Genomic DNA, 56,085 nt, shown 5'->3' on the forward strand with positions numbered 1-56,085 from the left:
CGCTGTTCGCGGACGAACCGGCTTCGTTGCTTACATCTGGTGTAGACACAAAAACCCCTATGGGTAGATAAACGACCTTCTTGCCGGAGGCACGCGCAGCCAACGACCACATTCAGCGCACACCGGGTTTCAGGTCAAGGTGACCAAGTACTAGTAATAGTAGTCGCAGGATGCATGGCGGAAGTACATTCATTACTGCCCTATGGGGCAACAAACAGGCGCGTGGTAGGACAGCTGCACAAACCGCCACGGCGAAATCTGGTCAGATGCCAGTTCCCTCGGCTTCAGCCATGGATTGCCGGCGAACAGTCGCCATTCTTTGGACGATGGTGGCAAAGCTGGCCAGTGCCAGCAGGACAAGGGTCGCGAAAAGCACCACGCGGGGAAGACCCAGTCCGGTAAGGCCGGTTATCAGAAGGACCGACGCCAAGCGCTCCGCACGCTCGGCAATGCCTACGCTTGCGTGGTAGCCAAGTGATTCCGCCTTGGCCCTTGCATAGGAAACGACCATCCCCAGGACCAGGCAAACGACGGCCGCGGTTCCGATCGCAGCATCGCGACCCCCTGTGAAAAACCAGATGGTGAGGCCGGCAAAGATGGCACCATCGGCCAAACGGTCCAAGGTTGAGTCAAGAAAGTTTCCCCAACCTCCGCTGCGACCCTGCAGGCGTGCCATGATGCCGTCAACCACATCGGAAAAGGCGAAGAGCGCCACAATGACCGAACCCCACCACAAGTGGCCCAGCGGGTACAGGATGAGACCGCCGAGCACCACTCCGGCAGTGCCTGCAATAGTGACGGCGTCAGGAGAGACGCCCAACCGCAGGAGCCAACGCGCCAGCGGGGTAAACAATGAAGTGAAGAAACCGCGCGCATGCCTATTGAGCATTCGACTCCCCTGGCCAGGCTTCAGCCACGAGTTTGCGGACCTCATCCAGGGTCTGCGTGATGGCTTTGGTCTGGGCAATGATGGGGAAGAAGTTTCCGTCTCCACCCCACCGTGGAACCACATGCTGGTGGAGGTGCGCGGCGATGCCTGCCCCACCGGTGACGCCTTGGTTCATCCCAAGGTTGAAGCCGCTGGGGTTGGAGACCTTGCGCAGGACCCTCATGGCGGTTTGCGTCAGGTCAGCGAACTCGGCCGTCTCCTCAACCGTGATGTCCGTGTAGTCGGGCACGTGCCGGTAGGGGCAGATCAGCAGATGGCCCGGGTTGTAGGGGAAAAGATTGAGCACCACGTAGCACGTCTTTCCCCGATGGACGATCAAGGATTCCTCGTCCGAGCGGGTGGGACCTACACAGAACGGGCAGTCGTCCTTGTTCTTGAACTGATCCTGCCCGCCCTTGATGTAGGCCATGCGGTGCGGAGTCCACAGGCGCTGAAACGCATCCGGAACGCCTGCAAGTCCGAAGTCATCGGTTACATCTGCATCGCCCGGGAAGTCAGCTGCCGCGCCTGTGTTCTCCTGCACCGTCACTGTATCCGTTCCGTCAGCTCTCGCGGTTCTTTACGGCGTCGACAATCCTGCGGACCGCCTCTTCCACGGGGACGCCGTTATCCTGGCTGCCATCCCGGAACCGGAAGGACACCGCGCCAGCTTCGGCGTCTTCGCCTCCGGCAATGAGCACAAAGGGAATCTTGTCCTTGCTGGCTGTGCGGATTTTCTTCGGGAAGCGATCCGAGGAGATGTCCACCTCGGCGCGGATACCTGCAGCCTTCAGCTGCCCCACGACGTCGAACATGTAGTCGTTGAACGCTTCGGCAACGGGAATGCCCACCACCTGGACCGGTGACAGCCAGGCCGGGAATGCTCCGGCGTAGTGCTCGGTGAGGACACCCATGAAGCGTTCAACAGAGCCGAAGAGGGCGCGGTGGATCATGACGGGGCGCTGACGCGTTCCGTCGGCAGCCTGGTACTCCAGTTCGAAGCGCTCGGGCAGGTTGAAGTCCAGCTGGATGGTGGACATCTGCCAGGTGCGGCCCAGGGCATCCTTCGCCTGGACGGAGATCTTGGGGCCGTAGAAGGCAGCTCCGCCCGGGTCAGGAACCAGCTCAAGTCCGGAGGCCTCTGCCACCTCCGCCAATGTGCGTGTGGCTTCTTCCCACGTGGCGTCGTCCCCAACGAACTTTTCTTCGTTCTTGGTGGAGAGTTCCAGGTAGAAATCGTCCAGGCCGTAGTCCTTGAGGAGACCGAGGACGAAGTTCAACGTGGTGGTGAGCTCGTCCTTCATCTGCTCGCGGGTGCAGTAGATGTGGGCATCGTCCTGTGTCATGCCGCGCACGCGGGTCAGTCCGTGCACAACGCCGGACTTCTCGTAGCGGTACACCGAGCCGAATTCGAACAGGCGCAACGGCAGTTCACGGTACGAGCGGCCGCGCGAACGGAAGATCAGGTTGTGCATGGGGCAGTTCATCGGCTTCAGGTAGTAATCCTGGGCCGGCTTGCGCACAGTGCCGTCCGGGTTGAGCTCGGCGTCCACCTGCATCGCCGGGAACATGCCGTCCTTGTACCAATCAAGGTGGCCGGAGACCTCGTACAGGTGCCCCTTGGTGATGTGCGGAGTGTAGACGAACTCGTAGCCGGCATCCACGTGGCGCTTGCGCGAGTAGTCCTCCATCTCCTTGCGGATGATGCCGCCCTTGGGGTGGAAGACCGGCAGGCCGGAGCCAAGCTCATCCGGGAAGGAGAAGAGGTCCAGCTCGACGCCAAGCTTGCGGTGGTCGCGGCGTTCCGCTTCGGCGATGCGCTCCTGGTAGGCCTTGAGGGCTTCCTTGGTGGGCCAAGCCGTTCCATAGATGCGCTGCAGCTGCTGGTTGTTCTGGTTGCCCAGCCAGTAGGCAGACGACGAACGCGTCAGCGCGAAGGCGTTGGAGATGATCTTGGTGTTGGGCAGGTGGGGGCCGCGGCAAAGATCGCACCATACGCTGTCTCCGCTTTTGCGGTCGACGTTGTCGTAGATGGTGATGTCGCCGGCGCCCACCTCGACGTTGACGCCTTCCGCGGCGTCCGTGGCATCGTTTTTCTTGCCGAGCAACTCAAGCTTGTAGGGCTCGTTGGCCATGGCTTGGCGGGCTTCTTCTTCGGTGACCACGCGACGGACAAACTTCTGGTTCTGGTTGATGATCTTTTGCATCATCTTTTCCAGCTGGCGCAGGTCTTCCGGGGTGAACGGCTCAGCGACGTCGAAGTCGAAGTAGAAACCGTCGGTGATGTAGGGACCGATGCCAAGTTTTGCGTCCGGGCGCAGCTGCTGCACGGCCTGGGCCATGACGTGGGCCGTGGAGTGGCGGAGGACATTGAGTCCGTCCGGCGATTCAATCGTGACGCCCTCGACGTTCGCACCGTCGGAAAGGGGCTGGTCAAGGTCCTTGAGCACACCGTCAACACGGGCTACAACGACGTCGCGGCGCTCGAAGAAGAGTTCCGCGCCGGTAGTCCCTTCCGTCACCTTGGTCTCTTCGCCATCGACGATGAGGGTGATCTGTTGGGCATCTGACACGGGTGTCTCCTATTCATAGTGAAGGCTTCATAGCTTGTGGCGTACGGGGACCACAGCCAGCCATCGTCAATCGTATCCGCTTCGGCTAGGGCGGCCAAAGCAGCGCGCCGGGGCCGTGATCCGGGGAGGTTCAGCTTCCCAGACCAGTGATGGCAAGGTTCCTTGAGATGCCATCCAGTGGCCCACGGTGCGTGTATTCGGCAGGTGGCTGCTCATCGCTACGCAGGATTTCCGGGTACGGCAAGGTTTCCGGCCTGCCAAGGTCCCAGGCCTTGCTCGCACTCAGGCTGATGCCTTTGGGGCCGGTCCGCCTGGTTGTTCCACGGATCAACAGCAGGCGTGTTCCGAACAGCAATGGCCCCGATTCTTCCTGGGCTTCGTGGAAGAAGACCGAATCAACGCATCCAGTGCCGTCATCGATGCTGATGAAGACAACACGCCTTCCTCCCCGCATGGGTGGGGTCTGTGTTGCTATGCGGACACCGGCAACCAGTACTTCTGTTCCGTTACGCAGGCCCAGGAGTTTGTCGGCGGTTGTCACACCCAATTTATCCAAGAGCGGGCGGTGGCTTTCCATCAGGTGTTCACTGACATCAACGGCCATCAGATCAAGTTCCGCCCTGACATTCTCGACCATGGTTGGCTCAGGAAGTTCCGGGGCGATGTTCCTCAGCTCAACATCCCCCAGGGCGAATGACAATTGCCCATCGATGACGCCGTTCTGCTTCTTGGAGGGACTGCTTTGCAGAGCCTGGAGATGCTGCACCAGATCGGCCCGGTTGGCAGTTCCCCCCGAGTCTTTATGAAGGGCATCGAAGGCGCCGAGTTGAGCCAGTCTTTTGATGTTTGGCTTGCTCACCCTCGCCCGGGTGCGCAGGTCGGCCAAGGAATCGAAGGGTTGACCGGCCACGACTCTTTTCAGTTCAGCCCCCGAGAACCCATAGATCCCTGAAAGGCTCAAACGGATTCCGAGTTTTCCGCTATCAGGCCCTTCGAGGATCTTCTCCACCCTGTATTCAGCCTGGCTTCGGTTGATGTCCAACGGCAGGATGGGAATGCCAAGACGACGTGCTTCAGCGACCAACAAGCGCTTTGGGTACATCCCGGGATCGTGTTCCCAGAGCCCGGCCAGGAAGGCTTCGGGATGGTGGGCTTTAAGCCACGCCGATTGGTAGGTAGGTACAGCAAAGGCAGCTCCATGGGCTTTGCAGAAGCCGAAGCTTCCGAAGGCCTTTAACGTTCCCCAAACCTTGTCCACGACCTCAGGCGTGTAATTCCTGATGGCCTCACGACGGAAATAGCTCTCCACTTCAGGTTCCCGGATTTCATCGCCAAGGGCCCTGCGGAATTCATCGGCCCTGGCCAACCCGCACCCTGTCATGACATCGAAGGTCTTGAGGATCTGCTCGTGGAAAACTGTCACCCCGTGCGTTTCCTGCAGTACGGGTTTGAGATCCGGATGGGGGTACACCTCCGGTGCGAATCCATGCCTGTGCTCAAGAAAGGGCCGCACCATGTCCGATTTCATCGGTCCGGGACGGAACAACGAAATGTCGATGATGAGGTCGTTGAATTCGCGGGGTGCCATTTTTCCTATGAGCTCCCGTTGACCTGGCGACTCGATCTGGAAGCACCCCAGGGTGTGGGTGCTTCGAATCAGGTCGAAGGTGGGTTCGTCGTCGAAGGGGACGTCGTTGAGCTCAATCCGGCCGTCTTCGCCGATGTAGTCAGGTCCTGTTCCTTCAGGTCCCACAGGGTGGTTTCCCGCTGCAACCACCTCTTCCTTGGAAGGATGGAGCCGGATCACCTCGCGCACCGCGAAGGCCATGGCACTTTGCATTCTTACACCCAGGACATCCAGCTTGAGCATGCCCATGGGATCCATGTCATGTTTGTCGAACTGGCTCATGGGCAGGCCCAGGCCGCTGGGCTGGACAGGGGTCCGGTCAAGGAGTGTCGCATCCCCCAGAATCACTCCACAAGGGTGCATGGAAATATGCCGGGGCAAGCGGTCAAGTCTTTCTGTGAGATCCACCAGGAGATCAAGCTGCTGATTTTCTTCCATGCCGCCGCGCTCAACCCGGCCGGCAAAGTCGCGGAGCTCGGGCTTCTCCACCAGCGCTTCGCGGAATTTTCTTGCCGAGAACCTCCAGAGCTGCTTGGCGATATCCCCGACCTCGCCCTCATCCATTCCCAGCGCCATCCCAGCGTCCCTGACCGCACCGCGGGCCCTGTAGCCGTTTTGCATGCTCATGAGCGTGACCCGTTCAGCCCCGAACCGGTCGAAGATCTTTCGGTAGACGTTGTGCCGTTCAGCGCTTTCGACGTCGATATCAATATCCGGCAGGGTGGAGCGGCGTCCGGAGAGAAACCGTTCAAAAATGAGATCGTGGCGGATGGGATCAACCTGGCTGATGTCGATCAGGTAGTTGACCAGGCTGGAGGCACCTGATCCCCGGGCAGCAACCCTGACCCCCATATCGAGGATCATCCGCGAAACCTCGGCAACAGTGAGGAAGTAGGAGCCAAAACCCAGCCCGGCGATGATCCCCAGCTCGTGCTCCAGCCGCGAGCGCACCCGCCTTTCCGCATCACCGCTGATACCTGGGAACCTTCGGGTGATACCGGCTTCACAGCGTTGGGTCAGTTCCAGCATGGGGTCGTTGTCGATGCCGATGATGGATGCCTCCGGTACCACGGGTTTTTTCCACCCCATGTCAAGGATGGGGTCTGCGCGGCATTTATCGGCGAGCGCTTCTGTGTTGGCGAGCAGTTTGCTGAGCCCGGATTGCCCCAACCCGGCGGCGTTCATGATTTCCTTGCCGAGCTGGAGCATGTGGCGGGGGCTCTTCAACCAGCCCTGTCCTGTGGGTTGAAGTTGCCCTGTGGGTTGAAGATGCCCTGCAGCGTGGAGCATGGGCTCTGTGGAGAGCTCGGGGAGGGACTTCAAGGTGCGCGCCGAGTCCAGGACATCAGCGGTTGCTGCACCGTCCTGGGCACAATAACGGACTGCGTTGGCCAGGACGGCGGGGACATTGTGTTCGAGGGCGAGTTTGAGCATGCGCACGGCATGGGCCGTACTGAGCGGCGCCCCGGGTGCGCTGAGGTGCGAGACGATCTCGGCAACCAGCGTTCCCGGTGGCATGGCGTCGATCCATTGTTTGAAAAGGGTCCGTGGCCTGAGGTATTTGCGTCCGCCCATGGCCCGTCCGACATCCGAGTCGGGTCCGATCAGTACGGTCAGCACGGGCTTGAGTGTTGTGGGGTCCAATGTCCTGGAAGCAAGTTCAGCGCGGGTTACTGCAACGGGGACTGCTCCCCCGGCTTTGCCCGAGGTGCGGGCATGGGCATCGGATACCAGGCGGCAGAGTGCACGGTAACCGGCGCCGTTGTTGTGTCCATGGGCCAGTACGACGACGCGGCCCGCTACTTGGGTGCGGTGGTCGCCGTCGTCGTCGAAAACTGCCAGGTCCACCCCGACGATGGGATCGATGCCTGCGTCCATGCAGGCTTTGAGGTGTTTGACTGTGCCGTAGAGTCCGTCCCGGTCTGTGCAGGCGAGCGCCGTAGCTCCGTCGGCTGCTGCGGTTTGGGCGAGTTCGTCGGGCCAGGAGACGCCATAGTGTGCGCTGAAGGCCGTGGAGACGTGCAGATGGGTGAAGCTCAACAGTTCACGCTGCTTCGTCGGGTTCCACGGCGCGGGCTGGTGCGGCGTCATGGATTCGAAGGAGTCGCCAGCGGCCGCTGCCTAGGTGCCGGACAAGGTCCAAGGTGATGGTGTGGTTGTCCTTTTGTCCGGTTTCCAGGGGTTGAAGCTGGACGCGCCAGATTTCGTGGTCAACCAGGCCTGCGCCGGCGCCGATGGGTGCGCGGTGTTCTTCGACCCACCATTGGCGGCGTTCGAACCACCGGACCGGCTCGTTGGTGACGGTGTACAGGGTCCCTTTCCATTGGACTTCCTGCGGCTGGCCTGTTTCTGAGCAGTTGACTGCAACGGACTCGCTGAACAGCCCCATCCCACACCTCACTACGCCGGTTCAATTCATTCGAAAGTATGTTCGAATATTTCCAGTTTACGCCGACGAGAGAACAAAACCTACTTCGGTGTTCAGCCCCGCACTGAAGCCTTTGCCACACGTTTACCAACCCGCTTCAGCAACCCGTCGCGCCACGGCTGCATCCCTTGCGCCAGGGCGACGTTTCCCATGAGCGATGAGGCGAGCCTCAGCTGCTGGGTGCGAAGTACGCGCTTCCTGTTGTAGGCCCTGAGGGCTTCTTTTTTGGGAAGTTCGTTCAGGAGTGCTCCCAGGGTTACGGCGTCGATCAGCGCTTCGCAAGCACCCCGACCAAGGTTCGGCGTCATGGCGTGGCACGCATCCCCCACGAGCACCACATTTTCCCGTGTGTACCGGCTCATCGGCGGTGTCGTCCAGATGCGTTGTGCCAGGGAATTGCCAGGGGTCGCCTGGTTCAGAACATCCCTGACGGCGTCCGAGTAGTTGATGTACCTGCCCCGGGTGATCTCAAGTGCTTCCTGGACGTCTACCTTCTCCGGTCCAAGGTCGGAACGAAATGAGGCGTACCAGTTGGTTCCGCCTACGGCCGGGGCCAGTCCAAAGATCTCTCCCTTGCCCCAGTATTCGCCAACGTCCCCGGAGGCGGGCGTACTGGGAACAACTCCCCTGACAGCCAGGAAAGGGGTGGGCCGCGCCGCACTCCGCCGGCCCCAGTGGCTTCGTCGGACGATACTGTTGACCCCGTCCGCCCCCACGGTCAACCAGGCATTGCCGGGAGTAATTTCGGCCCTTCGGTAAACACGTTCCACGGCGGCCGGCACCGCAGAATCGAGCAACTTAAGGAGCTCGGGTCTGGCTATGCCAACTACCCCTTCCCCTTCGATGGCCAGCAGGGCTTCACCCGTGGGGTCGCGCAGGGCTCCTGCGGTGATGATGGACCCACGGCTTCGAACGGCACCGAGGATCCCGATGTCAGACAAAGCACGTTGGGCCTCGCCCCACATGGCCAATGTTGTTCCCACGGCGGGCAGCTCGGGCCTCTGTTCGTACACGGTGACCTCAAACGCGCCCGGGTCGAGCCGTGCTGCGAGCGCCAAGCCAGCTATTCCACCGCCAATGATGTCCACTTTTTTCATGCGCACACTCTACTACTACATTTGTAGTAGAGATAGGTCCGGGAGCTAGACTTTCGCCATGCCCGACCGCCGAACCCAGTTAGCAGATGCAGCGCTCGCCGTCGTTGCCGCCCAGGGCCTGAAGGGCCTCACCCACCGTGCCGTGGACGCACAGGCCGGAGTCGCCGTCGGGACAACGTCGAACTACTTCCGTAACCGCGCCACCTTGGTGGCTGCCGCCGTCGACCGTGTTGAAGAGCTGGACAGCCTCCTGCTGCAGCAGGGCGCAAGGGAACGCCCGACGTCGGTCGCAGCAGTAGCAGAGCAGGTGGCCGGAGCAGTCATGGGACTCGCGCAGGAAAACGCAGGACTGACGAGGGCACGCTTCGTTTTCGCGCTGGACCAGCCGGAGGTAGTGGCGGCCGGACACGAGCGGCTGGTATCGGCGTTGGCACAGCTGCTCGAGGCCATGGGGGTGACGGAACCGAGGGCGCGGGCAGAAGCGGTTTCCGATTACAGCGACGGCCTGGTCCTGCACCTGCTGACCTCGAGGAAGGGCCAGGGCATCAGCAAGGAAAGGGTGGCGGAAAACATCCAGCGGCTCTTGGAGGCTTGAGCAAAGGATCACCTGCAGGGGTGGACGGCAGCGGGTCCGCAGAGCAGGATTGTGCCATGAGTACCAATGAGGCATTCCTGAAGCAGGTCAACATCTCAGCCGCTGATGACAACCTGGTGGCGAGGTTCGAAATTGACGGCAACATCCCAGGCTCCGGCGCTTATGTCGTGGGCCTTGTTGCTGCCAGTGAAGACTACTCCTCGCAGCGAAGGCTCGGCATCGAGTTCATGAACGGCGAGGCGATCTCGTTCTACTCCTTCAACCATTCCCTCAGCGCGGAGGAAAACTACGACATCAAAGGCGTAGAGCACTCGGGCAACGTCATCACCGGGAACTTTCCCATGTCCGCCATCCACGGACTCAGCAAAGGCCACGTGATGACGGCGTTCAGTGAAGCTGATGGCCGTGAGTTCCAATCCGGCGTGCCCGTCAACGAAGCCCTCTGAGGCCTGGAAATCCTCTGAAGCCTAGAACAGGCCCTCCACGGGTTCGATAAGCTCCGGAGAGTTGTTGCGGACATTCCCGACGGCGGCCCCCACCGGGTCCAACGTCCAATCGGCAGCTGCGTCGTGCGCCCTTGAACGGACCATGTCCACGAGCCCTGCGGCATCCTTTTCCCGCGGATCAAGCCACGCTTCCATCGTCTCCGTACTCATGGGCAGTGGAACGCGATCATGAAGGGATGTCAACTCATCGAACACCGAGGCACTGCGCCGTGTCCGTGCTGAGTCCGCCGTCGGGGTATCCGCGGTCAAAATGGACATCGACAGCAACCAACGGGCGGGATCGTCAGGGGACGCACTCTGGTCCCGCCACCACTCATACAAACCCGCGAACACCAAGCCGTGTCCGTCGACGGGATGGACATAGTAGGGCTGCTTGTTCTTGCCCTCGCCCTTCTTCCACTCGTAATAGCCATCGGCTGGCACCGCGCACCGCCGGGCTACGGCAGCCTTCTTGAAGGAAGGTTTCTCCAGAAGTGTTTCACTGCGCGCGTTGATCAAGCGGGCGCCACCTTTGGGATCCTTGGCCCAGGAGGGCACCAATCCCCACTTGGCCACGTGAAGCTGCCTCTTGACGTCGTCATCGACCAACCGTTCCAGCACGATCGGGACCGCATCCGTCGGGGCAACGTTCCACGACTTCTCCAAGGCAATCTCGTTCTCAAGCTCAGCGTCAAAATCGGCGAGCAAATCTCCCACCGCACGGGCCATAACGTAACGTCCACACATGGCAACAGTCTGCCCTTTCCCCCGAATTCACACCAGCGCAACCGTGTGACGTAACGCGGGTCGGCGGCCACACGGGAATTATTCTGCGCCGGGTTACCGTTATGAGGAACGAAACACCCCGCGCAAACAACAACTGAGGAGAGCTCTGTGGACTTCACTCCCGACTCCGGCACCATCACCATGTTCTCGACCACCTGGTGCGGTTACTGCAACCGCCTGAAGAAGCAGCTCGATGCCAAGGGCATCGGCTACACCGAGATCAACATCGAAGAAGTGGATGGCACGGCCGAGCTCGTCGAGCAGCTCAACGGAGGCAACCGCACCGTACCCACCGTGCTCTTCCCGGATGGCACGGCTGCCACCAACCCCTCAGCATCCGAGGTCGAGAGCCGTCTGGCTGCCTAAAGTGCTGACGTAACCCGCGCAGGGCCCGCACGGAACAAACCACGTACTGTCTCTCACCTGTGATAGACAGAATGGGAATCCGTAGCGGGCCCTGCTGCATTAACCGTGCACCAACCGGGCCTGCCCTCCGCGAGTCCGAAGGGAACCACACCAATGGTCCACGCAGTCAAAGGCGTCGTCGTCCGCTCCAAAGGCGCACCAGCAACCCTCGAAACCGTCCTTGTTCCCGAACCCGGCCCAGGCGAGGCTTTGGTGGACATCCTCACCAGCGGCGTCTGCCACACCGACCTCCATTACAAGCTCGGAGGCATCAGCGACGACTTCCCGTTCCTGCTCGGCCACGAAGCTACCGGCGTCGTCAGCGCAGTGGGTCCCGACGTCACCGATGTTGCCCCCGGCGACCGCGTCGTCCTGAACTGGCGCGCTGTCTGCGGCAACTGCCGCGCCTGTAAGCGCGGCGAACCCCAGTACTGCTTCAACACCCACAACGCCACCCAGAAAATGACCCTTGAGGACGGCACGGAACTGTCCCCGGCGCTGGGCATCGGCGCTTTCATCGAAAAGACCCTCGTCGCAGCCGGACAATGCACCAAGGTCGACCCCGAAGCCGATGCCGCCGCCGTCGGCCTGCTCGGCTGCGGTGTCATGGCGGGCCTCGGCGCCGCACTGAACACCGGAGGCGTCAAGCGTGGCGACTCAGTAGCAGTCATCGGCTGCGGAGGCGTGGGCGTGGCGGCCATTGCCGGCGCTGCGCTCGCCGGGGCCACCACCATCATCGCCGTCGACATCGACGCCAAGAAGCTCGAACGCGCCAAGGACCTCGGCGCAACGCACACGGTTGATTCCTCCGCAGGCGATCCTGTCGAAGAAATCCGTGCGCTCACCGGCGGCTTTGGCGCAGACGTGGTGATTGACGCCGTCGGGCGCCCCGAAACGTACAAGCAGGCCTTCTACGCCCGCGACCTCGCAGGTACCGTGGTCCTCGTCGGCGTTCCCACGCCGGAGATGACGCTGGAACTGCCCTTGCTGGACGTGTTCGGCCGCGGCGGCTCCCTCAAATCGTCCTGGTACGGCGACTGCCTGCCCTCCCGCGATTTCCCCATGCTGGTGGACCTCTACAAGCAGGGCAAGCTGGACCTGGACGCCTTTGTCACCGAGCGGATCTCCATCGACCAGGTTGAAGAGGCATTCGACAAGATGCACCACGGCGCTGTCCTGCGATCGGTGGTTGAGCTGTGAGCGCCGCCAACCTCACGATTGAAAATGTTGTCACGTCCGGGACGTTTTCGCTGGACGGCGGCACTTGGGACGTGGACAACAACGTCTGGATCATTGGGGACGATTCCGAGTGCATCGTCATAGACCCCGCCCACAACCCCGCAGCGGTTGTGGACGCCGTCAACGGCCGGACCGTCAAAGCCATCCTGCTCACCCACGGCCACGATGACCACATCCGGTACGCCGGCGAGTTCCGCGAACTCGTCAAGGCACCGGTCTACCTGCACAAGGAAGACTGGATGCTGTGGCATGCCGTCTTCCCGGGGGTCGATCCTGACAACTCGATCTCGGACGGAGACACGTTCGAAGTCGCCGGAGGAATCCTCACAGCCGTGCACACGCCTGGGCATTCGCCGGGATCCGTGTCGTTCCTCCTGCCCAGTGAAGGCACCCTCTTCAGCGGGGATACGCTCTTCCACGGCGGCCCCGGAGCAACGGGGCGTTCCTACAGCGACTTCCCCACCATCATCGAGTCCATCAAGACCAAACTCCTGACTCTGCCGGAGGAGACTGTGGTACGCACCGGCCACGGAGACAGCACCACGATCGGCGCGGAGAAGCCGCAGCTCGATGAGTGGATAGCACGCGGCCACTGAGCGGGGCGCGCAGCAGTCCACAAACCAAAACAGCCACCGCCCACAACGTCAGGGCGGTGGCTGTTTGGCTTGGCAGCACCCCAAGAAGCGGCGGTGATCAGCCCAGAAGGGTGCTGAAGTCGCCGTCGACGACGTCCGCATAGCCGCGGTAAGCGTCCACCACCGCCGCCTCCACAGCGGCTACGTCAACGTGGGGCAGCAAGTCGTTGGCGGCACCTGCGGTCGCCGGATCCCAGTCCAGGCCCAGCGCCTCATAGCTGGCCGTCAAGACATCGCGGATGGGACCGGAATTCTCCACCACCACCACGGAACTGAACAACCAGGCACCGGAGACGACGCGTTGGGCAGTGCCGATCAGTTTGATCCTGTGCGCGGGAAAATCAGGATCCTCGCCGTGGACGCTGAACTCGCCGGGGCAGTACTCCCCCGGGATCTCGCCGACGGCGGCATGTACGCCGACACTGCGAAGCGCACCGGCCAGCAGCTCGCCGAAGTCGGAGAAACGCGCCTTTGCGCGGACAATGGCGTCGGGGTGCGGCTCGATGTGGTCAATCACCAGCGTCCCTTGGTGATAGGCAGCTGCCCTGCCCCCGGCCTTGCGGACCAGCGGCTCAAAGCCACGTTCCCTGCACGCCTCTTCGGCAGCAGCGAAGCCTGGCAGGTTTGCATCCCGCTGGCCGAAAGCAACAGTGGGTTGCGGCCGGTACAAACGAAGCGAGGGCCCCAACTGGCCGCCGCGGGCACGCTTGAGCAGCTCCAGGGCAAAGTCGAGGTCGCCTGCAGCGCCAAAGGACTCCTGCTGCCGGTAGACGGTGAGCTGCTTGCCGGAGACTGCGGCTTCGCGCATCAGCTCTTCCTCAACGTCAGGATCTGCTCTGCCCTGCCGAACGGCCCATCAATGTCGTGCAACACTGTCGACGTCAAACCAATGCCATCGGCACCGAAAGAGACCTTATTGTCCAGTCCAAGCCATTCGCCCGCCGGTGCGCGGTACATGTGGATCTGCAGGTCGACGTTCGGGAAGATGTAGCTGTCTTTGCCCGGAGGGACACGAGCGGCGATGCCGTTGGCCGTGTCCACGAGGCCCATCAACCGCGCAAGGTCAGTGCTGTCTGCCCGATTCGTCAGGGGGTGCGAGGTCCGGATCCACACTCTGCCCGACCCCGGGCGGTGCCCTTCGGCGATGCGCATCTCCAGGGAGCGGATGTATCCGCCCGGCCAAACACTGGCCCCGTCCCAAGGCTTGCATTCATCAGGTGCGGGCATCGGTTCGTCCTCGACCGCGGCCACAGCACTGGTATCGCTCGTGATCATGCGCCAGGCGGCGGCCCGGATGGCTACGCGCCCTCCGGCGGAAAGCTCGGCCTGGATCAGTTCAATGGTCTTCCCCGGCCTCAACGTCGAGGTGGTGATCTGAAATTCTCCGCCGGGGATCAGACCAAGGATTTCGTAGCTGATCCGGGCAAGCCGGACATCATCCCTGGGCTCATGCCGCACAAGGGCATCGGCGAGGATTCCCGAGGCCGGCGCCATGTGTTGTTCGTGAGGATTCCAAGCGCCTTGGGCATGAATCGTGGAACGGAAACGGCCGCCGCCCAACGATTCGTAATAGAAAACGCCGTCCGCCAGTTCCGGTAATGCAGTAGTCAACCCGAGCCTTTCGCCGATGCAGCAGTAGAACTCAGACCACTGTATCCGCTGATTTGCCTGCCGCCCGACGCTTGCGGATCACAACAATCCAGACAACCAAGGCAGCCGCCACGGCGATGCCCACCGCGGCCCCAACCGGCGACCCCGCGGCAACCGCCAGCCAGGCCTCCAAGGCCGCAAGTCCGATGGTGGCGTACAGGAGCGCCCAAACGACGGACCCGATAATGGCCGCGGGGAGATATCTCCGAAGGGGCATGCGCGCGGCGCCGGCGGCCAGATTGATCGCGGTCTGGAGGCCGATGGTGAGGAAGGAAAGAACGACGGCGTACGGCCCCCACCGCTGAATGAGGGCTTGGGCCCGGGCTGCTTTGGGGCGTTGGAGCGAGGTCCCGTAACGGGTGTGCGCGAATCCGGCGACAGCACCACGGCCGATCCAGTACGTGACATTGACGCGGATCATGACAATGGCGAAGAGCGCTGCAAGGGCAACGCCGAAGGGCAAACTCATGATCTGGTCCACCCGACTTAGGCTACCCTAAGCCAACGTTCCACGAAGATTCGCTCCCGGCAACGGCTGAGGGTGGACCCTAGGATGGGTTCATGGATCTCAGCGAGGCCGCCCAGGAGCTGTACGCAGTACTGCCGCGCGACTTCACCTCCGAGCGGACATCCTTGGTGCGCGCGGCCAAGGAATCCGGCCAGAAGGAGCTTGCCCAGGAGATCGGCCGCCTCCCCAAGCCAGCCGCAGGGGCCTGGGCCATCAACATGCTCGCAGTCCACAAGCCCGAGGTGATTGACGGCGTCGTGCGTTTTGGCGCGTCGCTCCGAAGCGCCCAGGAAGAGTCGGACGCTGAAGCTTTCCGGGAACTGAGCCAGCAACGGCAGAGCCAACTGACGGCGGCCGTTCACGCCGCCAAGGACCTTGCCGAAGAGCTTGGCGCGCCCCTGAGCGCCGCGGCGGCATCTGACGCGGAACAAACCCTGCGGGCCGCCATGGCCGACGCCGGAGCAGCGCGGGCAGTGGCGACCGGACGACTGGTGCGGGGGCTGAGCGGGAGCGGCTTCGAATCTGTCGACATCACCGACGCCGTCGCGGCAGCTGGAACAGAGGATGCGGTTGGCGTTGAGGAGCGCAACCCCGCTCCGGCCACAACGCGAAGGACGAGAGCCGCAGCCGGCGAAGAAAAGCCGGACTCCACGGCTCGTTCAAAGAACAGCCCGCCGACTAAAACAAAAGACCCCAAGGAACAGGCCACGTCGCTGGCCGAACGCCGTGCCGCAAAGCGGCAGGCTGCGTTGCAGGAAGCACAGGACGAGTTCGACGCAGCGGACCGCGAGGCCCGGCAAGCAGAAAATCAGGCATCCTCGGCCTGGGATGTCGTCAATGAGCTCGCCCGCCGTCGCTCGGATGTCGAGTCTGAAATTTCCGAGGTGAAGAAGAAGCTGGCCTCCCTGGAGGCCGATCTCATTGGCATTACGCGGGATGCCGAATCCGCCGAATCCGACAAGAAACTTGCAGTCAGGACAGCCACGCAGCTCCGGCGCAGTGCTGACCAAGCACAACGCCGCGTCGACAGGCTCCGCTAGTCCTTCTTTTTGCCCACCGTTTTCTGGAGGTGGTGGGTTGCCGGCCCTTCAAGATATTTGCCCTCCGGCGTGAACCTTGAGCCATGCAGCGGGCAGTCCCATGACTTTTCGGCATCGTTCCATGTCAAGAGTCCGCCCAAGTGCGCGCAGCTGGCCGAGACCCTGCAGACTTTGCCATCGACCGTGGACACCGCTGCGGGTTCGCCCTTGTACAGCCCGACCACGCCGCTGCCTTCCGGTGGACGGGTTTCATCGGTGATCTCCGGGTTGCTCCTGACTTTGGCCTTGTCCTCAATCATCCGCTTGGTGGTACTGGCGTTGAGCCGGACAGCCTGCAGGGCACCCTGGGGAGAAGTGACCCTGTGATGGATGATTCTGGCCCAGTCGGACTGGCCGCCCAGGATGTCCGAGGTGATGGACAAGGCAGCGGCGACGCCGTTGCTCATCCCCCATTTGTTGTAGCCGGTGCCGAAGAAGATCCTGCCGTGGCCCCGGGGGAGTTTGCCGAAGAACGGCATGAGGTTGGTTGCCTGGTAGTCCTGCGCTGACCAGGTGTGTGTCACTTCCGCGCCTGGATAGTGCTTGTTGGCCCACCCCAAAAGGTCGTTCAGGTGCTGTTGCGGCGATGCGGCCCGGCCACCGGTGTGACCGTAGCCGCCCACCAGCAGCAGCTCGCCTTCAGCCGTGGGGTGCGTGCGCTGCGACCTGGTAGGAGCGTCAATGGACAAGTACATGGCTTGGGGAAGTTGTGCCCCTGGCGACGGGCGCAGTGCGGCAGCGTAGGAACGGTTGGGTTCCAGCTTGGCGAAGTACAGGCCGCGGTCGAGGATGGGAGTGCCCGTGGCTATCACCACGGTGTCGGCAGTGAACGTTCCCTTGCGGGTGGACACTTCCACCGGCAGTTCGGAGCCGACGTTCTGCACCTGCACATCTTCGACTACCAGGCCGCCATGTTCCCGGATGTCCGCTGCGAGGGTGTCCAGGACCTCCATCGGGTGAATCTGCGCCTGATCCTCCAGTTCCAGCGCCTCAATCACCGGAAACGGAAGCCCGGGGTCGCGGCTGAAGTGGACGTCCAAACCTGCGTCCCTCGATACCGCGGCCTCCTTGCGGAGCCGCTGCGCGCCGTCGTCCGTCGTGGCGAGAGTGACCGCAGTCCGACGCTGGAACGGAACGCCCTGCTGTTCCAGATACTGCGTCAGCCAGGCTTGGCCTGACTTGTTGGCTTCCACATAGGCCTGCACCACTTTGAGGGAGTACTGCCCGCGGAGGGCGGACAGGGCTCCGCCCTGAAGCAGGCTCAGCTTTCCTGTGGTGTTCCCCGTGGTCACGGCCCCAAGGGTTCGTGCTTCGAAGACCACCACCCGCTGACCGGAGCGCGAGAGCAGCAAGGCAGTCACCATGCCCGTCAGCCCGGCACCCACCACGATGGTGTCGAAGTGCTTGTCCTCAGGGACGGCGTCGGATGTAAAGCGGGATTCCCTGTCCAACCACAGTGATTTCATCGAACGACTCGCCTTTCAATCCACGGGCACGCAGTATGGAAACGCTAGGCCGGTCTGTGGTGCTTATCAAGGGGTGGCGGCACCTGTGGCCAAAGCGGCGGCGTGGCGAAGCTCAGTGTCAGGGTCCGTGGACCACCGTTCCAGCACGCGGTCAGCACGTTCCTTGGCCCGCCCTTCCAGCCGTTCCAGCAAGGGTCGCACGACGTCCGTGGCGAGGGGATCCACCAATTCCCTGGTTCCGGCCTGCCTGATGAAGCCCTCGATGCGCGTGAGGTCCGTGTTGATCAGGACACCGACTTTGGTTTGGAGCAGGACGACGGCGGCCAGCCGCCGCTCGTAGACCGGCTCCTCCCACAGTTCCGAACTCAGTGCGGTGATGTCATCGTGGTCGAGGTTCTTGTGCCGCTTCAGGGCATCGCGCACCGTTCCCCGGACAGCGCCGACGGACGCGCCATAGACCTTCAGTCCCCCACCCAAACGCTCGGAAGCCTCAGCAGCTTTTTCCCAGGTCGATTCCATTTGCAGGGTGTAGTCAACGAATTCAGCAACATCACTCACCCGTCTATTTTGTCAGTGCCCGCCCGTAGCGTAATGGCAACAGCAATCGACAGGAGCATCATGCCATCCAAAGAGCTCGCCACCGAGGCCTCGTTTCCGGGCGTTCCGGCGGCGTCCTCCATGCCTGACTGGTATCCCGCTTTGCTCAACACCGTGGCGCGGGAGGTCCGGGCGGGCAGGACCCGGGCCATGGCAGCGGCCAACTCGGAGCTGCTGAATTCGTACTGGAGCATCGGACGGCAACTGGCCGAGCGTGAATCCGAGCAAGGCTGGGGCGCCAAAGTGGTCACGCGGCTGTCGGCCGACATCCGCACCCGGTTTCCCGAGGCCAAGGGCTTCTCCCCCAGGAACCTGCGGTACATGAAGAGCTTCGCCCAGGCCTGGCCGGACTTTCCAATGTTGCAAGCGCCTCTTGCAACATTGCCCTGGTACCACCAGATCGCCCTTCTCGAAAAGCTCGACGACACCGCCACGCGGCTTTGGTACGCGGCGGCGGCTGCGCAGCATGGATGGTCCCGCAACGTCCTGACACACCAGATCTCCACCCGCCTGCACGAACGCTCCGGGCAGGCGATCACCAACTTCAAGTCCACCATGGTTCCCGCGGACTCTGACCTTGCCCAGCAGGCCACCAAGGACCCCTATGTCTTTGACTTCCTGGCCATGAGCGATCGCCACACAGAACGGGACCTGGAGCTGCAGTTGGTGAAACACGTGGAGAAATTCCTGTTGGAACTGGGCCAGGGTTTCGCCTTTGTCGGCGAACAGGTCCGGCTTGAGATTGCAGGAGATGAGTTTTTCGCCGACTTGCTCTTCTACCACCTGAAGTTGCGCTGCTACATGGTCATCGAGCTGAAAGCCGTGAAGTTCGAGCCAGGCTTCCTTGGCCAGCTGGGTATGTACATGGCTGCCGTCGATGACCTCATGGCCCACCCTGACGACAAACCAACCATCGGCTTGCTGCTGTGCAAGGAGAAGAACAGTGTCGTGGCGGAGTACGCCTTGCGGGGTTTCAATGCACCCGTGGGAATCGCGGAGTGGCGGACCTCGCTGGCAGATTCTTTGCCTGATGAGTTGGTTGCGAGCCTGCCGAGCATCGAGACGCTGGAAGCGGAATTGGCGAGCGAGGCTGCGCGGCTACAGGGTTAGCCCTGCGGCTAATAATGTCGGAGCCTGCTGGCAGAGTAGGAACATGGGACGCAAGCCGGAGAGACGAGTAAGTGCTGAAGCCAGCGCTGCCCTGACGCCGGTTCCTTCTGACCGGGCGCTCCCTGAAGTTCCAGACTCTGCCAGTCCCAGGACCATAAGCAGCGATCTGATTAACCAGCTGCGCGTACTGGAAGATATGAAGTCAGCCATATCGGGGTTGCAGGCCAAGATCACTGTGGCCTTCGACCTTGCCCAGCGCGCTGAGCAGGCCGAGGCGGGGGTGCCGCCTTCCGAACGCGGCAAGGGCGTGGGAGCGCAGGTGGCTCTCGCGCGGCGGGAATCCCCCACCCGTGGCTCCCGGCTGCTGGGGCTGGCGAAGGCATTGGTGACGGAGATGCCACACACCATGGCCGCTGTGGATGCAGGACTGCTGAATGAGTGGCGGGCGACGCTGATCGTCAAGGAAACAGCGTGCCTGTCCGTCGAAGACCGGGCGGCGGTGGATGAAGAACTGGCCCCGGACACCGGAACATTCGACGGCGCCGGGGACAAGTCCATCGTCGCCGCCGCGAAAGCCGCCGCCTACCGCCGTGATCCTCGTTCGGTAACTCAAAGGGCTGCACATGCCGCGAACGAGAGGACCGTAAGTCTCCGCCCGGCACCGGACACCATGACCATCTTGACCGCACTGCTTCCGGCTGCCCAAGGCGTCGCAGCTTACGCGGCGCTCACCCGCGCCGCTGACTCAGCCCGGTCACGTCCCGGAGGTGACGAACGCGGTCGAGGCCAGGTGATGGCCGACACCCTGGTTGAACGGATCACTGGTTCGTCCGCCGGCTATACCGGAATAGACCTGCAACTGGTGATGACAGACCGCACCCTCCTGGCCGGCGACCCGGAGCCGGCGCGACTGACCGGTTGCGGGGTTGTCCCGGCCGAGTGGGCCAGAAACCTTGTGACCAGAACGAAGGCCCACGGCGATCCCGGGAGTGACTTCAACGTTTGGCTTCGCCGCCTCTATACGGCACCCGGAACCGGAGAACTCCTCGCTACGGATTCCCGGTCCCGCTTCTTTCCGCCAGGAATGCGACGCTTCCTCGAAGTACGTGACAACTTGTGCCGCACACCGTACTGCGACGCACCTATCCGTCACATCGACCACATCATCCCCTGGCGCCACGGTGGGCCCACCTCGTTGGAGAACGGCGCTGGGCTCTGCGAAGCCTGCAACCACACTAAGGAGAACCCAGGCTGGACCAGCAGAACAACTCCGGGCAGCAACGACACCCGGGCCATTCATACTTTTGAGGTCCTGACCCCCACCGGGCACAGCTACCGCTCACAGGCTCGTGCCCTGCCGGGACACGTTCCAGCAGTTGTAGATAGCTCCTGAGTTGTCTACTCCCCTACAGGGAAAGCCACTCCTTCACCCACCACGCGGAGGCAGAGTTCTGTTCCGGGTTTAGTAATTGAGGCATTCCAGTGCCGGATGGTGATGATCTCGCCACCACCCGGGTAGCGGTGGCCATTGCCCTGTCCGGCACCATCGTGGGCCGTATAGGCATCGAGCTTGATACGGACCGTCGTTTCAGGGCCGAAGTAGTCTGTGTCAACAACGACGCCGCGGATCGGACCGTCCGGCGCGATCCTGATCTGCTCCGGGCGCAGCATCAGCTGTACCCTGCCCTGGGCCGGCGGGCGCCGTACTGCAATGCCTCCGAGGGAACACGTTGCGAGGGAACCCTCCATCCAGGCGTCAAGAATGACGGCCTCGCCCAGGAACTCCGCTGTCGCCCGGTCGGCCGGGCGGGTATATACGACGAACGGGTTGCCGATTTGAGCCAGCTTCCCGCCACGCATGATGGCTACTTGGTCGGCGAAGGACAACGCCTCGGCCTGGTCATGGGTGACCAGGATGGTGGTCACCCCGGCGGCGTTGAGGACCTTTGCTACGGCCCGACGGGTGGCAACCCTCAAACCGGCGTCAAGAGCAGAGAAGGGTTCATCGAGAAGCATCAGCTCCGGTTCGCGGGCCAACGCCCGGGCCAGGGCGACGCGTTGCTGCTGCCCGCCGGAAAGCTGATGCGGCCGCCGTTTGGCCATGGCCGGGTCCAAGGAGACCATCTCCAACAGCTCTTCCACGCGGGCCTTCACTGCTCGACGACCGCCGTCGAGCTTACCGGCATCCAACCCGAAGGCGACGTTCTGCCCGACCGTGAGGTGCGGAAACAGTGCACCATCCTGTGCGACGTAACCGACCTGGCGTTTGTGCGCGGGAACCTGGACACCGTCACCGGCCACCGGAACGCCGTTCATGCTGATGGACCCGGTGTTCGGGTGTTCGAAGCCGGCGATGAGGCGGAGCAGGGTGGTTTTGCCGGAACCCGACGGCCCGACGATGGCCGTTGTTCCACCACGGGCGACTGAGAGGTTAACTCCCTTGAGAACAGCCTGGGCCCCGAAGTTCTTGGTGACTTCGGAAATGTCCAGGTGCGAGTTCGTGGTCGGCGCCACTGAAGGGGCGACGCGCGGAGAAGGGAGTCTGGAAGGGGCTTGTTCTGTCACTGTCCGGCTACTTTCTTGGACTGTTGGAAAAGCAGGTAGGTCATGGGCGCCGAAAGCACGATCATCAACAAGGCATAGGGGGCGGCCCCGGTGTAGTCGATTTCGCTGCTCTTGCTCCAAAACTCGGTTGCCAAAGTACGGGTGCCGTTCGGGGCCAGGAGCAACGTGGCTGTGAGTTCGTTGACGATCGCAAGGAAAACCAGAGCCGCCCCGCCGGCTGCAGCCGGAGCGGTCAGCCGCAGCGTCACGCGGAAGAATGACACGAAGGGCGTCTTTCCCAAAGATTGCGCGGCCTCGTCGAGTTCCTTGGGGGCTTGGGCCAAGCCCGAACGGAGGTTGACCAACGCCCTCGGAAGGAACAGCAACACGTAGGCAGCAATCAAGACTCCGGCGCTCTGGTAAACGCCGGGCACCGCCCGGATACTGACCGTCACGAAGGCCAGGCCCACCACGATCCCGGGCAGGGAACTCGTAACGTAGTTGGACAGTTCAAGCAGTTTGCTGAACCAACTCGGGTGGCGGACAGCAAGGTAAGCCATGGGGAAAGCCACCACGATGGTTACCGCAGCTCCAACTGCCCCGTAGATGAGTGTCTGAAGGAGTGCAGGCATGAATTCCTCGGCAGCCCAGATCTCAGTCCCACCGGTAATCACCCACTTCAGGACAAACCACAGAGGCAGGCCGAACGCCAAGGCGGTGAGTGCCAAAAGACCTAATTGGGCCGGCAACTGATAGCGTCCCAACGGCAACTGGGTTGTCTTCCCCTGCGCACCTGATCCCACCCGGGCATAGCGCGCCGTGCCGCGGCTCTTCACTTCGGCCAGGAGCAGGAAAAGGCAAAGGATCACCAAGACACTGGCAAGCATATTGCCGGCGGTGCCGTTGAACGTCGACTGGAATTGGACCATGATCGCCGTCGTGAACGTATCGAAGCGGATCATGGCGAAGGCACCGTATTCGGCCAAGAGGTGGAGTCCTACGAGCAAGGCTCCGCCGGTCATCGCGATGCGAAGCTGGGGCAACACCACGCGGAAGAAGACCGCCCACGGGCCCAGGCCAAGGGAGGCTGCGGACTGCTCAATGGCCGGGTCCAAGCGGCCCAGCGTTGCAGCGGCCGGTATGTAAACCAGCGGGAAGTAGGAGAGGGTGGAAATCAGGACCCCGGACCAGAGGCCCTCAAGCGAAGGAACAGCCGAAACCCACGAATAGCTGTTGACAAAGGCTGGAATCGCCAACGGTGCTGCCAGGGCAACGGCCCACCAACGACGCCCTCGGAGGGTTGTCCGCTCAACCAGCCAGGCACCGCCCACGCCCAGCAGCAGGCACAACGGGATGGTGACAAGAGTCAGCAGCACGGTATTGAGCAGAAGCTCGCCAACGCGCGGGCGGACAATAAGTTCGACGGCGGTCTCCCAGCCGGTCGTGACGGTCATGTAGACGACGTAGCCCAGTGGCAGAAGCGAAAACAGGGCGATCAACACTGCCAGCAGGGACACAGTGGAAACGCCGAAAGGCGGGCGGGGGCGCTTGCCCCTGCCCGCCGTCGTCGTGCTTTCCGTGCCTTGTGGTCGGGCAGCCGATAGGTCGGTACTCACAGAACTAGAGGAGTCCTGCCTTGGTCATCAGTTCGGTGACCTTGGCGGAGTTGAGCTTTGCCGGGTCCACGGTAGGAGCCTGCAGTTCCTTGATCGGAACGAGCTTGGCGTTGGCGTCCACCTGCGATGCGATGGCGTACTCGAAGGACGTGCCGTTCTTCAGTACTTCCTGGCCCTTCTTGCCCGTAATGAACTTCAGGAAGGCCTGGGCGTCTGCTGCGTGCTTGGAGGACTTCAGTACGCCGCCGCCGGAGACGGACAGGAAAGCACCCGGATCCTGGTTCTTGAAGTAGTACGGCGTGACGTTCTTGGAGTTTTCGCCGGTCTTGGCCTGGTCACCGTAGTAGTAGTAGTGGTAGATCAGCGCGCCGTCCACTTCGCCTGCGTTGACTGCCTTCATGGCGGTGCTGTTGCCCTTGTAAGCCTTGAAGTTTTCCTTCATGCCCTTGAGCCACTCCTCGGTGGCAGCCTCGCCCTTGAGCTCAAGAAGTGCAGCAACGATTGCCTGGAAGTCGGCACCGGACGGCGAAGCCGCCCACTTGCCCTTCCACTCGGGGTTGGCCAGGTCCAGCATGGACTTGGGGAGCTTGTCATCGCTGATCTTGTTCTTGTCGTAAACAAAAACGGTGGAGCGTGCTGCGATGCCGGTCCACTTGCCGGTCGACGGGCGGAACTCGGCAGGCACCTGGTCCAGGGTTGCCTTGTCAACGTCTGCGAAGAGGCCCGCGTTCTCTACCTGCGCCATTGCCGGAGAGTTCTCGGTCAGGAACACATCAGCCGGTGAAGCCTGGCCTTCCTGGACAATCTGGTTGGACAGTTCGGTATCCGAGCCCTGGCGGATGGTGACCTTAATCCCGGTCTCCTTGGTGAAAGCGTCCACCCACTCCTTGGTCAGGGTGTCGTGCTGGGCGTTGTAAACCGTGATTTCACCGGAACCCGAACCTGCGGAAGCGGAGGCGTCGGAGGCACTGCCGGCGTTGGAGCCGCACGCGGTGAGGCCGAGTGCTGCGGTTGCCGCGAGGGCGATTCCGGCCAGCGCTTTCTTGGGGATGTTCATGGAGGGCTTCTTTCTGCGAACAAAAACTCTTGGGACCTTCGTCCGTGCAGGCCAGGTGTTGGGAAGGCTTGCTTTTGTAAGAGTAGGTAAGGCTTCCCTACGCGCAAAGCCCAATCACCCAATAGTGACAAGGATCACGATAATTACGCAAATCTTGCGTGACCTAATAGCGGGACCTTGACAGCGCTCCTGACAATTAATGCCAAAGCCCGGGACCTGCTGCATCACGCAGCCGATCCCGGGCCGGTATCCGATCATTCCTCGGGACTTAGAACTCCCAGTCCTCGTCCTCCGTGTTCACGGCCTTGCCGATCACGTAGGAAGAGCCCGAACCGGAGAAGAAGTCGTGGTTCTCGTCGGCGTTCGGGGACAGGGCGGAGAGGATGGCCGGGTTCACGTCGGTGACCGACGCCGGGAACATGGCCTCATAGCCGAGGTTCATGAGTGCCTTGTTGGCGTTGTAGTGGAGGAACTTTTTGACGTCCTCGGCCAGGCCGACGCCGTCGTAGAGGTCGTGGGTGTACTGGACTTCGTTTTCGTACAGCTCGAAGAGGAGCTCGAAGGTGTAGTCCTTGATTTCCTGCTTGCGGGCCTCGGAAACCTTCTCCAGGCCCTTCTGGAACTTGTAGCCGATGTAGTAACCGTGCACAGCCTCGTCGCGGATGATGAGGCGGATCAGGTCAGCCGTGTTCGTGAGCTTGGCGCGCGAGGACCAGTACATCGGCAGGTAGAAGCCAGAGTAGAACAGGAAGCTCTCCAGCAGCGTGGAAGCGACCTTGCGCTTGAGGGGGTCGTCGCCCTGGTAGTAGTCCATGACGATTTGGGCCTTCTTCTGCAGGTTCTCGTTCTCGAGGGACCAGCGGAAAGCGTCGTCAATCTCCTTGGTGGAGCACAGGGTGGAGAAGATGGACGAGTAGGACTTGGCGTGCACCGACTCCATGAAGGCGATGTTGGTGTACACGGCCTCTTCGTGCGGGGTCAGTGCGTCCGGAATCAGCGAGACGGCTCCAACGGTGCCCTGGATCGTGTCCAGCAGGGTCAGACCGGTGAAAACGCGCATGGTCAGCTGCTGCTCTTCCGGGGTCAGAGTGTGCCACGACTGGACGTCATTGGACAGCGGCACCTTCTCAGGCAGCCAGAAGTTGTTGACCAGGCGGTTCCAGACCTCCACGTCCTTGTCATCCTGGATCTTGTTCCAGTTGATGGCTTCGACGTGGCTCAGCAGCTTGACCTTTTCGGTCATGTCATCCCCTTTAGCGATGGGTGGTTCTTTAAGGTAAGCGTACGACGGCGGGTGGTGGCCCGCCGTCGTACTCTTTAGTTTTGTGCGTGGTTGACTACAGCATGCAGCTGACGCAGCCCTCAACCTCAGTGCCCTCCAGCGCGAGCTGGCGGAGACGGATGTAGTAGAGGGTCTTGATGCCCTTGCGCCATGCGTAGATCTGCGCCTTGTTGATGTCACGCGTGGTGGCGGTGTCCTTGAAGAACAGCGTCAGGGACAGGCCCTGGTCCACGTGCTGCGTGGCAGCGGCGTAGGTGTCGATGATCTTCTCGTAGCCGATCTCGTAGGCATCCTGGTAGTACTCCAGGTTGTCGTTGGTCAGGTACGGTGCCGGGTAGTAGACGCGGCCGATCTTGCCTTCCTTGCGGATTTCGATCTTGGCGGCCACCGGGTGGATCGACGAGGTGGAGTTGTTGATGTAGCTGATGGAACCCGTGGGCGGAACAGCCTGGAGGTTCTGGTTGTAGATACCGTGCTCCATGACCGAAGCCTTCAGTTCGCGCCAATCATCCTGGGTGGGAATGTCGTGGCCTGCGAAGAGCTCGCGGACGCGTTCTGTTGCCGGAACCCATTCCTGCTCCGTGTACTTGTCGAAGAATTCGCCCGAAGCGTAGGTGGACTTCTCGAAGCCGCCGAACTTCTGGCCGGTCTCGATGGCCAGCTTGTTGGAAGCGCGGAGGGCGTGGAACAGCACGGTGTAGAAGTAGATGTTGGTGAAGTCCAGGCCTTCTTCGGAGCCATAGTGGACGCGCTCACGGGCAAGGTAGCCGTGGAGGTTCATCTGTCCGAGGCCGATCGCGTGGCTCTGGGCGTTGCCCTGGGCAATCGAGGGCACCGAGTTGATGTAGGACATGTCCGAGACCGCGCTGAGTGCACGGATGGACGTCTCGATGGAGAGACCGAAGTCCGGCGAATCCATGGTCTTGGCAATGTTCATCGATCCCAGGTTGCAGGAGATGTCCTTGCCCACGGTCTCGTAGCTGAGGTCCTCGTTGTAGATGGAAGGCGAGGAAACCTGCAGGATCTCCGAGCAGAGGTTGCTCATGGTGATCTTGCCGTCGATCGGGTTGGCCCGGTTCACGGTGTCTTCGAACATGATGTACGGGTAGCCGGACTCGAACTGGATCTCCGCGAGGGTCTGGAAGAACTCACGGGCACTGATCTTGGTCTTCTTGATCCGGGAATCGTCAACCATCTCGTAGTACTTCTCCGTCACCGAAATGTCGGAGAACGGTACACCGTAGACGCGCTCGACGTCGTACGGGGAGAAGAGGTACATGTCCTCGTTCTTCTTGGCGAGTTCGAAGGTGATGTCCGGGACCACGACACCCAAGGAAAGGGTCTTGATGCGGATCTTTTCATCGGCGTTCTCGCGCTTGGTGTCCAGGAAGCGGTGGATGTCCGGGTGGTGGGCGTGCAGGTACACGGCACCGGCACCCTGGCGGGCACCGAGCTGGTTGGCATAGGAGAAGCTGTCTTCGAGTAGCTTCATCACGGGGATAACGCCGGATGACTGGTTTTCGATCTGCTTGATCGGGGCTCCGTGTTCACGGATGTTCGTCAAGGACAGCGCTACGCCACCGCCGCGCTTGGACAGCTGGAGGGCAGAGTTGATGGCTCGTGCGATCGACTCCATGTTGTCTTCGATGCGGAGCAGGAAGCAGGAGACGAGCTCGCCACGCTGGGCTTTTCCGGCGTTCAGGAACGTCGGGGTGGCCGGTTGGAAACGGCCGTCGATGATTTCGTCCACCAGGCGGGTGGCGAGTTCTTCGTTGCCGCGGCCAAGGTGCAGTGCGACCATGCAGACACGGTCCTCGTAGCGTTCGAGGAAGCGCTTGCCGTCGAAGGTCTTCAGCGTGTAGGAGGTGTAGAACTTGAAGGCACCGAGGAAGGTCTCGAAGCGGAACTTCTTCTTGTAAGCCCGGTTGAAGAGCTCGCGGATGAAGTTCATCGTGTACTGGTCGAGGGTCTCGCGCTCGTAGTACTGGTTCTTCACCAGGTAGTCGAGCTTCTCTTCGAGATCGTGGAAGAACACAGTGTTGTTGTTCACGTGCTGCAGGAAGTACTGGTGCGCAGCTTCGCGGTCGGCTTCGAACTGGATCTCGCCATTGGGGCCATACAGGTTAAGCATGGCGTTGAGCTCGTGGTAGCCCAGACCCTTGTAAGCCTCAGGCAATGGCTTCTTGGTGTCCACAGCGCCCCCGGTTACTTCTGCTTCTGCGACAGTTGTGTCCAAAACTCTTCCAATCCTTGATTCACTCGGTCTACGTCTTCGGGAGTTCCCATGAGTTCGAACCGATAGAGGTGCGGAACTTTGCACTTGACGGAGACAATGTCTCCGGCTGCGCAGTAGTTGTCCGCGAAGTTTGTGTTCCCGGCCCCGATAACACCGCGGATCAGTTCCCTGTTCCGGGGATCGTTCAGAAACCTGATGACCTGCTTGGGCACTGAACCTTCACCGTTGGTACCTCCATAGGTGGGAAGTACCAGGACAAAGGGCTCAAGTGCTTGAAGCGGAGGCTCCTGGGAATAGAGAGGGATGCGCGCTGCGTCCCTGCCCAGTTTCTGGACGAATCTCTTGGTGTTTTCGGATGTCGAGGAAAAGTAGATGAGGTGACTCCTGGTGGTGACAGCTTCCGTCACATCAGGTGCGGTTGCCGCTGCCAGCGGTGCCATGGGAGTCACCTCGACTACATAGGGATTCTTTGTGTGCTGTGGTGGCGAAACTTAGGCCACGGAAGAAGCGGCCTGGGCCAGTTCTTCGATCTTGTCCGGACGGAAGCCTGACCAGTGGTCCTGCTCGGTCACGACAACCGGGGCCTGCATGTAACCCAGAGCCTTGAGGCGCTCAAGAGCCTCGGCGTCCTGGGAGATGTCGACGCTCTGGTAGGCAATGCCCTTCTTGTCGAGCGCCCGGTAAGTTGCGTTGCACTGAACACAGGCCGGCTTCGTGTAAACCGTTACGGTCATGATCCCTGTCCCCTAAGTTGAAGTCTGGTTCTCTTCGTATCTGGCGGGCTCAACCGGAACTTACTACTGAATCCGATACCGGCCCGCAGGCTGCCGTGACAGCCAACACGCTCTTATTTAGTCTTGCGCTGGTTTCCCGCTCAATCCGTAAATCGATACTACATGTAGTGCAAGCACCTCGCCGGAACCCCAAGATGATGTATTACAAGTATGTCATTCAATCCACCGATCGTCCACAGGGCGGGGCCTTCAAAATGTCCGTAATTACGCCAAACTGAGAGATGTCATCCACACCCTGTGGACTACTTAGCCACATTTAATCTTCAGCGTGTCGCCCTCGTACGGCGTGTCGTGACACTTTGAAAATGTGGCGTGGCGAACAGCTAAAATCTGCTGATGGTCAACCTTCTCCACCTCCGGACGCTGATGGAAGTAACCCGTCTGGGTTCTTTTGCTGCGGCCGCCGCCCAGCTGGGCTACACAGCCTCGGCAGTCTCCCAACAGATGGCAGCGCTGGAACGCGACACCGGCGTCGAGCTTTTCCAGCGCTCGGCACGAAGCGTTGTCCCCACCGAAGCTGCCGTGACCATGACCCGGCACGCCTCAAAGGTACTGACCGATGTCGAAGCCCTCATGGCCGCGGCCTCCCGCACCAACGACTCCCCCGCCCAGGAATTGCGCCTTGGCATCTTCCCCAGCCTCGCCACGTACGTACTGCCCGACATCCTGCGGAATGAACGGTGGAACGGACTGGGCATCGAACTGAAGGTCTCGGTAGCCGAGCCGGCCCAAACCATCCAGGGGCTGCGCAGCGGGGGCGAACTGGACGTCGCACTTGTCTACCAGGTGGGGCAGTCGGGATTGGCATGGCCGCATTCGCTCGAGCGCCAGTGGATCGGCGACGACGACTTCCGGGTGGTCTTGCCGGCGTCCTGGAAGATCCGCGAGGACGCCGAAATCGAAGCCGCGCATCTGTCCGACATGCCGTGGATCGTGCACCACCCGGGCACCAGCGATGCCCTGGTCATCGAGCGCCTGTTTGCCAGTTGCAACCTCCACCCCCGGGTGGTGGCCTACAGCGACGACTTCCACGCGAGCCTTGAGATGACAGCCGCTGGGCTTGGCGCTTCACTGGTACCGGAACTTGCGCTGCGGAACAGGCCTCCCGGCGTCGTGGTGCTGGACGTTCCGGACATCCGGCTGGCGCGGAACGTGTTTGCGTTGCTGATCAATGAAAAGCGGACCGCCCAGGTGCAACTCTTCACCCAACTGCTGGCCGATACCCTCCGGGCCACTGCCGACAAGAGCGGCCTCCACCCGCTGAAAACCGCTCCCGCCAAAGGTCCCCAGCGGCGCAGGTGAAATATCCCGAAGTGCTGGAACCCGCTGGATGTAGGGGTTAGATTGATCACATGGGCAAGGTAGCGAGTAAGCATTTTGGGGAGATAGAGCTCAATCACGGGCGTGAACATTGCTTCGTCGCAAGACACGAACTTGGCGGCAACCAGCTTGAACTGGACTTGAACGTCGCCGCGCACGACCACTTCGATGAAGCAGCGCTCCGCAAGGTGGACTACCGTTTGCGCTTCCTGCCCGAGCTGGTGGACCAGGTCCGGGAAATGATCGCCGATGAGCTGGACCAGGACGGTACAAACCCACAGCAGTTCCTGCATTTCCACTGTTCGCAGCTCAAGGAAGAACAGCTCGAATCTGTTTTCGGAGTCCGCGACAAGAACCAGCTAACCAACGACGTCTTCCTCAAAGCGCTCAAACTCGGCCACGTGGCCATTTATCCCGGGCAGCCTGAGCGCTACTTCGTCCTCGACTTCACCCTTGGTTCCCACTTCACGGACGAGCTGCTGGTCGCAGCCGCCGATGAAGATGGCGTGGTGGATGACGAAATTCTGTGGGAGTAGCACTGCCTGTTTAAAGCACGACGGCGGCCGGTCACCCTCGGGGGCGGGTTCACCACGGCCTCTCCACGCCCGTGCTGTCATCCGGTCCGCGCAGATATTCGTCACGGTCCTGACCTTCGCCTCGCTCGATTCGGGCCTTCCGGGCGCTCTCTTCCAGCTGCTGGAGTTGCTTCTCTGGCGGGGTCGTCGCAGATCCCGGGGAGCTGTCCGGGCCCGCCTCCTTCGGGGACAGTTTTTCCTTCAGCCGGTCCTTCGCAGCGCTCAGGGCATCCCCCTCTCCCGCCGCGTTCGCCGGACCAGGCTCACGACACTGACTGGATGCGGCCTCGATGACAGCAAGGGCCTCGCGGACCAGCTGGTCCTTGTGCCCGGGATCTTTCCCGGAATCCGCAAGCTTCTCAATGCTGAGCGCCAGATTCACACGTACTTTGCACTCGTCCGTGCCGGGTCCGCGATTCAGGGCAATCTCGAATTCGGTGCGCGCCGCGGCGAAATCGCCGGCCAGGACCGCGGCGTCCCCGGACGCGAACGGGGCTTTGTGGGGCTCCAGCACATTGGCTACCCCCAGCCACGCCGCCGCCTGTGCAACGGCATCACGATCCCCTGCCGCATAGGCGCTCCCCGCGGTGCCTCCCAGAAAGCCCACGCTCAGGAGTTTGGCGGCGACTGCGAGCGCCAGGAGGGCAGCCGGTGCCGACCAGAGCGCAAGGTGACGGTGTCGCCGTCGTGCCTTTGAGGCGGTCATCCCTTGGGCTCCCTGGGTGCTGGACTGCTCACTGCGCGCAACGCATTCAGGTGCCTGAGCGGCTCTGGGATGGCGAGCAGAAAAGCCGCCAGTGCGAGCACCCAGTAGAGTTCGATCCTGCCGGGTGCATCCTCTGTGTTTGCTGAGAGGGTACCCGGTTGGGCTTTGCCGAACATGCCGGATACGGGGTCGGTGGCTGTTCGGTGGAGATAGGGGACGTTGAGATCCTCGGCGATGCTGCGGAGCTGCTGTTCGTCGATCCTGGAGATGGCGTCCTGAGCGCTGCCGGTGCTTCGGTCTTTTACATAGGCAGTGGTGTTCCTGGAGGAGTCCTTCATCCGCCCGCCCGCCTCGGTTCCATACCCGAGCACCGCTCCCCCGGCCACGTTGGTGCCGTCCATGGGCGGCGGGGCCGCGGCGCTGGTGTTCTCGCCATCGCCCGCGTAGAAAACCAACGCCGGCCTTCCCGGGTGTTGTTCACGGGCCGTGGCGAGCCTTTCTTTCAGCAACTGCGCGGCTCCGGTCACGCTGCTGCCCTTGGCATAACGGGGATTCTGTGGCTGGAGGGTTGCCATGCTGGTTTGCAGGGCGGTGGCGTCCTGGGACAAAGGCATCCGGACGGTGGCCTTGTCATCGAAGGTGATGAGGGAGAATTTGGCCCCGGCCAGTTCTTGTGCGATCGCCGTGACGTCGCGTTGAACGCCGGACAATCGTGTTGCGGTTCCGTTGTAGTCTTCGGCGCCCATGCTGGTGCTGGTGTCAACGACGAAGAAGACATCCAGCTCCGCTGTCGATGCCTGGGCTTGCCCTCCGACCCAGCCAGGTCGCAAGGCGGCCAGAAGCAGGAGCACGACGACGAGGCAGCGGTTGAGCGCCGGGCGTACCGTTCGCAGTGACCGGCGTTGCCTTGCCGAGCGTTGCCTTGCCGGGCGTGGCGTTGGCGAGGTCCCGGGACGCAGGCTCCATACGGTGAAGGCGATGGCCACAAGACCCGCGGCGGCCAGGAGCGGCCAGGGCAGGATGGGGGCTATGGTCATGGTCATGGCTCCACCCGCCGTCCCAGGACCAGCATGCCCAGCCCGGCGAGCACAGCGATACCCAATGGCCAGCCGGGGGCGTCTGTCACGACTGCCTGCGGGGCCGAGACATAGGTGGTGGCTTCGGTTTCCTGCACCTTCCTGACGATGCGGGGCACGGCCTCTGGATTGTCCACGCCGGAATAGGCGCCCCCTGTTGCCTCGACGGCAGCCTTGAGTTGGGCGCCTGGCTGATCCGGTTGGTCTCCGTAGTCCAGGTCGCTGGGATTCAGGGCATGGACCTTCACATTCTTGGTGCCGGCCAGGGCGGCAGCCTCCGAGAGGGTGAAGATGGGCGCTCCGGATACGAAGTTGTCCGTGGCCAGTACAACTGACCGCGAGCGCGCGGTGTCCCCTGCAGCGTTGCCGCTGGGATCCGTGTCGGGGAAGCTCTGGACGCAGGAAGCCAGGCCGTCGCCGATCAGGGACGAGCCTTCCCCGTTCCAGGTCCCGTCGAAAAACGATCCCGCTCCGTCGGACAAGGCCTTTTCCGCGTGGCTCAGCTGTTCCTCCACGTAGTCGTAGTCATCGGTGAGGGGAAAGAGCTGCACGCTGCTGCTATCGAAAATGACCATCCCGATCCTCTCGCCGTCGAACTGCTTGGCGAGGTCCTTGAAAACAGCCGCCAACGCGGCGTCGGTACTTGCCATTGAGCCGGATACATCCAGGCACAGCACGATGTCCCGGTTGCGGATCTCCGGCTGCTCGGTGGAGCGCAGCGCTGGTCTGGCAGCTGTGATGGCGCTGGCAACGAGGACCAGGCCCGCCAGCAAGGCGGCGAGGGCCAGCCGTGTCCGGTAGCGGCGAAGGGCGAGCCGGTATTCGGGGAGATCCGTGAGCCGGTCGCCATGAGCGACCACCCGGGTTTGAACTGAACGACGACGCCGAAGGTACAGCCAGGCGGCGACAGTCACCGCAGCTGCAGCCAAGGGAAGAATCCACCAGTAGCTCAGTTCCATGCGTGGACCACCCCGCGGGCAAGATCAGCGGAGTGCCGTACGGGCTGGACGTGCCGGGCGGAGAATTCGCTGGGGTAGATGCCAGCTATGCCTTCAGCCAAGGTATCCAGGCCTTCGCCCCGCAACTCATCCAGGGTCATGGAGGTGACGGGAAGTCCTGTGGCGGCCCCGGCGAACTCCCGCACGAGGAAGCTGAGCCGCTGGTGGGCTTCGCGCTCGGGTAAGCGTCCGGCGTCGGCGTCTGCGGCAGTGTCCTCAATCGCTGCAAGGCAGCGGGACCGCAGCGTCTCCAGCGACGTCGGCCCTGCTGTCCGCGGCGCAGCCGCCCGTGGCCTGGGCAGCAGCAGCCACCCGTACCATCCGGCAACAAGAACCAGGAGCAGAATCCCCAGCCACATCCAGATGCTTTGGTATGGCAGGGGTGCGTAGAAGTCAGCCGGCACGCTGGCCCCTTGGTGGCCGGCGGCCAGAGCTCAGCGCACCGGAGCGGTGTTTTTCCAGCAGGGCGAAGACGCTTGTCACGACATCGGCGCTGCCTTCGGCCTGTTCTTCTGCGATGCCCAAGCGGCGAAAGAGGGCCGCCCGAAGGTCAGCGCGCTGGACCATCGCGTTCTGGTAAGCGGCCCGGATGTCTCTGTCCGCGGCAAGCAGGAACGGTATCGCCGTGCCCGTGCCGACGTCAGTACTGTCCCAGGTTGCCTGTCCCTCGACCTGGGGTGCGAGGTCAGCATCGCGAACGGTCAACCAGAGCACTTCATGCCGTGCCCGCAGCCTGCGCAGCAGCTCCCTGGTCCGGGCGTCCGGAAGGAACTCGTCAGCAACAACCACAATCAGCATCCGGCCCTTGAGGTACCGCAGGACGTAGTCCAGCTGCCCCGCGATACCGCTGGGTTGGCCATGCAAGGTGATGGCCGAGTCGATCTCCCGCAGCAACCGCTCCAGGTGTTCCTCGCCGCCTTTGGCAGGCAGGTACCTGGAAGCGCTCGCATTCCCGTGCACCAGGCCAACATCGTCCCCGTGACGGCAGGCCAGGTAACCGACGACCCCGGCCGCGTAAACAGCAACGTCCTTCTTGGTTTCGCCCGAGAGCGCCTCCGCTGCCATGTTTCGTCCGGAGTCCACCACCAGCAACACTGCGTGCCGGCGGACGGCGACATAGCGTTTGACGAGCGGTGAGCCGTGCCGGGCCGTGGCCTTCCAATCGATGTCCCTGACTTCATCGCCGGGCACATAGCTCCGCAGCTCGTCGAAATCCATGCTGCGGCCCTTGAAGACAGAGCCGTATTCGCCATCGAGCAGGCTCAGCGTCCTTCGATGGGCGAAGATGAACATCTTCGATTTGACGCGTTTCAGAAGGCTGGCCACCTGCCGGCCCCGCTAAGGCGTCTGGACTGACGCCAGAACGGCATCGATGACTGTCTCCACGGCAACGCCCTCCACGACGGCGTCAAAACCAAGGATGATGCGGTGGCGCAGGACCCGGTGTGCCAGGTTCTTCACATCTTCCGGGATGACGTGGTCGCGGCCGTTGAGCAATGCCAGGGCCCTGGCCGCCTGGCTGAAGGCGATGCTGGCCCTCGGACTGGCACCAAATTCCACGAGGTTGGCCAAATGTGGTTCCAGGTATTGCGCAGCGTTCCGGGTGACGTAGGCAAGGCCCACGATGTAGCGCACGATGGCGGGATCGATGTAGACCCGACGCACGAGTTCCTGGACCTGCACCACGGCGTCGAGGGAGGCTGCGGCCGGTGGCTTCTGCGCGGCGCTGAAGACCCCGGCGTCGATCCGCCTGATGACCTCGGCTTCTTCACCCGGGCTGGGGTAGTCCAGGACATCCTTGAGCATGAACCTGTCCATCTGCGCTTCTGGAAGGCGGTAGGTGCCCTCTTGCTCGATGGGGTTCTGGGTAGCGAGAACCAGGAAAGGCTGGGGCAACGGGTAGGATTCGCCGCCGATGGAGGTCTGGCGTTCCTGCATGGCTTCCAGCATGGCGCTCTGGGTTTTTGCACTGGACCTGTTGATCTCATCGAGCAGCACGATATTGGCGTGGACCGGCCCCAACTGGGTGACGAAGGTGCCTTTGGCGGCGTCGAAAATCTGGGTACCTGCAATGTCGCTGGGAAGCAGGTCCGGGGTGCACTGGATACGGCGGAAATCCGCACTGACGGATTCGGCGATGGCCTGGGCAGCTGTCGTCTTGGCGAGTCCGGGGACACTTTCCAGCAGCACATGGCCGCCGGTCAGCAACCCAATCAGCAGCGTCTCCCTCAGTCGTGTCTGGCCCACGACCTTGTTCTCGAAACTGCGGACGATGCTGCCCACCAGTTGCTGGGCCCGCGCCATGTCAGGTGCATCAATTCCGGCCATGGCTGTGATCTGGTGCACTCGGGTCCCCTCGCTGGCGTTATGAGTCGTGCCGCAAGCGGTGGGCTGATGTTTCCGCCTGCATCGGCCACTCTATCCAAACGGGCCTGCGTCCAAGCCGCAATGGGTACCCCTCCCCATGGAGACCCCTGAGGTCTATCCTTTTGCCATGCATCAGCTACCAGCCGCCTATCAGAACTACCTCGCATCCCAGAACCAGCACGTCATCGACGCCGTACGACCGGTCCTCCTGCAGTCGGCAGCGGACCAGCGGCACGGTGTACGGATTACCTACAACTCAGGTCCAACAGGACATCAGGCCCACTTGGATGAGTCCATCCCCTACGGCGAAATCATCGAAGACATCGACTGAAACGCCGGCAGGACCCTCTGCGCGTCAGCCCTTCATGGCGCCGGACAGCGCAAAGGAGTTCCCCATGCCCCGTGACACCACCGCATAGAGAACCAGCACCGGGACCGAATAGAGGATGGAGAACGCAGCCAGCTGCCCATAGGCTATGGCGCCGTGCTGGCCGAAGAAGCTGAAGATGGACACCGCAGCGGGTTGCTTGCCGATGGAGAGCAGAAGGATGAAGGGAACGAAGAAGTTTCCCCATGCCTGGATGAACACAACAATGGACACCACTGCCAGGCCTTGGCGCATGAGTGGGAGCACAACGGTCCGCAGTGTCACCAGGCCCGATGCCCCGTCCATCCAGGCTGCTTCTTCCAGTTCCAAGGGAACTGCGTCCATGAAGCTTTTGGCCATCCAAATCGCCATGGGCAACGTGGTGGTGGCCATGAAGAAGATGGTCGCGGCCATGGAGTCCAGGAGCTGCAGTTGTACGAACAATCCGTAGACCGGGACCATGATGGCAGTCACCGGCAATGATGTGCCGAAAAGAACCGTGTACATGAACGGCTTGTTAAAGCGGGATTGGTACCTGGATAACGGATAGGCGGCCAGCACGGCAACCAGCACGTTCACCAAGGCAGTACCGCCGGACAACAGGAGGCTGTTGAGCAGTGGGCGGCCCAACAGCTCCGGCGTCATGACTGCTGTGAAGTTGATCATCGACGGCGCCGATGGCACCTTCGTCCCGTACCCCGCTTGAGGGTCGACGGCGGCCAGCAGCAACCAAACAAGCGGCGCCGCAAAACACAGACCAATGAGCGCCAAGGCGGTGTCCGCCCCGAGCCTGGCTCGGAAGCGCCTCACGTACGCCGCTCCTGCAATAGCCGGACGTAGACGGCGCCGAAGACCATTCCCAGCAGGATCAGCACCGATGCCACCGCGGTACCGTACCCAATGTCACCGAATTTGAAGGCCTCCTGGTAGGCCAGGACAGGCAACGTGGTGCTTGCATTGGCAGGACCGCCGGCTGTCATCACCCAAATGAGGGTGAACACTGCCAGCGTCTGGAGGGTGATCAGCATCAGGTTGGTGGCGATGCTGTTGCGGATCAGTGGCAGGGTGATGAACGCGAGCCGCTGCCACCCCCGGGCACCGTCCACGAGGGCCGCTTCGGTCACGTCGCGGGGCACCTCGGCCAGGGCCGCCCGGTAGACCAGCATGGAAAACGCCGTTCCGCGCCAGGTGTTGGCCAGGATGATGGCGACCAGCGGGAAGGAATACAGCCAATCCAAGCCGTGGGTCCCCAGCGCTGCGAGTATCTGGTTCAGGGTCCCGTCCCGGTTGAAATAGGCGTACGCCGCAAACGCGGCCACGATCTCAGGCAACACCCAAGCGGCCACAACAGCCGTACCGACCCAGTCCGCGACGATCTTGCGTGAGCGCGTCATGAGCAAGGCGGTCAGCAGTCCAAGGACGTTCTGCCCCAGCACGGCGGACGCGGCAACGAAGACTACTGTGAGCCACGTGGCCAGGGGAAACGAGTCGTCGGTAAACATCCGCACGTAGTTCCCGGTTCCTACCCATTGCGGATCCCGGGCTCCCCTTCCGGACAATGCGGCGTCGGTGAAAGAGGCGTAAAAGGACCACGCCACGGGCGCGAGCAGGAAAACCAGCAGGAGCACGATTGCAGGGGCTACCGGCAGAAGCCGCAGATGGCGGCGGGCTTTCATTTTTGCAGGACCTTGTCCTCACCCACCAGCCTGCGGACAGTGGCATCGTATTCCGCGGCGGCGTCCCGGGGGCTTTGCCTGCCTGTGATGACTGATTCAGTCGCCTCCTGGACTGCTGTGGAAATCCTTGGATAGTCAGCAGTGGCTGGCCGGTAGTGTGTCACCTCCACCAGATCGGACACATCCTTCACGAACGGGTCGGCAGCCAGATATCCGGCGTCCTGTGCTACGTCCGTCCTTACTGCGATTTGCGAGTTGTTGATGTCATACGCCAGTGCGTTCTTCTTGTTCAGCGCGGTGGCCAGGAACATGAAGGAAAGCTCGGGGTTCTTGGACTTCGCCCCAACCGCCAAGGTCCAGCCGCCGGACATGCTGACATGGCCTGGATCCTGTCCCTTTTGGGTAGGGAAGCCCGCTACTGCCATGTCCTTCTCATAGCCGGCCCACTCGTAGGCGCCGCCTTTTTTCCAGAACGACGGCGCGTAGGAACCTTCCACCGTTGCCGCCAGTTTGCCTTGGGGGAACCACTCGCCGAAGACCTTCTTCCAGACATTGGCGTCCAATGCTTCGGCAGGGCTGACTGCGAGCTTCTCGTCATAGAGCGTTTTCAGGAAGTCCAAAGAGTCAGTGAAGCCCTCTGACCCAATGACCCACTTCTTTTGGTCCTCGTCATAAAGGGTGCTGCCAGTGCCGTAGAGGAGTTCGTAAAAACTCTGCATCACGGTTCCTTCGCCGGTCGCTTTGCCTGCGTACATGGTGAAGGGAATCACGGTGGGGTCTGCGGCCTTGACCTTGCGGGCCATGGTCAAGATATCCTCCCAGCTTTGGGGCTGCCAAGGAACAGGGATCCCGGCTTTCTGCAGGACGGCCTTGTTGTACCAAATGGCCCGGGTATCCGTCCCCAACGGTACCGCGTAGATTCCGCCGTCGTCCGCCCGGCCGGCTGCCTTCGCGGCCTCGCTGAACTTCCCCCACTCGTCCCACGCCTCAAGGTAACTGTCGAGCTTGAGCAAGTAGCCGGCGTCGACGTCCGAGCGCACCTTGAACGTGTCTTCATAGAAGACATCCGGCGCGGTGTCCGGGGAGCGCTGCGCCAAAGCCAGCTTGGTCCCGTAGTCGTCATCGTTGGCCTGGATCGGCTGGAGGTCTACCGTTACCCCTGAATTGGCTGCCTCGAACTCCTTCTTGGCATCCTGCATCACGAGGTCCAGCGCCGTGAAGGCATCGGTCTTTTGGTAAACGATCTTCAGCGTCTTGTCCTGGGCTGCCTCCGGAGTCGCGGAACACGACGTCACTCCGAGGAGCGCAGCGGCAACGGCAATTCCGATGGCGATTTTGCTGGGACGCATGGTCTTCATTGGGCGCATGGTGTTCCAATCACTCAATCGTGCTGCTTGGTCAGCCCTCCAACAGGAGCCGTTGGGCGCGGGGGGCCAGCATATGCTCCAGGACCAGGCAGGCAGCACCAATGGCGCCGACATCTTCGCCCACTCCGGTACCTACGACTTCGAGTCCGTGGATCATGCGGGCCGCGTTGTTTTCGTCCAGGAGACCGGGAACACGGTCGAGAAAATATGGGGACATGCGGCCCCAGAACGGGCCACCAAAGACAACACGCTCCACGTCCAGCGTGTTCGTCACTACGGACACCGCGCGTGCCACGAGCGTGGCCGACTTGTCCAAAATTGCAATGGCGCGCTCATCGCCGGCGTCGGCTTTGTCGCACAGCTCTGCGAAGCGTTCCTGCACTTCCGGACCATCCGCCCCATGCCCGTGCCCGTCCAGGACCCCTGCGGCTTCGGCCTCAGCAACCAGCACTTGCGGGATGCACGACGATTTGACGCATCCCCGCAGGCCACAATCACAAGCCGGACCCTCCGGGTCAACGATGATATGGCCAATTTCGCCGGCGTTGCCCGAAGTACCGCGGACAACCTCGTCGTTGAGCACGATGCCGCAACCGATACCGGTTCCCATGTACATGAAAACGAAGCTTCCGGCCCCGCTCGCACCGCCGGCCCACGTCTCGGCCACCGCCGCGCTGGTGACGTCTTTATCCACCAGCGTCTCCAGGCCCGTGGCCTCGGCCAACGCCTCGCGGATGCGCACCCTGTCCCATCCCGACAGGAGCGGCGGTTCCACCACGGATCCCTCGTCCAGGTCGATCGGTCCAGGAACGGCAACGCCCAGCCCGGCAATCTTCGCCACATCAACACCGGACTCGTCAATCAACGTCCCCACTTGGCCAGCGATGCTGGTGATCACCTCTGCCGGGTCGCCGGCTGGGGTGGCCAAACGGGAATGCTTGACGACATCCCCCAGCAAGTCGAGGACGACGAAAGTGATGACGGCCGGATCCAAATGCACTCCAACCGCGTACATTCCTGCCGGGTTCAAGCGGAGGATGGTCCGCGGCTTCCCCGGACCGGAGCCTTCCTTGCCGGCCTCGACAATCAGCTGCTGGTCCAGGAGCCGCCGGGAGATGTTGGAGATCGTTTGCGGAGACAACCCGACGATCTGCGCCAGCTCCACCCGGCTGAGACCGCCCGGAGACCGCCGGATCGCCTCCAGAATGACGGTCAGGTTGAAGTCCCCCATACGGGGTAGGTTGGTTCCGCGCCTCGGTGTCGGCTGCCGGATCTCAGTCACTGATGCCCCTAGTCATTCGGAAAATCTTCGTCGAATTTGATCTGTGTCTGCATCGTACGGCACCTCTGCTCCCACGGATACGAGCACACGCTGGCACCGATGTCAGGGCTTGGTAACGATGACACTGCATTTTATGTGACCACGCCCCTCCGGCGCGCCACGGCCGGACTCTCAGGACTTCCTGCTGCGCGTCACCGTGAATTTCGGGTTCCGGCCTTCTTCCACAGTGGGTCCAATGAGCCGTTCGAGCGCGGAGCGGTAGTGCAAGTGGCTGTTATACACCGTCCACAGCTCCCCGCCAGGTGCCAGCACGCGCGCGGCCGCCTCGAACATCTTCACGGCGGCACCGGCGTGTACGCTAGCGCCCAAATGGAAAGGCGGATTCAGCAGGATAAGGTCTGCGCTGCCGGGCGGAAGCGAGGACATGGCATCGTCGTGGAGGACCGTTATCCGGCCCGCGAGACCATTCTCCAACGCGGTGCCCTGGGCCGAGGCGACAGCCGCGGCTGACTGGTCGGTGGCAATGACTTCAGCATGCTCCTGTTGTTTGGCGATCATGGTGGCGAGAATGCCCGTACCGCACCCCAGGTCCACGATGCGCCTCGCCTCTGGCATGCGTTCAAGGAACGTCAGCAGGAAGCGGGTTCCGATATCCAGCCGGGCTCCGGAAAAGACAGCACCGTGGGCGCTTACGCTAATGCCCAGCTCAGGCAGGACTTCGACCACGGGAAAGGGCGGCCGCACCTGCACCGGCACCGCATCCCGGGCAACCAACACGCGGGACTTCTGCCGGGCCAGCTGGGCTTGGACCGTCGAAAAGTACTTCGCCAGCACGCTGTTCATCCCAACCGACATGTGCTTGACGCGGCCGCCGGCCAGCAGGACAGCACCCGGGGCAGCAAACCGGGCAACGGCGTCGGCGATTTCCTCCAACTCCGCCAAGGACTTCGGCAGCTGCAGGAGCACCAGGTCCGCCTCCGCCAGAAGCTCTTTTCCCAGTTCGTGGGAGCTGTAGTGCCCCGCCGTTCCGACTTCGTTGGCGTTGCGCTCCAGCGCCAGCCTCCCCGTGAAGAGATCCTGATGGACACGGACATGATCGACGCCGAGCCTCGCCAGGGCGCCCAACGTCAAGGCTCCGTAGCGGTCACCAATGATGACGATCCTGGTGTCGGGAGAGCTGATATCCGAGGCGGTGTCCAGCAGGAGCCTGTCCGTGGCGTCGAAAGCCCGCAAATTGTCAGCTTCGACATCCGGAAACCTCCCCAAGGCGCCAAAGACGGTCTCCAGATCCAGCTCCGTCACTATGAGGTTCCCGCTTTCCTTGCTTGATTGCCGGCCCGGGCCGGCGTATCGACTTTATGGGTGCTTCGGAGGAAGCTTAAGCTTGCATCACGCAAACACCAGACCTCCTTCAGCAGCATGTGAAAGATCCCGAAGGTGGCCGGCATACGTCACGGCGACCCCAGGAGCCAGGCGCCGGGTCTGCATGTCATCGGGCTCCCAGTCCTTTGCGAGAAGCCATGAGTGTCAATGTTGTCACGAACCTTGAAGTAAAGTCCCACAACTCCCCCGACGAAACCCGCCGCGCGGACAAAACCGTGGTGGACCTGGTCACTGTGGGAGATTACACCATCGCCCGCATGACATTTGAACCGGGCTGGTCTTGGGCCGACTGCATCAAGCCGGCCGTGGGAACTGATTCCTGCCAGCTTAGCCACGTCGGGTTCTGCGTTTCCGGTTCACTGGAAGTGGAGACCAACGACGGCGCGAAGATCAGCATCTCCTCCGGAGCCTCCTACTCCATTCCTCCGGGACATAATGCATGGGTGGTGGGAGATCAGCCGTTCCAAGGCATCGAATTCGTCAGCGGCGCTGAATTTGCCGAGGCTCTCACCTAGGAGCTCCCCCACAAAGGCGACCACGCGGCGGAAAGCAAAAGACCCCGCTCCAAGGAGCGGGGTCTTTTTCCGGAGTGGAGCTGAGGGGACTCGAACCCCTGACCCCCTGCATGCCATGCAGGTGCGCTACCAGCTGCGCCACAGCCCCGGATTTGTTGACCTCAAGCGGAAGATTTTCCCTTTCCGTCGAAGCAACTCGTCAATAGTAACCACAATCCCGGCATAAGAGAAATCGGCGCGGGGTGAGCTGCGCCACAGTTTTAGAACATCCACTGGGAGGCCCGCACGGCCGAGGTGCGTGGATAATTCCACCGCACCTCCCCCCAAAAGCGGCCGCACGGAACCCTCCCATTGGATGTGCTGTAAGAAGTCTAGAATCCAGACGATGGAAAACAAAACCGTCCAGTCGGTTTTCACCTATGACGGTGGTAGCGTAGTGAAGTCTCGACGGCGGTCCGCCCTCCGTCGCCCCTATGGTTGAGAGGCTCACCTTGCCCCAGCAACAACGCGCAAAGGAAACCCGGCTGGCTGTCATTGAGGGCGCCGCCACGGTCTTCGCAGCTACCGGCTACGGAAACGCGAGCCTGTCGGACATCATCAGGAATGCCGCCGTGACAAAGGGAGCCCTGTACTTCCACTTCACGTCCAAGCGGGACCTGGCGTTGGCCGTCATCGAAGAGCAGCACTCCATGGTCCTGGCAGCGGGGGCTGCCATCCTCGGCTCGGAATCCCCCGCCCTGGAGAAGATCGTCAGCCTCTGCAGGATGTTTGGGCGGCAATTGCTGGATGAGCCAATCGTCCAAGCCGGCATCCGGCTCACTTTCGAAGCCTCGGCTTTCGCAGCGGACGTGTCGGGCCGTTACGAGGACTGGATCGGAACGGTGCAGCAGCTCCTGGTGGAAGCTCAAGCGGAGGGCGCAGTGCGGCCGGACCTGGATGCGGCAACCTTCAGCCGGTACCTTGTTGCATCCTTCACCGGCGTCCAAATGGTGTCGGACGTGCTCACGGGGCGCGAAGATGTCCTGGCGAGGATAGAACAGATGTGGGAGTTCATGCTGCCGGCGCTCACGCCTGCGCGCTAGCCGATCCGGCCCGGCACTACTCCTGCCGGGGATGCGTCGATTTTTCCGGTTCCGCGAGGGCGTCTATGAGTTTGAGCCCGCGTTTCCCCCATTCAATTTCCGTCTCCGCGCGCGCTATGAGGCCTTCATAGGTAAATATCTTGTATTCAATGGTGCGCTGGTGGTCAGGCTTGGGAGTTACGGCCAGTCGCTTGTTCAACATCTCATTGGTACCGGACTTCAGCTCCTCGACCATGTGCGCCCACTGATCGCGACGCATGAGGTGATAGTCAATATGCGCCTGCATGTGATCCCTGGCGGCCTGCGGCTCCACCCACTCAAGGTAGGCGGCCTTCAAATGGACGGGGTCCCGCTCACGCGAGTACTCCAGCGGTGAGTACATCCACTCACGGAAGACATCACGGCCCTCCTCGGTGATCCGATACTGCGTCTTCTTGCCGCGGGGTCCCCACGAAACTTCCTCCGCCGTGAGCAGCCCACCTTTTTCCATCTTGCGCAGCTCCGGATAGATCTGGGAATCCGGGGCGTGCCAGACGAAACCCACAGAGGACCCGAAGCGTTTCGCGAGGTCATATCCGGTCATTGGCTCAACGGAAAGCAAGGCCAGGATGGCGTGGCGGAGACTCATGAGAAGTTCCTTTCAAGGTCTTGCCAATAACTATATCTATAGATAGTGTGTGACGCACCCCACCATCTATGTCCATAGATAGTTGGGTGCATTTGGAAATTTGCGAAAGGTCAACGATGACTGTGCTTCAGTCCAGCAGTTCCACCACCAGCAAGGTTCTTGGGCATCCCGTGAATGCCTGGTACGTCGCCGCTTGGGATCACGAAGTGACCCGCAAACCCATGGCACGTCGCATTGCCAACAGGCCACTGGCCCTATATCGCACCGAGGATGGCAAAGCTGTGGCTCTTGCCGATGCTTGCTGGCATCGGCTGGCTCCCCTCTCCATGGGGAAGGTGGTGGGGAGGGACGAGATCCAGTGCCCCTACCACGGCATCCGGTACAACTCAGCGGGGCGCTGTACTTCCATGCCGGCGCAGGAGACGATCAATCCCTCCGCCACTGTCCCCTCCTTTCCCGTGGTGGAACGGCACCGGTTCGTTTGGGTCTGGTTGGGAGATCCCGGGAAAGCGGACCCGGACCTCGTTCCGGACATGCACCAAATGGACAGCCCTGAATGGGCCGGCGACGGACAACTGATCTACGCCCCGTGCAACTACCAGCTGGTGCTCGACAACCTGATGGACCTCACCCATGAGGAATTCGTCCACTCCTCCAGCATCGGTCAGGAGGAACTGAGCGAGTCGGACTTCGTTGTCTCCCATGAGGGCCAGACCGTCACGGTCACCCGTTGGATGCTCGATATAGAGGCCCCGCCCTTCTGGCTCAAGAACATGCGGGACAAGTTCCCCGGGTTCACCGGCAGGGTCGACCGGTGGCAGATCATCCGCTACGAGGCACCATCGACAATCCGGATTGACGTCGGTGTCGCCAAGGCGGGGTCCGGCGCCCCCGAAGAGGACCGGAGCCAGGGCGTCAATGGCTACGTGATGAACACCATCAGTCCGGAGACTGACAAGAGCTGCCACTACTTTTGGGCCTTCATGCGCAACTACTGCCTCGACAGCCAGCTGATCACCACACAATTGCGCGATGGAGTGGACGGCGTCTTTGCCGAGGACGAGGCCATGCTGACCGCGCAGCAGGAAGCCATCGACGCCAACCCCGATTACGAGTTCTACAGCCTCAACATCGATGCCGGGGGAATGTGGGTGCGCCGGATGATAGAGCGGATGCTTGAGGCCGAGGGCCGCCTGGCCGCTGCCGTCTAAGCACCCGGCTTCGAGGAGAAAAGACAATGGCAGCAAACAACACCGAAGTCTGGCAGTCCGCAAGGGTCGCCGCAGTGGTCGAAGTCGCAACAGGCATCAGGCGGATTGAGCTCACCCCATCCATGCCTGTTCCCGCTGAACCGGGATCCCACGTCGACGTTATGGTCGTCGTTGACGGCGCGCAGGAAAAGCGCTCCTATTCAGTGGTGGAGTGCTCCGAGGATGGTGCTCGCCTGGTCATCAGTGTTTTGAAGGCCCCCGCTTCCAGAGGCGGCTCTGTCTTCATGCATATGCTCCAGGAAGGCGAGACCCTACGCATAACGCAGCCGCTACAGAACTTCCCTCTCCGCATCGGCGCAGAGCGGTACGTGCTCCTTGCGGGAGGAATCGGCATCACCGCCATCAAGAACATGGCTGACGTCCTCCGCAGCGTCAAGGCAGATTACACGCTGGTCTACGTCGGCCGGAGCCGCAGGGCAATGGCATACCTGGAGGATTTGCGGCAGTTGCACGGAGACAGACTCCGGGTTCATGTCGATGACGAAGGCAATGGCCTGGACGTCAGCACATTGGTGGACGACCTCGATGCGACGACCGAGCTGTACATGTGTGGCCCGATCCGTCTGATGGACGCCGTGCGACGTGCATGGGGAGAACGCAACCTTTCCTTGCCGAATCTGCGCTACGAGACGTTTGGCAATTCAGGCTGGTACGACCCCGAAGAATTCATCGTCAGCATCCCCCGACTGGGCGTTGAAGCCACTGTCGGTCGTGGCCGCTCCATGCTTGAGGCACTCGAAGACGCGGGCGTGGACATGATGTTCGACTGCCGCAAAGGCGAATGCGGACTCTGCGAAGTGCGGATCCTGAACCTCCAAGGCACCCTCGACCACCGCGACGTGTTCTACAGCGAGAGACAGCAACATGCGACCGACAAGATGTGCTGCTGTGTTTCCCGCGCCGTCAGCCGTCCTGGTCCAAGCAAGACAGCCGGATCCCCGGCAGTCCTGACCATCGACGTTTCCTGAGCCCAGTTACCCCGGACATCAGCACCGTCTCGATGCCCTATCCGCTCCACGCCCCGACGGTGGACGGCACGATACGACGAAGTATCTCCAAGAAAGGTTTACCGTGGACGTAAAGAGTGAGATCAAGAACTCACCCATGAGTCGCTTTCAGATAGTGACAGTGACCATCTGCCTCATCCTCATCATGATCGACGGCTTTGACGTCCTGGTCATGTCATTCACAGCCCCGACGCTTTCGGCCGAATGGAAAGTGCCCCCCATCGAATTGGGCTACCTCCTCAGCGCCGGGCTGTTCGGCATGTCGGCAGGCTCCATTCTGTTGACGCCCTTGGCGGACAAAATCGGGCGCAGGAACCTGACCCTGGTTGCGCTGTCCATCATTTCGGTTGGCATGATCTTGTCCGTGACGGCGGCAGATGTTCCCCAGCTGATCGCCTACAGGGTCTTCACCGGACTGGGCATTGGCGGCATGATCGCCAATCTCAGTGTCCTTGTTTCCGAATACTCCTCGGACCGCCGTCGTGGCATGGCCATGGGAATCTTCTCCGCGGGCTACCCGATCGGCGGAGCCGTCGGCGGTGTTATCGCCGGGTCATTGATTGCCTCATATGGATGGCGGGCGGCGTTTGCCTTCGGTGCCGTCGTCAGCGTGGCCATGTTGATTGCCAGCTGGTTCCTTCTGCCGGAATCGCTCGAATACTTGGCCGAGAAGGGAACCGACCGTTCACTTCCCGCGATCAACAAAATTCTTGGCAGGATGGGCCGCCCCCAGCTGACGGAACTTCCAGCCGCCCCTTCCCTGCTTGAAAATTCCGAAAATGTCTTCAAGGAAGTCTTCGGGTCCAGGATGTTGGGTAAAACGCTTCTCATGTGGATCGGTTATGCGTTCCTTATCGCAGCCTTCTATTTCGCCAACACGTGGACGCCCAAAATCATGGCCGAAGCAGCAGGGGACAACCAGCTCGGTGTCACCGCCGGAATTCTCGTCAGCACTGGTGGCATTGTCGGCGCCCTTGGGTTCGGCGTTATGTCGACCTGGGTCAAGAGTCGTCTCCTGAACACCCTCTGCTTGGTGGTAGCCGGCATCGCCTACATCGCCTTTGCCGGCTCATTCGGCGCCACTGGCTTTGCACTGGCCCTGGCCACACTCGTCGGCATGCTCACCAACGCAGGCGTGGCCGGTTATTACACCATCGTGCCGCCCTTGTATTCGGCGAAGGCAAGGGCATCCGGGTTCGGTTGGATGATCGGTGTTGGGCGTTTGGTCTCCATCGTCGCCCCGATCCTGGTCGGATATTTGATTGCCGCCGGAATACCGCCGGTCACCATCTTCTATCTTTTCGCAGTCCCCTTGTTCCTGTCCGCCCTTTGCTGTGTGGCACTGGGCAGGGTACTTCGGCGATACGAGTCCACGGACTCCGCGCGTACGGAAGCTGACGAGCCCGCAATGAGCTAACGGGAATGGTTCCTGTCAGACCGCTGGGATAAACGACGGAAATGAAAAAGGAGAGCTACCACATTGGTAGCTCTCCTTTTATCCTGCTTCCGGCAGGACCTTTATGGTGGAGCTGAGGGGACTCGAACCCCTGACCCCCTGCATGCCATGCAGGTGCGCTACCAGCTGCGCCACAGCCCCATATTCTTGCCGCTTAGCGCTTGGCCTTTGAGGCCATCCGCGCCGAAGCAACTCAAATATCTTAGAACAGCATTTCCGAAAATTCCAAATCGGGCATATTCGGCATGCGGACTGCTCCTAGGCGTCGGACTCCCCCGCGGCTGTGGTGTTGGCTTGGGCCGCGTCGCCGAGCTCGAGGTCGACCACAGGGCAGTCCTTCCACAGTCGCTCAAGGGCGTAGAACACGCGGTCTTCGGCATGCTGGACGTGGATAACGATGTCTGCGTAGTCCAAGAGGACCCAGCGTCCCTCCGAACGGCCTTCACGGCGGACCGGGCGAAGATCTTGCTTCAGCAGCTCCTCTTCGATCCCGTCGACAATGGCATTGACTTGCCGCTCGGTGGGAGCGGAGGCAATCAGGAAAACATCCGTCAGCGCCAGACGTTCGCTGACATCAAGAGCGACGATGTCTTCTGCCAGCTTGTCGGCCGCGGCACGTGCAGCATGACGGGCGAGAGTGATGGATTGTTCGTGTGCAGACAAGGGAACTCCTAGTTGTGGCGCGTGGCCGGAAAGTGGCTTAAGCCGTGTTGGGGCGGATTATCCGCTGGTAATCATGATGATGCCGACGATCAGGGCCACCAGGCCCAGTGCCAGGACGCCGTACTGCAGCAAACGGTTGCGCTGGGCCCTGGCCAGGCCGGCGGTGTTGGCGTCCAACGGATCCAAGCCGTAGGCGGTACTGGCAGACACTGGGGGCCTCTGCGCTTCTTCACCGGGCTCAATCCTGGTCGCAGATTTGTTCCTGGCCGATCGGGCTACTGCCTCGGCCCGGGCAAGTACGCCCGCACGGCCGCGCGGGGCGCGTTCCTTGGCTGGAGCCTGTGCGGCATCAAGCTTAGGACCGGATGAGGTGACCACCGGAACGAAGGTAGTACTCGGACGCTTCATCACCGGACGTTCAACGCCGGGGACCTTGACGAACTCCAGCGGAGTCACCATCGCCAGGTTGTTCGCCGTTGAAGGACCGGCCGATGCGGACGGAGCCTTGCCCTGCCCGGCTTGGTTTGGGCCGGCTTGGTTCTGCTCGGCAAGTTTCTGCTTCGCTGCGGCGCGCTTGTTCAGCACTGCCGCGCGCTCAGCCAAAGCAATCTGCTGGGCCAGGACGTCAGGATCAACAGCCAGAGGATCCTGCTCGGCAATGTGTTCAAGTTTGGAGGTCTGGTTCTGGACCTGCGCAGCAATCAGTTCGCGGACTGCCAGAGCCTGTTCCACGGACATCCCGGACTCCGCGGGACCGCTGGGAGCCCCTGAGGGAACAGCCTTTGCCGGTTGTGCGGGCTCTTGTTTCTGCGTGGAGTCTTGGAGCGGCGCAACTTCCTCCTGCTGCGCAGGCGCTTGCTGCTTGCCGCCATCCTTGACCGCGGCCTCGCCCTTGGCGCCAGGCAGAGGAACGACCGGGTTCATGGACGTGGCGACTTCTGCCTGAAGCTGCTGAAGCCGCAGCTGGCGTCGTGTGGGTGGGCCGCCGCCGGACAGTTGCTCTTCCTTGTCAGCGAGCTCCTTGATGGTACGCAAGGCAGCACGGTCACGGGCCCGGATCTGGGACGAACGTTCCTGTGCTGCGGCGCCCACCGCATCTACGGGGGCGTCTGCGGCACGGCGGTTGCGGGCGTGCAAACGCTCTGCACCGACGGCGGTATCTGCCTGCTGGGGTGCGGCGGCCTCCGACTGGACCTCAGGGTTCTCTTCCCGGGCACGACGAAGCTCACGCCTGCTGCGGATGGGTCGCTGTTCCTGGCTGCTCATATTACAAACTCATTCAGTACGTGCTTGGTCGTCTGATCCGGAAAGTGCCGGCGAAAGATCTCCCGGTACGGCGTCCGGCGCATACAGTCCATACTTGGCGATGTACTGCACAACGCCATCCGGCACCAGGTACCACACGGGGTTGCCCGCACCGACACGGATACGGCAATCCGTGGAGGAGATCGCCATGGCCGGAACTTCCAACAGGCTGACATCGTCGGTCCGCCCGAGGTCGTTCAGCTCGTGCCCGGGCCGGGTCACTCCCACGAAATGGGCCAGTGACCAGAGTTCGTCCACGTCTTTCCATGACAGGATCTGCGCCAGGGCATCCGCGCCCGTGATGAAGAACAGGTCGGCATCAGGACGCTGCGCCCGAAGATCGCGCAGGGTGTCGATGGTGAACGTCGGGCCTGGCCGGTCCACATCGACGCGGCTGACGGTAAACCGGGGGTTTGATGCAGTGGCGATGACAGTCATCAAGTACCGGTGCTCGGGTTCGCTGACCAGTTTGTGCGACTTCTGCCACGGCTGACCCGTAGGCACGAAAACGACTTCGTCGAGGTCGAACTTGGCTGCGACTTCACTTGCAGCCACAAGGTGGCCGTGGTGGATGGGATCAAAGGTTCCACCCATCACGCCCAGCCGAAGCCTGCGCTCCGACTCCCCGCGAGGTGTTGCGGCAATAATGTTAGTGGCCCTGGCCGTGGGTGTGCTTGTTCGGGTGCTGGCGGTGCGGGTCAGCGTGCTCTTCCACTGCCTCGTGGCGGTTGCCCAGGTTGGTGTAGGACAGGGTCACGAACATGAGAACCAGCAGCAGGGCGAACATGACGACGCCGAAGACCCACGGCTCGGCCCACAGCGGGGCGAGTTCCTCGTGGCCGCCTTCTGTCTGGGCGGCAATGGACGTGGCGATCTGCTGAAACAGCATCTTCTCCCCTAGTTGGTTCTCAAAGGATTTCGACGGCGGGACTCCCCGCCGTTCCTGGCTTCTGTTCTATGTTACCGCGTTGCTAGCCGCGGACTTGGCCTTCGCCTTGCACGATCCACTTTGTGGTGGTCAATTCGCTAAGCCCCATGGGGCCTCGGGCGTGAAGCTTCTGCGTGGAGATGCCGACCTCGGCACCGAGGCCGAGTTCGCCGCCGTCGGTAAACCGCGTTGATGCATTGACAATCACGGCCGCGGAGTCGATTTCTGCGATAAACCGCTCTGCATTGGCCAGGTTGTTCGTCAGGATGGCTTCTGTGTGCCCGGTAGTCCACTTGCGGATGTGCTTCACGGCGTCATCCAGGCTGTCCACCATGGCTACGGCGAGGTCGAGGTCCATGTACTCAGTGGCCCAGTCGTCGTCGTCCGCCGGAACGGTCTCGACACTGCTGCCAAGTGCGGCAGCAATCCGGTCGTCGACGTGGAGCGTCACGCCGGCTTTCCGCAAGGCGGCCGCAACCGCCGGCAGAGTGGTGGAACCCGAGTGCACCAGGAGTGTCTCGACGGTGTTGCAGACACTGGGACGCTGGGTTTTGGCGTTGAGGAGAATCTCCACTGCCATCTCTTCACCCGCAGATTCATCGATGAAGATATGGACGTTGCCCTCTCCGGTTTCGATGACGGGCACCGAAGAGTTGTTCACGACGGTCTGGATAAGGTCCCGTCCGCCCCGGGGAATGAGGACATCCACCCGGCCGCGGGCACGCATCAGGACATTGGCACCCTCGCGGCCGTACTGGTCAACGGTCTGGACAGCATCGGCGGGAAGCCCCACCGAGTCCAGGGCATCACGGAGGATCCGGACCAAGGCCTCGTTCGTGTTCGCGGCAGCGGAGCCACCGCGGAGAATCACGGCGTTGCCACTCTTGAGGGCCAAGCCCGCAATGTCAACAGTGACGTTGGGGCGGGCTTCATAGATGGCAGCGACAACGCCCATGGGGACGTTGACCTGGCGAAGGCGGAGGCCGTTGGGCAGCGTCTGTCCCCGGACCACATTGCCCACGGGATCGGGCAGGCCGGCCAGGTTCTCCAAGGCGGCAACCAAGCCGTCAATACGCTCCGGAGTCAAGGTAAGGCGGTCTAGAAGGGCTGCGGACGTGCCGTTGGAGCGGCCTGCGGCGACATCCTTGGCATTGGCTTCGAGTACGTGCTTGCGGTTCTCCAGCAACGCGGCACCGATGGCACGAAGCGCACGGTCCTTCCACGCGCGGTTCGCCTGCCCAAGGCGACGGGCAGCCTTGCGTGAACGGTCGGCAATGGCGTGGACTGCAGCCTCAAGCTCTTCCGGTGACAGCGGAAGGCGACCTGCCGCAGGGTTCTCCGGTGCGTGGCCGGTGGTACCGGTAACGTCGGAGATCACGGGGGCGTCAGGGGTCAGCGCTTCAGTCATGCACCCAGTTTAGATGAGCGGGGCCTCTGCAGAAGCACCAGATCGTCAACATGAACAACTTCACGGTCATAGCCCTGCCCCAGGGACTGGCCAAGCTCCTGCGTGGTTCGGCCCAGCATGCGGGGAAGCTCCTGGGATGAGTAATTCACCAGCCCGCGGGCCACGATGCTTCCGTCCAGTGACACCATCTCCACGGGATCACCGGCTTCGAAGTCACCGCTGACCCCCGCGATACCTGCCGGAAGCAGCGAGCGGTGCCGGTCGCGCACGGCTTTCACCGCGCCGTCGTCGAGAGTCAACCTGCCGTGGACCGTAGCCAGGTGGGCCAGCCACAGAAGGCGGACAGGTTTACGGCTGCCGTTCACCGCGAACCAGGTTCCGACATCCTCCCCTGCCAGGGCGGCTGCTGCGTTGGCCGTGGAAGTTACCAGCGCATGGATGCCCGATCCGGCGGCTATGGAGGCGGCCTCGACCTTGGTCATCATGCCGCCGGTTCCAACACCGGCCTTGCCGGCCTTGCCGATGGTCACGTCCTCCAGATCCTGGGGGCCTCGGACCAGCGGGATGCGCCGGGCCCCCTGGGAGGGAGGACCGTCATAGACGGCGTCGACGTCGGAGAGCAGCACGAGCGCGTCAGCGCGGACGAGGTGCGCCACGAGTGCCGCGAGGCGGTCGTTATCACCAAAACGGATTTCGTGGGTGGCCACGGTGTCATTCTCATTGACCACCGGCACGACACCGAGGTTAAGCAACCGGTCCAGGGCCCGGAAGGCGTTGGTGTGCTGGGTACGGCGCATGAGGTCATCGGCTGTCAGCAGAACCTGGCTCACAGTGACCCCGTGGGCGTTGAAGGCCTGCGTGTAGCGCGCCATCAGGAGCCCCTGGCCGACGCTCGCTGCTGCTTGCTGCGTGGCGAGATCCTTGGGCCGCTTGGCCAAGCCCAAGGGAGCCAACCCGGCGGCAATGGCGCCCGAGGACACCAGGATGATCTCGGTGCCTGCGTTTCGCTTCCCGGCGAGGGCGTTGACCAACTGGGTCAGGGATTTCTCGGAGATGCCGCCTTTGATGCTGGTCAAGGAGGAGGAACCCACCTTGACCACGATCCGTTTGGCGTCAGCTATCCCCTGGCGTTCCAATCCTGCCGCTTCCCCGGGAGCTTCGATGGTCCTAGTCGTCATCACCGGAATCCAGCGTGCTCTCCCTCACTGTCCGCGCGCGGCGACCGCTGACGGATTCAGTCCATATGCCCGCTTTGCGCTCGGCTTCCAGCTCAGCGCGTGCTGCAGCCTTGGCTTCGCGGCGCTCGATCTGCTCTTCGCGCTTTTGCGAGCGGGTGGGCCGGTCGCCGATGTCGGCGATACGGATGTCGGTGCCTCGCGGCGTTGCCAGCAGTTCGGCACCGGCCATCATGGTGGGCTCCCAGTCGAAGACGACGCCGTCGTCCTCACCGATGACCACGGTATCGCCGGGCTTGGCGCCGACCTTGAACAGCTCAGTCTCAACACCAAGCTTGGCGAGACGGTCCGCCAGGTAGCCGATGGCTTCCTCGTTGGTGAAGTCGGTCTGCTTGACCCAGCGCACGGGCTTTTCACCCAGGACGCGGAACAGCGGCTCGAGGTTCTTCTCCTCGCGGCGGATCTTGAAACCGGATTCGTTGACCGCACGTGGCCGCAGTACCGGCGCAGCCACCTTGGGTGGGGCAACCTCGACGGCGTCCCGCGCAGCCTTGACGATCTCGGCCATGGCGAAGCCGAGCTGGCGCAGGCCCTCATGGCTGGTCGCCGATACTTCGAAGACGCGGTAACCGCGTGCCTCAAGGTCGGGGCGGACGAACTCTGCCATGTCCTTGCCGTCAGGAAGGTCCACCTTGTTCAGGACTACGAGCTTGGGACGCTCGTTCAACGGAACAACTTCACCGTCGACGCCTGCATAGCTCATATCAACGGCGTACTTCTCAAGCTCGGCCTCAATGATGGCCAGGTCCGACAGGGGATCACGGTCGGATTCCAGGGTTCCGCAATCAAGGACGTGGACCAGCGCTGCGCAACGCTCCACGTGCCGCAGGAAGTTATGGCCGAGGCCCTTGCCTTCGCTGGCACCTTCAATGAGGCCCGGGACGTCGGCAATGGTGAAGCGCACATCGCCCGCTTGCACCACGCCGAGGTTGGGAATCAGCGTAGTGAAGGGGTAGTCGGCGATCTTCGGGCGCGCAGCTGACATGGCGGCAATCAGGCTGGACTTGCCGGCAGAGGGGAACCCGACGAGTGCGATGTCGGCAATGGACTTCAGTTCCAGGACGATGTCGCTGGATTCGCCCTCGATGCCGAGCAACGCGAATCCGGGAGCCCGGCGCTTCTGCGATGACAGGGCCGCATTGCCGAGGCCTCCCTGGCCGCCTGCAGCTGCAACGTATTCGGTTCCCTCGCCCACGAGGTCAGCCAGGACTTCGCCGTCCTTGGTCTTGACCACGGTGCCGTCGGGTACCGGAAGAACCAGGGTTTCGCCGTTCTTGCCCCCGCGCCAGTCACCCATGCCCGGGCCACCGTTGGTGGCGTGGCGGTGGGGTGCGTGGTGGTAGTCCAGCAACGTGGTTGTCTGCGCCGAGACACGAAGGATGACGTCGCCGCCATTGCCGCCATTGCCGCCGTCGGGACCCCCGAGCGGCTTGAATTTCTCGCGCTTTACGGAGACACAGCCGTGGCCGCCGGTTCCGCCGGATACGTGCAGTACTACCCGGTCTACAAAGCTCGCCACGTGGATCTCCTCAGTTGCTGTTTCCAGCGTTGTTGCTGTTGCCAGCGCTGTTGCAAAACCAGTGCGCCGTGGGCGCCCTAGTCGATTGTAATGCGGTTAAAAGAACGGTGGAGCGGGCCGTTTGGCCCGCTCCACCGGTTCAGAACTTGTTGTTACTCTGCAGCTGCAGCAGCAACGATGTTCACTACGCGACGGCCGCGGCGAGTACCAAACTCAACCGCACCGGCCTGCAGGGCGAACAGGGTGTCGTCGCCACCGCGACCGACGCCTGCACCGGGGTGGAAGTGGGTTCCACGCTGGCGGACGATGATCTCGCCGGCGGAAACTACCTGACCGCCGAAGCGCTTGACGCCCAGGTACTGTGCGTTGGAGTCACGACCGTTGCGAGTGGAACTCGCGCCTTTTTTGTGTGCCATGTGAAATGCCTGCCTCTAAATTTCTGGGGAAACTGAAAATCTGAACAGCGGTAACGAAAGTTACGCGATGCTGGTGATCTTGATCTTGGTCAGTTCCTGACGGTGACCCTGACGCTTCTTGTAGCCGGTCTTGTTCTTGAACTTCTGGATGACGATCTTCGGACCACGGAGGTCTTCGAGGATTTCAGCCGTGACCTTGACGTTGGCCAGTTCCGCAGCAGCGGAGGTGACCTTGTCGCCGTCAACCAGGAGCAAGGCGGGCAGCTCAAGCGTGCTGCCGGCTCCACCGGGGACGCGGTTCAGCGTTACGTAGTCTCCAACGGAAACTTTTTCTTGGCGGCCGCCTGCGCGGACAATCGCGTACACCACTTGGGTACTCACTTCTCTCGACGTTTATAACTAAATTTGCGTGCGGAACCTGAGCCGGAAATGAGGCTGGGTTCGCGCTGTGCCTCAACGCCGTGGACTCCTGATCGAAGCCCGCGAGTCATCCCATGAACAATTCCACGGGGCATAACCCAAGTGTTGGCGTAAGCACCGAAGATCAAGATTACGCTAGTTTGACCCTCAGCTGCAAATGAGGCCGGGTCCGGAGGCTGCCACGTGACTTGCGTCACGAGTCGTAACGGACTCTCCCGGCACCGTGCCCATACAGCCTACAGGGTTCGGCAACGAATCACGCGATCCGGCGCGCGGAGGAAGCCGGCTTTGCTGCCCGAGCGACGAATGGTGCCCTAGGCGTGAAGCCTGGGAGCGTCAAAGAACGCGGTCTCATAGCGACAGGACTGCCTGAAGGCC

The 56,085-nt window shown here is 62.0% G+C and carries 57 protein-coding genes and 2 tRNA genes (1 of these 59 only partly in view); 16 read left to right on the plus strand and 43 right to left on the minus strand.

The annotated features are described in order from the left end of the window. Positions 1 to 262 precede the first annotated feature (262 nt). From pgsA to PQ627_RS17335, 6 genes are all read right to left on the minus strand, one after another. Entirely contained in the window at positions 263 to 889 is a 627-nt protein-coding gene (gene pgsA, locus PQ627_RS17310; RefSeq protein ID WP_274262685.1) for a phosphatidylinositol phosphate synthase, read from the minus strand. Then, positions 879 to 1,472 (minus strand): HIT family protein, encoded by a 594-nt coding sequence (locus tag PQ627_RS17315; RefSeq protein WP_144658964.1) that lies wholly within the window; start codon positions 1,470 to 1,472, stop codon positions 879 to 881. Before PQ627_RS17315 ends, pgsA begins: the two co-directional genes overlap by 11 nt. Positions 1,473 to 1,491: 19 nt before the next feature. Further along, on the minus strand, positions 1,492 to 3,501 hold the full coding sequence (gene thrS, locus PQ627_RS17320) for a threonine--tRNA ligase (protein WP_144658965.1): 2,010 nt from the start codon (positions 3,499 to 3,501) through the stop codon (positions 1,492 to 1,494). Positions 3,502 to 3,631: 130 nt separating this feature from the next. Further along, positions 3,632 to 7,168: a DNA polymerase III subunit alpha gene (locus PQ627_RS17325; protein ID WP_274262686.1), complete on the minus strand. Its 3,537-nt coding sequence runs from the start codon at positions 7,166 to 7,168 to the stop codon at positions 3,632 to 3,634. A gap of 4 nt (positions 7,169 to 7,172) precedes the next feature. Beyond that, complete coding sequence (locus PQ627_RS17330) at positions 7,173 to 7,517, minus strand: DUF6504 family protein (protein WP_274262687.1); 345 nt, start codon at positions 7,515 to 7,517, stop codon at positions 7,173 to 7,175. Between the two features lie 92 nt (positions 7,518 to 7,609). Next, positions 7,610 to 8,659 (minus strand): FAD-dependent monooxygenase, encoded by a 1,050-nt coding sequence (locus PQ627_RS17335; RefSeq protein WP_274262688.1) that lies wholly within the window; start codon positions 8,657 to 8,659, stop codon positions 7,610 to 7,612. Between the two features lie 52 nt (positions 8,660 to 8,711). Here PQ627_RS17335 and PQ627_RS17340 point away from each other — a divergent pair, with 52 nt between their 5' ends. Both PQ627_RS17340 and PQ627_RS17345 read left to right on the plus strand, forming a co-directional pair. After that, the gene (locus PQ627_RS17340; protein ID WP_274262689.1) at positions 8,712 to 9,248 is read left to right on the plus strand and encodes a TetR/AcrR family transcriptional regulator; all 537 of its coding nucleotides are present in this window, start codon (positions 8,712 to 8,714) and stop codon (positions 9,246 to 9,248) included. A 56-nt stretch (positions 9,249 to 9,304) separates the two neighbouring features. Then, positions 9,305 to 9,694, plus strand: a complete 390-nt coding sequence (locus PQ627_RS17345) for a hypothetical protein (RefSeq protein WP_144658970.1) — start codon at positions 9,305 to 9,307, stop codon at positions 9,692 to 9,694. Between the two features lie 21 nt (positions 9,695 to 9,715). On the opposite strand, the gene PQ627_RS17350 is transcribed toward PQ627_RS17345, so the two are convergent. Next, entirely contained in the window at positions 9,716 to 10,462 is a 747-nt protein-coding gene (locus PQ627_RS17350) for an SOS response-associated peptidase (protein ID WP_260842302.1), read from the minus strand. 165 nt (positions 10,463 to 10,627) lie between these two features. Between PQ627_RS17350 and PQ627_RS17355 the strand changes: the two genes are divergently transcribed. From PQ627_RS17355 to PQ627_RS17365, 3 genes are all read left to right on the plus strand, one after another. Continuing rightward, positions 10,628 to 10,885 carry a mycoredoxin gene (locus PQ627_RS17355; RefSeq protein WP_018777778.1) on the plus strand — a complete coding sequence of 86 codons (258 nt, stop codon included), beginning with the start codon at positions 10,628 to 10,630 and terminating at the stop codon, positions 10,883 to 10,885. A gap of 153 nt (positions 10,886 to 11,038) precedes the next feature. Next, positions 11,039 to 12,124: an S-(hydroxymethyl)mycothiol dehydrogenase gene (locus PQ627_RS17360; protein ID WP_144658972.1), complete on the plus strand. Its 1,086-nt coding sequence runs from the start codon at positions 11,039 to 11,041 to the stop codon at positions 12,122 to 12,124. Beyond that, entirely contained in the window at positions 12,121 to 12,759 is a 639-nt protein-coding gene (locus PQ627_RS17365; protein ID WP_144658973.1) for an MBL fold metallo-hydrolase, read from the plus strand. Before PQ627_RS17360 ends, PQ627_RS17365 begins: the two co-directional genes overlap by 4 nt. A gap of 97 nt (positions 12,760 to 12,856) precedes the next feature. On the opposite strand, the gene PQ627_RS17370 is transcribed toward PQ627_RS17365, so the two are convergent. The 3 genes from PQ627_RS17370 to PQ627_RS17380 are packed head-to-tail and all read right to left on the minus strand — an operon-like array spanning position 12,857 to position 14,929. After that, positions 12,857 to 13,606 (minus strand): lipoate--protein ligase family protein, encoded by a 750-nt coding sequence (locus tag PQ627_RS17370; RefSeq protein WP_274262690.1) that lies wholly within the window; start codon positions 13,604 to 13,606, stop codon positions 12,857 to 12,859. Continuing rightward, positions 13,606 to 14,409 (minus strand): thioesterase family protein, encoded by an 804-nt coding sequence (locus PQ627_RS17375; RefSeq protein ID WP_274262691.1) that lies wholly within the window; start codon positions 14,407 to 14,409, stop codon positions 13,606 to 13,608. Before PQ627_RS17375 ends, PQ627_RS17370 begins: the two co-directional genes overlap by 1 nt. Positions 14,410 to 14,440: 31 nt before the next feature. After that, positions 14,441 to 14,929 carry a DedA family protein gene (locus PQ627_RS17380; RefSeq protein WP_306841324.1) on the minus strand — a complete coding sequence of 163 codons (489 nt, stop codon included), beginning with the start codon at positions 14,927 to 14,929 and terminating at the stop codon, positions 14,441 to 14,443. Between the two features lie 80 nt (positions 14,930 to 15,009). Here PQ627_RS17380 and PQ627_RS17385 point away from each other — a divergent pair, with 80 nt between their 5' ends. Continuing rightward, positions 15,010 to 15,996, plus strand: coding sequence for a hypothetical protein (locus PQ627_RS17385; protein WP_274262693.1), 987 nt, complete (start codon positions 15,010 to 15,012; stop codon positions 15,994 to 15,996). On the opposite strand, the gene PQ627_RS17390 is transcribed toward PQ627_RS17385, so the two are convergent. Both PQ627_RS17390 and PQ627_RS17395 read right to left on the minus strand, forming a co-directional pair. Further along, on the minus strand, positions 15,993 to 17,501 hold the full coding sequence (locus PQ627_RS17390; protein ID WP_274262694.1) for an FAD-dependent oxidoreductase: 1,509 nt from the start codon (positions 17,499 to 17,501) through the stop codon (positions 15,993 to 15,995). The genes PQ627_RS17385 and PQ627_RS17390 overlap by 4 nt on opposite strands. Before the next feature lie 66 nt (positions 17,502 to 17,567). After that, entirely contained in the window at positions 17,568 to 18,059 is a 492-nt protein-coding gene (locus PQ627_RS17395) for a DNA alkylation repair protein (protein ID WP_274262695.1), read from the minus strand. Between the two features lie 60 nt (positions 18,060 to 18,119). Here PQ627_RS17395 and PQ627_RS17400 point away from each other — a divergent pair, with 60 nt between their 5' ends. Together PQ627_RS17400 and PQ627_RS17405 are read left to right on the plus strand one after the other, a co-directional pair. Beyond that, entirely contained in the window at positions 18,120 to 19,208 is a 1,089-nt protein-coding gene (locus PQ627_RS17400) for a PDDEXK nuclease domain-containing protein (protein ID WP_274262696.1), read from the plus strand. Between the two features lie 43 nt (positions 19,209 to 19,251). Further along, positions 19,252 to 20,601 (plus strand): HNH endonuclease, encoded by a 1,350-nt coding sequence (locus tag PQ627_RS17405; RefSeq protein WP_274262697.1) that lies wholly within the window; start codon positions 19,252 to 19,254, stop codon positions 20,599 to 20,601. Between the two features lie 5 nt (positions 20,602 to 20,606). Here PQ627_RS17405 and PQ627_RS17410 read toward each other — a convergent pair whose 3' ends face one another. The 7 genes from PQ627_RS17410 to nrdH form a co-directional block, all read right to left on the minus strand. Then, positions 20,607 to 21,773 carry an ABC transporter ATP-binding protein gene (locus tag PQ627_RS17410; protein ID WP_274262698.1) on the minus strand — a complete coding sequence of 389 codons (1,167 nt, stop codon included), beginning with the start codon at positions 21,771 to 21,773 and terminating at the stop codon, positions 20,607 to 20,609. Continuing rightward, positions 21,770 to 23,368, minus strand: a complete 1,599-nt coding sequence (locus PQ627_RS17415; RefSeq protein ID WP_274262699.1) for an ABC transporter permease — start codon at positions 23,366 to 23,368, stop codon at positions 21,770 to 21,772. Before PQ627_RS17415 ends, PQ627_RS17410 begins: the two co-directional genes overlap by 4 nt. 4 nt (positions 23,369 to 23,372) lie before the next feature. Further along, entirely contained in the window at positions 23,373 to 24,425 is a 1,053-nt protein-coding gene (locus PQ627_RS17420; RefSeq protein ID WP_274262700.1) for an iron ABC transporter substrate-binding protein, read from the minus strand. A 268-nt stretch (positions 24,426 to 24,693) separates the two neighbouring features. Further along, positions 24,694 to 25,668, minus strand: coding sequence for a class 1b ribonucleoside-diphosphate reductase subunit beta (gene nrdF, locus PQ627_RS17425; RefSeq protein WP_216925513.1), 975 nt, complete (start codon positions 25,666 to 25,668; stop codon positions 24,694 to 24,696). Positions 25,669 to 25,762: 94 nt separating this feature from the next. Continuing rightward, positions 25,763 to 27,901, minus strand: coding sequence for a class 1b ribonucleoside-diphosphate reductase subunit alpha (gene nrdE / locus PQ627_RS17430; RefSeq protein ID WP_373458728.1), 2,139 nt, complete (start codon positions 27,899 to 27,901; stop codon positions 25,763 to 25,765). 11 nt (positions 27,902 to 27,912) lie between these two features. After that, on the minus strand, positions 27,913 to 28,383 hold the full coding sequence (gene nrdI, locus PQ627_RS17435) for a class Ib ribonucleoside-diphosphate reductase assembly flavoprotein NrdI (RefSeq protein WP_144658985.1): 471 nt from the start codon (positions 28,381 to 28,383) through the stop codon (positions 27,913 to 27,915). 51 nt (positions 28,384 to 28,434) lie between these two features. Beyond that, complete coding sequence (gene nrdH / locus PQ627_RS17440) at positions 28,435 to 28,677, minus strand: glutaredoxin-like protein NrdH (RefSeq protein WP_144658986.1); 243 nt, start codon at positions 28,675 to 28,677, stop codon at positions 28,435 to 28,437. A gap of 396 nt (positions 28,678 to 29,073) precedes the next feature. On the opposite strand from nrdH, the gene PQ627_RS17445 reads away from it, so the two are divergent. Together PQ627_RS17445 and PQ627_RS17450 are read left to right on the plus strand one after the other, a co-directional pair. Then, positions 29,074 to 30,039, plus strand: a complete 966-nt coding sequence (locus tag PQ627_RS17445; protein ID WP_144658987.1) for a LysR family transcriptional regulator — start codon at positions 29,074 to 29,076, stop codon at positions 30,037 to 30,039. Between the two features lie 50 nt (positions 30,040 to 30,089). Next, on the plus strand, positions 30,090 to 30,593 hold the full coding sequence (locus tag PQ627_RS17450; protein ID WP_144658988.1) for a DUF2004 domain-containing protein: 504 nt from the start codon (positions 30,090 to 30,092) through the stop codon (positions 30,591 to 30,593). A gap of 49 nt (positions 30,594 to 30,642) precedes the next feature. Here PQ627_RS17450 and PQ627_RS17455 read toward each other — a convergent pair whose 3' ends face one another. Genes PQ627_RS17455 through PQ627_RS17480 form a run of 6 tightly spaced genes read right to left on the minus strand, consistent with a single transcriptional unit; the run spans position 30,643 to position 35,758 of the window. Then, complete coding sequence (locus tag PQ627_RS17455) at positions 30,643 to 31,338, minus strand: hypothetical protein (RefSeq protein ID WP_274262701.1); 696 nt, start codon at positions 31,336 to 31,338, stop codon at positions 30,643 to 30,645. Further along, positions 31,335 to 32,375 carry a vWA domain-containing protein gene (locus PQ627_RS17460; RefSeq protein ID WP_274262702.1) on the minus strand — a complete coding sequence of 347 codons (1,041 nt, stop codon included), beginning with the start codon at positions 32,373 to 32,375 and terminating at the stop codon, positions 31,335 to 31,337. Before PQ627_RS17460 ends, PQ627_RS17455 begins: the two co-directional genes overlap by 4 nt. A 2-nt stretch (positions 32,376 to 32,377) precedes the next feature. Then, positions 32,378 to 33,373, minus strand: a complete 996-nt coding sequence (locus tag PQ627_RS17465) for a vWA domain-containing protein (RefSeq protein WP_274262703.1) — start codon at positions 33,371 to 33,373, stop codon at positions 32,378 to 32,380. Beyond that, positions 33,364 to 33,816 carry a hypothetical protein gene (locus PQ627_RS17470; RefSeq protein ID WP_274262704.1) on the minus strand — a complete coding sequence of 151 codons (453 nt, stop codon included), beginning with the start codon at positions 33,814 to 33,816 and terminating at the stop codon, positions 33,364 to 33,366. The genes PQ627_RS17465 and PQ627_RS17470 overlap by 10 nt, the downstream gene beginning before the upstream one ends. Continuing rightward, positions 33,806 to 34,738, minus strand: coding sequence for a DUF58 domain-containing protein (locus tag PQ627_RS17475; protein WP_274262705.1), 933 nt, complete (start codon positions 34,736 to 34,738; stop codon positions 33,806 to 33,808). The genes PQ627_RS17470 and PQ627_RS17475 overlap by 11 nt, the downstream gene beginning before the upstream one ends. Positions 34,739 to 34,750: 12 nt before the next feature. Then, on the minus strand, positions 34,751 to 35,758 hold the full coding sequence (locus PQ627_RS17480; protein WP_274262706.1) for an AAA family ATPase: 1,008 nt from the start codon (positions 35,756 to 35,758) through the stop codon (positions 34,751 to 34,753). Positions 35,759 to 35,906: 148 nt separating this feature from the next. On the opposite strand from PQ627_RS17480, the gene PQ627_RS17485 reads away from it, so the two are divergent. Continuing rightward, the gene (locus PQ627_RS17485) at positions 35,907 to 36,110 is read left to right on the plus strand and encodes a hypothetical protein (protein WP_373458717.1); all 204 of its coding nucleotides are present in this window, start codon (positions 35,907 to 35,909) and stop codon (positions 36,108 to 36,110) included. A 24-nt stretch (positions 36,111 to 36,134) separates the two neighbouring features. Here the strand turns inward: PQ627_RS17485 and PQ627_RS17490 are convergent, their stop codons facing one another. The 5 genes from PQ627_RS17490 to PQ627_RS17510 form a co-directional block, all read right to left on the minus strand. Next, entirely contained in the window at positions 36,135 to 36,956 is an 822-nt protein-coding gene (locus PQ627_RS17490; protein WP_274262707.1) for a carbohydrate ABC transporter permease, read from the minus strand. Then, positions 36,953 to 37,822, minus strand: a complete 870-nt coding sequence (locus tag PQ627_RS17495; protein ID WP_274262708.1) for a carbohydrate ABC transporter permease — start codon at positions 37,820 to 37,822, stop codon at positions 36,953 to 36,955. Before PQ627_RS17495 ends, PQ627_RS17490 begins: the two co-directional genes overlap by 4 nt. After that, a complete protein-coding gene (locus PQ627_RS17500) occupies positions 37,819 to 39,189 on the minus strand; it encodes an extracellular solute-binding protein (protein WP_274262761.1) in 1,371 nt (456 codons plus the stop codon). Before PQ627_RS17500 ends, PQ627_RS17495 begins: the two co-directional genes overlap by 4 nt. A 31-nt stretch (positions 39,190 to 39,220) precedes the next feature. Beyond that, positions 39,221 to 40,420: an ROK family transcriptional regulator gene (locus PQ627_RS17505; RefSeq protein ID WP_260842295.1), complete on the minus strand. Its 1,200-nt coding sequence runs from the start codon at positions 40,418 to 40,420 to the stop codon at positions 39,221 to 39,223. 222 nt (positions 40,421 to 40,642) lie between these two features. Beyond that, positions 40,643 to 41,773, minus strand: a complete 1,131-nt coding sequence (locus PQ627_RS17510; RefSeq protein WP_274262709.1) for a class I SAM-dependent methyltransferase — start codon at positions 41,771 to 41,773, stop codon at positions 40,643 to 40,645. Between the two features lie 218 nt (positions 41,774 to 41,991). Between PQ627_RS17510 and PQ627_RS17515 the strand changes: the two genes are divergently transcribed. Beyond that, positions 41,992 to 42,369, plus strand: coding sequence for a cupin domain-containing protein (locus PQ627_RS17515; protein WP_144658999.1), 378 nt, complete (start codon positions 41,992 to 41,994; stop codon positions 42,367 to 42,369). 75 nt (positions 42,370 to 42,444) lie between these two features. Here PQ627_RS17515 and PQ627_RS17520 read toward each other — a convergent pair. After that, positions 42,445 to 42,517, minus strand: a tRNA-Ala gene (locus tag PQ627_RS17520). A 325-nt stretch (positions 42,518 to 42,842) separates the two neighbouring features. Between PQ627_RS17520 and PQ627_RS17525 the strand changes: the two genes are divergently transcribed. Next, positions 42,843 to 43,451, plus strand: a complete 609-nt coding sequence (locus tag PQ627_RS17525) for a ScbR family autoregulator-binding transcription factor (RefSeq protein WP_274262710.1) — start codon at positions 42,843 to 42,845, stop codon at positions 43,449 to 43,451. A 16-nt stretch (positions 43,452 to 43,467) separates the two neighbouring features. Here PQ627_RS17525 and PQ627_RS17530 read toward each other — a convergent pair whose 3' ends face one another. Beyond that, the gene (locus PQ627_RS17530) at positions 43,468 to 44,079 is read right to left on the minus strand and encodes a PadR family transcriptional regulator (protein ID WP_274262711.1); all 612 of its coding nucleotides are present in this window, start codon (positions 44,077 to 44,079) and stop codon (positions 43,468 to 43,470) included. Between the two features lie 116 nt (positions 44,080 to 44,195). Here PQ627_RS17530 and PQ627_RS17535 point away from each other — a divergent pair, with 116 nt between their 5' ends. The 3 genes from PQ627_RS17535 (at position 44,196) to PQ627_RS17545 (ending at position 47,774) form a co-directional block, all read left to right on the plus strand. Then, positions 44,196 to 45,290, plus strand: coding sequence for an aromatic ring-hydroxylating dioxygenase subunit alpha (locus PQ627_RS17535; protein ID WP_274262712.1), 1,095 nt, complete (start codon positions 44,196 to 44,198; stop codon positions 45,288 to 45,290). Positions 45,291 to 45,316: 26 nt separating this feature from the next. Next, the gene (locus tag PQ627_RS17540) at positions 45,317 to 46,318 is read left to right on the plus strand and encodes a PDR/VanB family oxidoreductase (protein ID WP_274262713.1); all 1,002 of its coding nucleotides are present in this window, start codon (positions 45,317 to 45,319) and stop codon (positions 46,316 to 46,318) included. A gap of 136 nt (positions 46,319 to 46,454) precedes the next feature. Continuing rightward, entirely contained in the window at positions 46,455 to 47,774 is a 1,320-nt protein-coding gene (locus PQ627_RS17545) for an MFS transporter (RefSeq protein WP_274262714.1), read from the plus strand. Between the two features lie 104 nt (positions 47,775 to 47,878). Here PQ627_RS17545 and PQ627_RS17550 read toward each other — a convergent pair. The 11 genes from PQ627_RS17550 to thiD form a co-directional block, all read right to left on the minus strand. Next, positions 47,879 to 47,954 (minus strand) — tRNA-Ala (locus PQ627_RS17550). A gap of 117 nt (positions 47,955 to 48,071) precedes the next feature. Beyond that, the gene (rsfS, locus tag PQ627_RS17555; protein WP_274262715.1) at positions 48,072 to 48,476 is read right to left on the minus strand and encodes a ribosome silencing factor; all 405 of its coding nucleotides are present in this window, start codon (positions 48,474 to 48,476) and stop codon (positions 48,072 to 48,074) included. A 57-nt stretch (positions 48,477 to 48,533) separates the two neighbouring features. Next, on the minus strand, positions 48,534 to 49,742 hold the full coding sequence (locus PQ627_RS17560) for a hypothetical protein (protein WP_274262716.1): 1,209 nt from the start codon (positions 49,740 to 49,742) through the stop codon (positions 48,534 to 48,536). Positions 49,743 to 49,751: 9 nt separating this feature from the next. Then, complete coding sequence (nadD, locus tag PQ627_RS17565) at positions 49,752 to 50,375, minus strand: nicotinate-nucleotide adenylyltransferase (RefSeq protein ID WP_373458718.1); 624 nt, start codon at positions 50,373 to 50,375, stop codon at positions 49,752 to 49,754. Positions 50,376 to 50,430: 55 nt separating this feature from the next. After that, entirely contained in the window at positions 50,431 to 50,670 is a 240-nt protein-coding gene (locus PQ627_RS17570) for a hypothetical protein (RefSeq protein ID WP_144659008.1), read from the minus strand. A gap of 82 nt (positions 50,671 to 50,752) precedes the next feature. Further along, the gene (locus PQ627_RS17575) at positions 50,753 to 52,117 is read right to left on the minus strand and encodes a glutamate-5-semialdehyde dehydrogenase (RefSeq protein ID WP_144659009.1); all 1,365 of its coding nucleotides are present in this window, start codon (positions 52,115 to 52,117) and stop codon (positions 50,753 to 50,755) included. Further along, entirely contained in the window at positions 52,114 to 53,295 is a 1,182-nt protein-coding gene (gene proB, locus PQ627_RS17580) for a glutamate 5-kinase (RefSeq protein WP_274262717.1), read from the minus strand. Before proB ends, PQ627_RS17575 begins: the two co-directional genes overlap by 4 nt. Next, complete coding sequence (gene obgE, locus PQ627_RS17585; protein ID WP_274262718.1) at positions 53,285 to 54,871, minus strand: GTPase ObgE; 1,587 nt, start codon at positions 54,869 to 54,871, stop codon at positions 53,285 to 53,287. Before obgE ends, proB begins: the two co-directional genes overlap by 11 nt. 152 nt (positions 54,872 to 55,023) lie before the next feature. After that, positions 55,024 to 55,287 carry a 50S ribosomal protein L27 gene (gene rpmA / locus PQ627_RS17590; protein WP_003803426.1) on the minus strand — a complete coding sequence of 88 codons (264 nt, stop codon included), beginning with the start codon at positions 55,285 to 55,287 and terminating at the stop codon, positions 55,024 to 55,026. Between the two features lie 60 nt (positions 55,288 to 55,347). Then, positions 55,348 to 55,656: a 50S ribosomal protein L21 gene (rplU, locus tag PQ627_RS17595; protein WP_144659108.1), complete on the minus strand. Its 309-nt coding sequence runs from the start codon at positions 55,654 to 55,656 to the stop codon at positions 55,348 to 55,350. A gap of 365 nt (positions 55,657 to 56,021) precedes the next feature. After that, positions 56,022 to 56,085, minus strand: partial view of a bifunctional hydroxymethylpyrimidine kinase/phosphomethylpyrimidine kinase gene (gene thiD, locus PQ627_RS17600; RefSeq protein ID WP_274262719.1) — the 3' portion only. 1,454 nt of this gene lie beyond the right edge of the window; 64 of the gene's 1,518 nt are visible here — the last part of the coding sequence; its start codon lies off the right edge, out of view; its stop codon occupies positions 56,022 to 56,024.

It is taken from the genome of Paenarthrobacter sp. AB444 (genome assembly GCF_028736865.1).
Classification (GTDB): Bacteria; Actinomycetota; Actinomycetes; order Actinomycetales; family Micrococcaceae; genus Arthrobacter; species Arthrobacter nicotinovorans_B.

Coding starts and splice junctions, on each gene's coding strand:
- pgsA (WP_274262685.1), bottom strand. CDS start 889: ATGCTCAATAGGCATGCGCGCGGTTTCTTCACTTCATTGTTTACCCCG.
- PQ627_RS17330 (WP_274262687.1), bottom strand. CDS start 7,517: ATGGGGCTGTTCAGCGAGTCCGTTGCAGTCAACTGCTCAGAAACAGGC.
- PQ627_RS17340 (WP_274262689.1), top strand. CDS start 8,712: ATGCCCGACCGCCGAACCCAGTTAGCAGATGCAGCGCTCGCCGTCGTT.
- PQ627_RS17345 (WP_144658970.1), top strand. CDS start 9,305: ATGAGTACCAATGAGGCATTCCTGAAGCAGGTCAACATCTCAGCCGCT.
- PQ627_RS17350 (WP_260842302.1), bottom strand. CDS start 10,462: ATGGCCCGTGCGGTGGGAGATTTGCTCGCCGATTTTGACGCTGAGCTT.
- PQ627_RS17360 (WP_144658972.1), top strand. CDS start 11,039: ATGGTCCACGCAGTCAAAGGCGTCGTCGTCCGCTCCAAAGGCGCACCA.
- PQ627_RS17370 (WP_274262690.1), bottom strand. CDS start 13,606: ATGCGCGAAGCCGCAGTCTCCGGCAAGCAGCTCACCGTCTACCGGCAG.
- PQ627_RS17385 (WP_274262693.1), top strand. CDS start 15,010: ATGGATCTCAGCGAGGCCGCCCAGGAGCTGTACGCAGTACTGCCGCGC.
- PQ627_RS17390 (WP_274262694.1), bottom strand. CDS start 17,501: ATGAAATCACTGTGGTTGGACAGGGAATCCCGCTTTACATCCGACGCC.
- PQ627_RS17400 (WP_274262696.1), top strand. CDS start 18,120: ATGCCATCCAAAGAGCTCGCCACCGAGGCCTCGTTTCCGGGCGTTCCG.
- PQ627_RS17405 (WP_274262697.1), top strand. CDS start 19,252: ATGGGACGCAAGCCGGAGAGACGAGTAAGTGCTGAAGCCAGCGCTGCC.
- PQ627_RS17420 (WP_274262700.1), bottom strand. CDS start 24,425: ATGAACATCCCCAAGAAAGCGCTGGCCGGAATCGCCCTCGCGGCAACC.
- nrdF (WP_216925513.1), bottom strand. CDS start 25,668: ATGACCGAAAAGGTCAAGCTGCTGAGCCACGTCGAAGCCATCAACTGG.
- nrdI (WP_144658985.1), bottom strand. CDS start 28,383: ATGGCACCGCTGGCAGCGGCAACCGCACCTGATGTGACGGAAGCTGTC.
- nrdH (WP_144658986.1), bottom strand. CDS start 28,677: ATGACCGTAACGGTTTACACGAAGCCGGCCTGTGTTCAGTGCAACGCA.
- PQ627_RS17445 (WP_144658987.1), top strand. CDS start 29,074: ATGGTCAACCTTCTCCACCTCCGGACGCTGATGGAAGTAACCCGTCTG.
- PQ627_RS17450 (WP_144658988.1), top strand. CDS start 30,090: ATGGGCAAGGTAGCGAGTAAGCATTTTGGGGAGATAGAGCTCAATCAC.
- PQ627_RS17455 (WP_274262701.1), bottom strand. CDS start 31,338: ATGACCGCCTCAAAGGCACGACGGCGACACCGTCACCTTGCGCTCTGG.
- PQ627_RS17460 (WP_274262702.1), bottom strand. CDS start 32,375: ATGACCATAGCCCCCATCCTGCCCTGGCCGCTCCTGGCCGCCGCGGGT.
- PQ627_RS17465 (WP_274262703.1), bottom strand. CDS start 33,373: ATGGAACTGAGCTACTGGTGGATTCTTCCCTTGGCTGCAGCTGCGGTG.
- PQ627_RS17485 (WP_373458717.1), top strand. CDS start 35,907: ATGCATCAGCTACCAGCCGCCTATCAGAACTACCTCGCATCCCAGAAC.
- PQ627_RS17495 (WP_274262708.1), bottom strand. CDS start 37,822: ATGAAAGCCCGCCGCCATCTGCGGCTTCTGCCGGTAGCCCCTGCAATC.
- PQ627_RS17500 (WP_274262761.1), bottom strand. CDS start 39,189: ATGCGCCCAATGAAGACCATGCGTCCCAGCAAAATCGCCATCGGAATT.
- PQ627_RS17505 (WP_260842295.1), bottom strand. CDS start 40,420: ATGGGGGACTTCAACCTGACCGTCATTCTGGAGGCGATCCGGCGGTCT.
- PQ627_RS17515 (WP_144658999.1), top strand. CDS start 41,992: ATGAGTGTCAATGTTGTCACGAACCTTGAAGTAAAGTCCCACAACTCC.
- PQ627_RS17525 (WP_274262710.1), top strand. CDS start 42,843: ATGGTTGAGAGGCTCACCTTGCCCCAGCAACAACGCGCAAAGGAAACC.
- PQ627_RS17530 (WP_274262711.1), bottom strand. CDS start 44,079: ATGAGTCTCCGCCACGCCATCCTGGCCTTGCTTTCCGTTGAGCCAATG.
- PQ627_RS17535 (WP_274262712.1), top strand. CDS start 44,196: ATGACTGTGCTTCAGTCCAGCAGTTCCACCACCAGCAAGGTTCTTGGG.
- PQ627_RS17540 (WP_274262713.1), top strand. CDS start 45,317: ATGGCAGCAAACAACACCGAAGTCTGGCAGTCCGCAAGGGTCGCCGCA.
- PQ627_RS17545 (WP_274262714.1), top strand. CDS start 46,455: ATGAGTCGCTTTCAGATAGTGACAGTGACCATCTGCCTCATCCTCATC.
- PQ627_RS17560 (WP_274262716.1), bottom strand. CDS start 49,742: ATGAGCAGCCAGGAACAGCGACCCATCCGCAGCAGGCGTGAGCTTCGT.
- nadD (WP_373458718.1), bottom strand. CDS start 50,375: ATGGGTGGAACCTTTGATCCCATCCACCACGGCCACCTTGTGGCTGCA.
- PQ627_RS17570 (WP_144659008.1), bottom strand. CDS start 50,670: ATGCTGTTTCAGCAGATCGCCACGTCCATTGCCGCCCAGACAGAAGGC.
- PQ627_RS17575 (WP_144659009.1), bottom strand. CDS start 52,117: ATGACTGAAGCGCTGACCCCTGACGCCCCCGTGATCTCCGACGTTACC.
- proB (WP_274262717.1), bottom strand. CDS start 53,295: ATGACGACTAGGACCATCGAAGCTCCCGGGGAAGCGGCAGGATTGGAA.
- rpmA (WP_003803426.1), bottom strand. CDS start 55,287: ATGGCACACAAAAAAGGCGCGAGTTCCACTCGCAACGGTCGTGACTCC.